The organism is Variovorax beijingensis (assembly GCF_003951285.1).
Lineage (GTDB): Bacteria > Pseudomonadota > Gammaproteobacteria > Burkholderiales > Burkholderiaceae_C > Variovorax > Variovorax beijingensis.
Window position 1 is genome coordinate 53,742 of the sequence record NZ_RXFQ01000013.1, and the last position, 52,859, is coordinate 106,600.

57 protein-coding genes and 1 pseudogene (2 of these 58 cut by a window edge) are annotated in these 52,859 nt (G+C 68.6%); 34 read left to right on the top strand and 24 right to left on the bottom strand.

All coding sequences use genetic code 11. The features are described 5' to 3' along the window. Together EJO66_RS21545 and EJO66_RS21550 are read left to right on the top strand one after the other, a co-directional pair. On the top strand, positions 1–277 hold the 3' portion of the coding sequence (locus EJO66_RS21545) for a 2OG-Fe dioxygenase family protein (RefSeq protein WP_124955855.1). The gene continues 476 nt to the left of window position 1, outside the view; only the last 277 of its 753 coding nucleotides appear in the window; its start codon lies off the left edge, out of view; its stop codon occupies positions 275–277. Positions 278–384: 107 nt separating this feature from the next. Next, positions 385–828, top strand: a complete 444-nt coding sequence (locus tag EJO66_RS21550) for a universal stress protein (RefSeq protein ID WP_015866434.1) — start codon at positions 385–387, stop codon at positions 826–828. Here EJO66_RS21550 and EJO66_RS21555 read toward each other — a convergent pair. Continuing rightward, the gene (locus EJO66_RS21555) at positions 812–1,486 is read right to left on the bottom strand and encodes an RluA family pseudouridine synthase (protein ID WP_124955853.1); all 675 of its coding nucleotides are present in this window, start codon (positions 1,484–1,486) and stop codon (positions 812–814) included. The genes EJO66_RS21550 and EJO66_RS21555 overlap by 17 nt on opposite strands. Before the next feature lie 173 nt (positions 1,487–1,659). On the opposite strand from EJO66_RS21555, the gene EJO66_RS21560 reads away from it, so the two are divergent. Further along, entirely contained in the window at positions 1,660–2,853 is a 1,194-nt protein-coding gene (locus tag EJO66_RS21560; protein WP_124956776.1) for an MFS transporter, read from the top strand. A gap of 18 nt (positions 2,854–2,871) precedes the next feature. On the opposite strand, the gene EJO66_RS21565 is transcribed toward EJO66_RS21560, so the two are convergent. The 3 genes from EJO66_RS21565 to EJO66_RS32620 are packed head-to-tail and all read right to left on the bottom strand — an operon-like array spanning position 2,872 to position 3,592. Beyond that, positions 2,872–3,153, bottom strand: a complete 282-nt coding sequence (locus tag EJO66_RS21565; RefSeq protein WP_124955851.1) for a 2Fe-2S iron-sulfur cluster-binding protein — start codon at positions 3,151–3,153, stop codon at positions 2,872–2,874. Continuing rightward, positions 3,150–3,446 (bottom strand): VF530 family protein, encoded by a 297-nt coding sequence (locus EJO66_RS21570; protein ID WP_124955849.1) that lies wholly within the window; start codon positions 3,444–3,446, stop codon positions 3,150–3,152. Before EJO66_RS21570 ends, EJO66_RS21565 begins: the two co-directional genes overlap by 4 nt. Beyond that, positions 3,443–3,592 (bottom strand): hypothetical protein, encoded by a 150-nt coding sequence (locus EJO66_RS32620; RefSeq protein WP_164547877.1) that lies wholly within the window; start codon positions 3,590–3,592, stop codon positions 3,443–3,445. Before EJO66_RS32620 ends, EJO66_RS21570 begins: the two co-directional genes overlap by 4 nt. A 93-nt stretch (positions 3,593–3,685) precedes the next feature. Here EJO66_RS32620 and EJO66_RS21575 point away from each other — a divergent pair, with 93 nt between their 5' ends. Together EJO66_RS21575 and EJO66_RS21580 are read left to right on the top strand one after the other, a co-directional pair. Beyond that, on the top strand, positions 3,686–4,204 hold the full coding sequence (locus EJO66_RS21575; RefSeq protein WP_125966046.1) for a GNAT family N-acetyltransferase: 519 nt from the start codon (positions 3,686–3,688) through the stop codon (positions 4,202–4,204). Between the two features lie 85 nt (positions 4,205–4,289). Then, a complete protein-coding gene (locus EJO66_RS21580; RefSeq protein ID WP_124955845.1) occupies positions 4,290–5,189 on the top strand; it encodes a DUF808 domain-containing protein in 900 nt (299 codons plus the stop codon). Positions 5,190–5,207: 18 nt separating this feature from the next. Here EJO66_RS21580 and EJO66_RS21585 read toward each other — a convergent pair whose 3' ends face one another. After that, a complete protein-coding gene (locus tag EJO66_RS21585) occupies positions 5,208–5,414 on the bottom strand; it encodes a hypothetical protein (RefSeq protein ID WP_124955843.1) in 207 nt (68 codons plus the stop codon). A gap of 97 nt (positions 5,415–5,511) precedes the next feature. On the opposite strand from EJO66_RS21585, the gene EJO66_RS21590 reads away from it, so the two are divergent. The 3 genes from EJO66_RS21590 to EJO66_RS21600 all read left to right on the top strand — a co-directional run bounded on the left by EJO66_RS21590 (position 5,512) and on the right by EJO66_RS21600 (position 7,141). Beyond that, positions 5,512–5,784 carry a DUF2164 domain-containing protein gene (locus EJO66_RS21590; RefSeq protein WP_125966047.1) on the top strand — a complete coding sequence of 91 codons (273 nt, stop codon included), beginning with the start codon at positions 5,512–5,514 and terminating at the stop codon, positions 5,782–5,784. Positions 5,785–5,857: 73 nt separating this feature from the next. Further along, positions 5,858–6,283, top strand: a complete 426-nt coding sequence (locus EJO66_RS21595; RefSeq protein WP_124955839.1) for a hypothetical protein — start codon at positions 5,858–5,860, stop codon at positions 6,281–6,283. A gap of 60 nt (positions 6,284–6,343) precedes the next feature. Continuing rightward, complete coding sequence (locus EJO66_RS21600) at positions 6,344–7,141, top strand: enoyl-CoA hydratase/isomerase family protein (protein WP_125966048.1); 798 nt, start codon at positions 6,344–6,346, stop codon at positions 7,139–7,141. A gap of 16 nt (positions 7,142–7,157) precedes the next feature. Here the strand turns inward: EJO66_RS21600 and EJO66_RS21605 are convergent, their stop codons facing one another. Both EJO66_RS21605 and EJO66_RS21610 read right to left on the bottom strand, forming a co-directional pair. Further along, a complete protein-coding gene (locus tag EJO66_RS21605) occupies positions 7,158–8,261 on the bottom strand; it encodes a M14 family metallopeptidase (RefSeq protein ID WP_124955835.1) in 1,104 nt (367 codons plus the stop codon). 37 nt (positions 8,262–8,298) lie between these two features. After that, positions 8,299–8,961 carry a glutathione S-transferase gene (locus tag EJO66_RS21610; RefSeq protein WP_124955833.1) on the bottom strand — a complete coding sequence of 221 codons (663 nt, stop codon included), beginning with the start codon at positions 8,959–8,961 and terminating at the stop codon, positions 8,299–8,301. A 114-nt stretch (positions 8,962–9,075) separates the two neighbouring features. On the opposite strand from EJO66_RS21610, the gene zigA reads away from it, so the two are divergent. After that, complete coding sequence (gene zigA / locus EJO66_RS21615; protein WP_125966049.1) at positions 9,076–10,269, top strand: zinc metallochaperone GTPase ZigA; 1,194 nt, start codon at positions 9,076–9,078, stop codon at positions 10,267–10,269. 13 nt (positions 10,270–10,282) lie between these two features. On the opposite strand, the gene EJO66_RS21620 is transcribed toward zigA, so the two are convergent. Further along, positions 10,283–10,750 (bottom strand): Fur family transcriptional regulator, encoded by a 468-nt coding sequence (locus tag EJO66_RS21620; RefSeq protein WP_018906270.1) that lies wholly within the window; start codon positions 10,748–10,750, stop codon positions 10,283–10,285. A gap of 109 nt (positions 10,751–10,859) precedes the next feature. On the opposite strand from EJO66_RS21620, the gene EJO66_RS21625 reads away from it, so the two are divergent. From EJO66_RS21625 to EJO66_RS21655, 7 genes are all read left to right on the top strand, one after another. After that, positions 10,860–11,525 (top strand): alpha/beta hydrolase, encoded by a 666-nt coding sequence (locus EJO66_RS21625; protein ID WP_124955829.1) that lies wholly within the window; start codon positions 10,860–10,862, stop codon positions 11,523–11,525. A gap of 49 nt (positions 11,526–11,574) precedes the next feature. Then, on the top strand, positions 11,575–11,874 hold the full coding sequence (locus tag EJO66_RS21630) for a putative quinol monooxygenase (RefSeq protein ID WP_124955827.1): 300 nt from the start codon (positions 11,575–11,577) through the stop codon (positions 11,872–11,874). A gap of 120 nt (positions 11,875–11,994) precedes the next feature. Beyond that, positions 11,995–13,551, top strand: a complete 1,557-nt coding sequence (gshA, locus tag EJO66_RS21635) for a glutamate--cysteine ligase (RefSeq protein ID WP_124955825.1) — start codon at positions 11,995–11,997, stop codon at positions 13,549–13,551. A gap of 180 nt (positions 13,552–13,731) precedes the next feature. Then, the gene (locus EJO66_RS21640) at positions 13,732–14,112 is read left to right on the top strand and encodes a response regulator transcription factor (protein WP_124955823.1); all 381 of its coding nucleotides are present in this window, start codon (positions 13,732–13,734) and stop codon (positions 14,110–14,112) included. A gap of 105 nt (positions 14,113–14,217) precedes the next feature. Beyond that, positions 14,218–15,141: an SDR family NAD(P)-dependent oxidoreductase gene (locus EJO66_RS21645; protein WP_125966050.1), complete on the top strand. Its 924-nt coding sequence runs from the start codon at positions 14,218–14,220 to the stop codon at positions 15,139–15,141. 102 nt (positions 15,142–15,243) lie between these two features. Further along, entirely contained in the window at positions 15,244–15,681 is a 438-nt protein-coding gene (locus EJO66_RS21650) for a nuclear transport factor 2 family protein (protein ID WP_125966051.1), read from the top strand. Continuing rightward, on the top strand, positions 15,665–16,117 hold the full coding sequence (locus EJO66_RS21655) for a MerR family transcriptional regulator (protein WP_124955817.1): 453 nt from the start codon (positions 15,665–15,667) through the stop codon (positions 16,115–16,117). The genes EJO66_RS21650 and EJO66_RS21655 overlap by 17 nt, the downstream gene beginning before the upstream one ends. A gap of 16 nt (positions 16,118–16,133) precedes the next feature. Here EJO66_RS21655 and EJO66_RS21660 read toward each other — a convergent pair whose 3' ends face one another. The 3 genes from EJO66_RS21660 to EJO66_RS21670 form a co-directional block, all read right to left on the bottom strand. Beyond that, positions 16,134–16,493: an HPF/RaiA family ribosome-associated protein gene (locus tag EJO66_RS21660; protein WP_124955815.1), complete on the bottom strand. Its 360-nt coding sequence runs from the start codon at positions 16,491–16,493 to the stop codon at positions 16,134–16,136. A gap of 99 nt (positions 16,494–16,592) precedes the next feature. Further along, complete coding sequence (locus tag EJO66_RS21665) at positions 16,593–17,021, bottom strand: CBS domain-containing protein (RefSeq protein WP_125966052.1); 429 nt, start codon at positions 17,019–17,021, stop codon at positions 16,593–16,595. Positions 17,022–17,165: 144 nt separating this feature from the next. Next, positions 17,166–17,765: an outer membrane protein assembly factor BamE gene (locus EJO66_RS21670; RefSeq protein WP_124955811.1), complete on the bottom strand. Its 600-nt coding sequence runs from the start codon at positions 17,763–17,765 to the stop codon at positions 17,166–17,168. Between the two features lie 202 nt (positions 17,766–17,967). On the opposite strand from EJO66_RS21670, the gene ylqF reads away from it, so the two are divergent. Both ylqF and EJO66_RS21680 read left to right on the top strand, forming a co-directional pair. Further along, positions 17,968–18,939, top strand: coding sequence for a ribosome biogenesis GTPase YlqF (ylqF, locus tag EJO66_RS21675; protein WP_124955809.1), 972 nt, complete (start codon positions 17,968–17,970; stop codon positions 18,937–18,939). A gap of 35 nt (positions 18,940–18,974) precedes the next feature. Further along, entirely contained in the window at positions 18,975–19,424 is a 450-nt protein-coding gene (locus EJO66_RS21680) for a Fur family transcriptional regulator (protein ID WP_125966053.1), read from the top strand. Between the two features lie 14 nt (positions 19,425–19,438). Here EJO66_RS21680 and EJO66_RS21685 read toward each other — a convergent pair whose 3' ends face one another. Beyond that, on the bottom strand, positions 19,439–21,058 hold the full coding sequence (locus tag EJO66_RS21685) for a DUF4139 domain-containing protein (protein ID WP_124955805.1): 1,620 nt from the start codon (positions 21,056–21,058) through the stop codon (positions 19,439–19,441). A gap of 221 nt (positions 21,059–21,279) precedes the next feature. On the opposite strand from EJO66_RS21685, the gene EJO66_RS21690 reads away from it, so the two are divergent. Continuing rightward, entirely contained in the window at positions 21,280–21,699 is a 420-nt protein-coding gene (locus EJO66_RS21690) for a PaaI family thioesterase (RefSeq protein ID WP_124955803.1), read from the top strand. Here EJO66_RS21690 and EJO66_RS21695 read toward each other — a convergent pair. Continuing rightward, positions 21,635–22,876: an acyltransferase family protein gene (locus EJO66_RS21695; RefSeq protein WP_124955801.1), complete on the bottom strand. Its 1,242-nt coding sequence runs from the start codon at positions 22,874–22,876 to the stop codon at positions 21,635–21,637. The two genes, EJO66_RS21690 and EJO66_RS21695, sit on opposite strands and share 65 nt — an antisense overlap. Positions 22,877–23,006: 130 nt before the next feature. Here EJO66_RS21695 and EJO66_RS21700 point away from each other — a divergent pair, with 130 nt between their 5' ends. The 3 genes from EJO66_RS21700 (at position 23,007) to EJO66_RS21710 (ending at position 26,350) form a co-directional block, all read left to right on the top strand. Beyond that, positions 23,007–23,912, top strand: a complete 906-nt coding sequence (locus tag EJO66_RS21700) for a LytTR family DNA-binding domain-containing protein (protein ID WP_125966054.1) — start codon at positions 23,007–23,009, stop codon at positions 23,910–23,912. A gap of 177 nt (positions 23,913–24,089) precedes the next feature. Continuing rightward, on the top strand, positions 24,090–25,292 hold the full coding sequence (locus EJO66_RS21705) for an ammonium transporter (RefSeq protein ID WP_125966055.1): 1,203 nt from the start codon (positions 24,090–24,092) through the stop codon (positions 25,290–25,292). 122 nt (positions 25,293–25,414) lie between these two features. Then, positions 25,415–26,350, top strand: a complete 936-nt coding sequence (locus EJO66_RS21710; RefSeq protein ID WP_125966056.1) for a M14 family metallopeptidase — start codon at positions 25,415–25,417, stop codon at positions 26,348–26,350. A gap of 39 nt (positions 26,351–26,389) precedes the next feature. Here the strand turns inward: EJO66_RS21710 and EJO66_RS21715 are convergent, their stop codons facing one another. Further along, positions 26,390–27,283, bottom strand: coding sequence for a M23 family metallopeptidase (locus tag EJO66_RS21715; RefSeq protein WP_240648659.1), 894 nt, complete (start codon positions 27,281–27,283; stop codon positions 26,390–26,392). A gap of 64 nt (positions 27,284–27,347) precedes the next feature. On the opposite strand from EJO66_RS21715, the gene EJO66_RS21720 reads away from it, so the two are divergent. Continuing rightward, positions 27,348–27,650, top strand: a complete 303-nt coding sequence (locus EJO66_RS21720) for a hypothetical protein (protein ID WP_223262147.1) — start codon at positions 27,348–27,350, stop codon at positions 27,648–27,650. 56 nt (positions 27,651–27,706) lie between these two features. Here EJO66_RS21720 and EJO66_RS21725 read toward each other — a convergent pair whose 3' ends face one another. Next, entirely contained in the window at positions 27,707–29,521 is a 1,815-nt protein-coding gene (locus EJO66_RS21725; RefSeq protein ID WP_125966058.1) for a glutamine--tRNA ligase/YqeY domain fusion protein, read from the bottom strand. A gap of 134 nt (positions 29,522–29,655) precedes the next feature. On the opposite strand from EJO66_RS21725, the gene EJO66_RS21730 reads away from it, so the two are divergent. Next, the gene (locus EJO66_RS21730) at positions 29,656–30,015 is read left to right on the top strand and encodes a hypothetical protein (protein WP_125966059.1); all 360 of its coding nucleotides are present in this window, start codon (positions 29,656–29,658) and stop codon (positions 30,013–30,015) included. An 83-nt stretch (positions 30,016–30,098) separates the two neighbouring features. Here the strand turns inward: EJO66_RS21730 and EJO66_RS21735 are convergent, their stop codons facing one another. From EJO66_RS21735 to EJO66_RS21750, 4 genes are all read right to left on the bottom strand, one after another. Beyond that, positions 30,099–30,944, bottom strand: coding sequence for a LytR/AlgR family response regulator transcription factor (locus tag EJO66_RS21735; protein ID WP_125966060.1), 846 nt, complete (start codon positions 30,942–30,944; stop codon positions 30,099–30,101). Next, on the bottom strand, positions 30,941–32,008 hold the full coding sequence (locus tag EJO66_RS21740) for a sensor histidine kinase (protein WP_125966061.1): 1,068 nt from the start codon (positions 32,006–32,008) through the stop codon (positions 30,941–30,943). The genes EJO66_RS21735 and EJO66_RS21740 overlap by 4 nt, the downstream gene beginning before the upstream one ends. Before the next feature lie 73 nt (positions 32,009–32,081). Continuing rightward, a complete protein-coding gene (locus tag EJO66_RS21745) occupies positions 32,082–32,378 on the bottom strand; it encodes a 2TM domain-containing protein (protein ID WP_125966062.1) in 297 nt (98 codons plus the stop codon). 55 nt (positions 32,379–32,433) lie between these two features. Then, the gene (locus EJO66_RS21750; RefSeq protein WP_125966063.1) at positions 32,434–32,955 is read right to left on the bottom strand and encodes a DUF6622 family protein; all 522 of its coding nucleotides are present in this window, start codon (positions 32,953–32,955) and stop codon (positions 32,434–32,436) included. Positions 32,956–33,181: 226 nt separating this feature from the next. Here EJO66_RS21750 and EJO66_RS21755 point away from each other — a divergent pair, with 226 nt between their 5' ends. Genes EJO66_RS21755 through EJO66_RS21770 form a run of 4 tightly spaced genes read left to right on the top strand, consistent with a single transcriptional unit; the run spans position 33,182 to position 42,405 of the window. Beyond that, complete coding sequence (locus EJO66_RS21755) at positions 33,182–34,498, top strand: efflux RND transporter periplasmic adaptor subunit (RefSeq protein ID WP_125966064.1); 1,317 nt, start codon at positions 33,182–33,184, stop codon at positions 34,496–34,498. A 43-nt stretch (positions 34,499–34,541) separates the two neighbouring features. Continuing rightward, positions 34,542–37,649 (top strand): efflux RND transporter permease subunit, encoded by a 3,108-nt coding sequence (locus tag EJO66_RS21760; RefSeq protein WP_125966065.1) that lies wholly within the window; start codon positions 34,542–34,544, stop codon positions 37,647–37,649. Further along, positions 37,646–40,888, top strand: a complete 3,243-nt coding sequence (locus EJO66_RS21765; protein ID WP_125966066.1) for an efflux RND transporter permease subunit — start codon at positions 37,646–37,648, stop codon at positions 40,886–40,888. Before EJO66_RS21760 ends, EJO66_RS21765 begins: the two co-directional genes overlap by 4 nt. An 8-nt stretch (positions 40,889–40,896) precedes the next feature. Further along, positions 40,897–42,405, top strand: coding sequence for an efflux transporter outer membrane subunit (locus EJO66_RS21770; protein WP_125966067.1), 1,509 nt, complete (start codon positions 40,897–40,899; stop codon positions 42,403–42,405). Positions 42,406–42,494: 89 nt separating this feature from the next. Here the strand turns inward: EJO66_RS21770 and EJO66_RS21775 are convergent, their stop codons facing one another. Continuing rightward, the gene (locus EJO66_RS21775) at positions 42,495–42,860 is read right to left on the bottom strand and encodes an SPW repeat protein (RefSeq protein WP_124955777.1); all 366 of its coding nucleotides are present in this window, start codon (positions 42,858–42,860) and stop codon (positions 42,495–42,497) included. Between the two features lie 114 nt (positions 42,861–42,974). Next, a complete protein-coding gene (locus EJO66_RS21780; RefSeq protein WP_125966068.1) occupies positions 42,975–43,841 on the bottom strand; it encodes a MurR/RpiR family transcriptional regulator in 867 nt (288 codons plus the stop codon). A 147-nt stretch (positions 43,842–43,988) separates the two neighbouring features. Here EJO66_RS21780 and EJO66_RS21785 point away from each other — a divergent pair, with 147 nt between their 5' ends. From EJO66_RS21785 to EJO66_RS21800, 4 genes are all read left to right on the top strand, one after another. After that, positions 43,989–45,323 carry an aspartate aminotransferase family protein gene (locus EJO66_RS21785; RefSeq protein ID WP_125966069.1) on the top strand — a complete coding sequence of 445 codons (1,335 nt, stop codon included), beginning with the start codon at positions 43,989–43,991 and terminating at the stop codon, positions 45,321–45,323. Between the two features lie 65 nt (positions 45,324–45,388). Then, complete coding sequence (locus tag EJO66_RS21790; RefSeq protein WP_125966070.1) at positions 45,389–46,303, top strand: transporter substrate-binding domain-containing protein; 915 nt, start codon at positions 45,389–45,391, stop codon at positions 46,301–46,303. Between the two features lie 16 nt (positions 46,304–46,319). Beyond that, a complete protein-coding gene (locus EJO66_RS21795) occupies positions 46,320–46,976 on the top strand; it encodes an aspartate/glutamate racemase family protein (protein ID WP_125966071.1) in 657 nt (218 codons plus the stop codon). A gap of 80 nt (positions 46,977–47,056) precedes the next feature. Next, complete coding sequence (locus EJO66_RS21800; RefSeq protein WP_124955767.1) at positions 47,057–47,881, top strand: undecaprenyl-diphosphate phosphatase; 825 nt, start codon at positions 47,057–47,059, stop codon at positions 47,879–47,881. Positions 47,882–47,946: 65 nt separating this feature from the next. Here the strand turns inward: EJO66_RS21800 and EJO66_RS21805 are convergent. Both EJO66_RS21805 and EJO66_RS21810 read right to left on the bottom strand, forming a co-directional pair. Further along, positions 47,947–48,066: pseudogene (locus EJO66_RS21805) on the bottom strand (LuxR C-terminal-related transcriptional regulator); the annotation flags it as partial. 44 nt (positions 48,067–48,110) lie between these two features. Further along, on the bottom strand, positions 48,111–48,941 hold the full coding sequence (locus tag EJO66_RS21810; RefSeq protein WP_124955766.1) for an IclR family transcriptional regulator: 831 nt from the start codon (positions 48,939–48,941) through the stop codon (positions 48,111–48,113). Positions 48,942–49,055: 114 nt separating this feature from the next. On the opposite strand from EJO66_RS21810, the gene EJO66_RS21815 reads away from it, so the two are divergent. Then, positions 49,056–50,027 carry a Bug family tripartite tricarboxylate transporter substrate binding protein gene (locus EJO66_RS21815; RefSeq protein ID WP_124955764.1) on the top strand — a complete coding sequence of 324 codons (972 nt, stop codon included), beginning with the start codon at positions 49,056–49,058 and terminating at the stop codon, positions 50,025–50,027. Positions 50,028–50,050: 23 nt separating this feature from the next. After that, entirely contained in the window at positions 50,051–52,399 is a 2,349-nt protein-coding gene (locus EJO66_RS21820) for a cytochrome P450/oxidoreductase (protein ID WP_125966072.1), read from the top strand. Positions 52,400–52,405: 6 nt separating this feature from the next. Here the strand turns inward: EJO66_RS21820 and EJO66_RS21825 are convergent, their stop codons facing one another. Beyond that, positions 52,406–52,859, bottom strand: partial view of a response regulator transcription factor gene (locus EJO66_RS21825; protein WP_124955760.1) — the 3' portion only. It continues 224 nt past the right edge of the window; 454 of the gene's 678 nt are visible here — the last part of the coding sequence; its start codon lies beyond the right edge, outside the window; the stop codon is at positions 52,406–52,408.

Here is a 52,859-nt window from a genome sequence, read left to right on the forward strand (position 1 = left end):
GCCCACGCCCGAAGGCGCGCACCGCGACGGCGTCGACCTGGTGGCGGTGGCGCTGGTCGGGCGCAGCGGCATCAAGGGCGGCGAAACGCGCGTGTTCGAAGCCAGCGGCCGGCGCGGCGAGCGCTTCACCATGACCGAGCCCTGGTCGCTGCTCCTGCTCGACGACGCGCGCGTGATCCACGAGTCCACGCCGATCCAGCCGCTCGAGGAGGGCGGCGCGGGCTGGCGCGACACGCTGGTCGTCACCTGCCGCGCCGGGGGTTTCCAGGGGGATTGATCCCGCTGGCTTGAGTCCTACAGCCACTGCCCGGCGCAGAGGTTAAATTCGGGGCCCGGCTCGGTTGCGAGCCGCGCCTGTCCGCGAACGAAAAAGTGAGGTCCGCCATGTTCAATCACATCCTGGTTCCGATCGACGGCTCCGAAACTTCCATGCTCGCGGTCAGCAAGGCCAGCGGCCTGGCGCTGGCGTTCGGAAGCCGCATCACGTTGATCCACGTGATCGACAACTATCCCTTCATCGGCGTGGGTGCGGACTACGCGCTGGGCCAGAACGAATACCTGGCCGCGGCCACCGCGAGCGCGAATGCGGCGCTCGCGCGCGGCGTGGCGGCACTCGCCGCCGAAGGCCTGCACAGCGACCAGCGCGTGATCGACGGCCACGTGGTGCACGAAGGCATCGTCGACACCGCCATTGCCATTGCGGCCGACCTGATCGTGATGGGCTCCCACGGGCGCAGCGGCATCGAGAAGCTGCTGCTGGGCAGCGTCACGCAGCGCGTGCTGCAGGATGCGCCCATGCCGGTGCTCGTGGTCAAGGGCGGGCTGTAAGGGAAGAGAAATCGAAACCGGGCGGGCTCTGCAAGCAAAGGGCCTGCTGCGTGACCGGGTGCACGAAACCCAGTTCGCTGGCATGCAGCAGCAGGCGCGGCGCACGCGCCTGCACATCGGCGCTGCCGTAGAGCGCGTCTCCCAGAATCGGATGGCCGATCGACAGCAGGTGCACGCGCAATTGATGCGAGCGCCCGGTGAGCGGCTCCAGCAGCAGGTGCGTGGCCTCGGTCTTTCCATCCGGTGCTGAAGCCGAAGACAGCGCACGCCAGCGCGTGAGGCTGGGCTTGCCGGCGGGGTCCACTTTCTGCAGCGGGCGGTTCGGCCAGTCGGCCATGAGCGGCGCATCGATGACCGACCATTCGTCCTGCGCCGGCATCGCGCCGTCGACGATGGCCTGGTAGCGCTTGTGCACCCGGCGCTCGGCAAAGGCGTCGCCGAGTGCACGCTGCATGGCCGCGCCGCGCGCCATCAGCACCAGCCCGCTGGTCGCCATGTCGAGCCGGTGCACCACCAGCGCATCGGGCCAGCGCCGCATGGCGCGCGCGCTCAGGCAGTCCTGCTTGTCTTCGCCCCGCCCGGGCACGCAGAGCAGGCCGGCGGGCTTGTTCAGCACCAGCAGGTGGGCGTCTTCGTGGATGAGGTCGATGTCCGGCATGGGTAGCCCGGAGTGTAGAGAGCAGAGCCCGCGTTCACTGCTGCACCTTGGCGCTGCGCTCATGCGAAGCTCATGAAGCCTCGGCTATCCTCGAACAGATGTCCGGCCCTGCCTCTCCCGCCCCCGCTCCCGTTTCCCCGGGCTTTACCGAACTCCGGCGCGAGCGCCCGTTCATGCAGATGTGGGTGGCACGGCTCTTCGGCACCGCGGCCTCGCAGATGCTGCTGGTGGCCATCGGCTGGCACATGTACGAGCTCACCGGCAGCGCGTGGGATCTCGGGCTGGTGGGCCTGTACCAGTTCGTGCCGGCCTTGCTGCTCGCGCTGCTGGCCGGCCACGTGGTCGACCGCCACCACCGCGGCCGTATCGTGGCGGCCTGCTTTGCGGTGCAGGGGCTGGTGGCGCTGGTGCTGCTGCTCGCGGTGGTACAGCGCTTCGACACGCGCGGCCTGCTGTTGGGGCTGTCGCTGGTGCTGGGCGCGGTGCGGGCCTTCCAGATGCCGGCGCAGCAGGCGCTCACGCCGCTGCTGGTACCGCCCGCGATGCTGCCGCGCGCCATGGCGTTCAGTTCGGCCGGCATGCAGGGCGCGATCATCGGCGGGCCGGCGCTCGGCGGCCTGCTGTTCGTGGCCGGCATGGCGGTGGTGTACGGCGCCAGCGTGCTGTGCTTCGCGGCGGCCTGCGTGCTGGTGCTGCGGCTGCGCTATGCCTACACGCCGGCCGCGCGCGAGCCGGTCACGCTCGCCACGGTGTTCGCGGGCGTCGATTTCATCTGGAAGCGCAAGCCGGTGCTCGGCGCCGTCTCGCTCGATCTCTTCGCGGTGCTGCTGGGCGGCGCGGTGGCGCTGCTGCCGATCTACGCCAAGGACATCCTGCACACGGGCCCCTGGGGGCTCGGCCTGCTGCGCGGAGCGCCCGCGGTGGGCGCGCTGGTGATGTCGATCGCCCTCACGCGCCGGCCCATCGAGCGCAACATCGGCCGCACGCTGCTGTTGGCCGTCGGGCTCTTCGGGCTGTGCATGGTGGTGTTCGGCATTTCGCGCAGCTTCATCGTCTCGCTGATCGCGCTGGCGGTGTCCGGCGGGGCCGACATGGTCAACGTGGTGATCCGCCAGACCCTGGTCCAGCTCGAGACGCCTGATGCGATGCGCGGGCGGGTCAGCGCGGTCAACTCGATCTTCATCGGCGCCAGCAACCAGCTGGGCGAGTTCGAATCGGGGGCCACGGCGGCGCTGCTCGGGCCGGTGGGCTCCGTGGTGGTGGGCGGCGTGGGAACCATGATGGTGGCGCTGGGCTGGTTCAAGCTGTTCCCGTCGCTGGCGCAGCGCGACCGGTTGGTGGTCGCGATGCCCGCGGCGGCCAAGTAGGGCGCAGCGCCGCGGCCTTCAGAAGACCGAAAACGCCTGGGGCGCATCGATCGTGAGGTCGCTCTGCGCCTCGGCCACGCAGGGCAGGATCCAGCCCTCGGCCTTTTCCTCGGCGCTCAGGCCGGGCCATTCGATGGTGTGGCGGATGGAGCCTGCCACCAACTGGCAGATGCAGGTGCGGCAGGTGCCGTTGCGGCAGGAACTCGGCATTTCGATGCCGGCCGCCTCGGCCGATTTCAGCAGCGTGGTGCCGGCCTCGGCGTCGAAGCCGAGGCCCGACGGTTCGAGCCGGACCCTCATCGCTGCGGAGGTTGTTGCTGCTGCTCGCGGCGCTGTTCGCGCAGCATGAAGAGATAGAGACTTTCGACCTTCTCGCGCGCCCATGGCGTCTTGCGCAGGAACTTGAGGCTGGAGCCCACGCTCGGGTCGATGGCGAAGCAGCGGATCGGAACGAGTTCGCCAAGCTGCTCCCAGCCATAGTGATCGGCCAGCGCCTTCACGATGGCCTCCAGCGTGAGCCCGTGCAGCGGGTTGCGGGGCTGGGCCGGCTTGGCGGGAGCCGGGGCCGGCCCAGCGGGGGGCTCGCCGATCACTTGTTCTTGAGCTTGCCGCGCGGGATCACCGCCGTGGTGATCGTGCGGACGGGTTCGATGCCACCGGTGCCCGCCGGCTTGGGCGGCGAAGTGTCCTTCTTCGGTTTCTTGGCTTCCTTGTTTGCGCGCTGTTGACCCTTGGCCATATCGATTCCTTTTGATGCTGCGTATGCGGCGTAGTAGCGGGCAGTTTAGCGGTGCGGCGACAATACGCAGTTCCTTTTGATTTCCCCGCATTCATGTCAGATTACGAAGTTCGCCCCGCCACCATGCGCGACGCCAAGGCCGTCGCCGAAGTCCATGCCCTGGCCGCCAAGGCTGCCTACGAAGGCATCCTGCCCGAAGAAGAGCTGCGCGTGCTGGCACCCGCCTCCCGCGAAGCCAAGTGGCGCGAAGCCATCGAGTTCAGCGAGCCGCAGGTGCAGGTGGCGGTGCAGGACGGCGAGATCGTCGGCTTCGTCGGCTTCGACCGCTCGCGCGACCCCAAGACGCCGTCCACCACGGGCGAGATCTGGGCCCTGTACGTCAAGCCCGAGCATTGGGGCAAGGGCCTCGGCGTCGCCCTCTGGGACGCCGCGCGCGAGGGCCTCGAGGAAGAGGGCTGCACCACGGTCACGGCCTGGGTGCCCATCCGCAACGACCGCGCCATGCGCTTCTTCGAGCTCGCCGGCTTCAAGCGCGAAATGAAGACCGCCAAGACCACCGCGCTGGGCACCGTGCGGGTCGAAGAGATCCGGCTCAAGCGCAGCGTCGCCTGACGCGCCGGCCGCGTACGGGTATTGCCGGCGGGCGCCGCGGTTGCGGCTAAGCTCGCCGCTTCTTTTTTCCACACCGACCCTTGCCATGGCCACCAGCCTGCTTCTGCTGCTCGACGACATCGCGACTGTCCTGGACGATGTCTCGGTCCTCACCAAGGTCGCCGCCAAGAAGACGGCCGGCGTGCTCGGCGACGACCTTGCGCTCAACGCGCAGCAGGTCGCGGGCGTCAAGGCCGACCGCGAACTGCCGGTGGTCTGGGCGGTGTGCAAGGGCTCGTTCGTCAACAAGCTCATCCTGGTGCCCGCGGCACTGGCCATCGGCACCTGGCTGCCCTGGCTGGTCACGCCGCTCTTGATGGTGGGCGGCGCCTTCCTTTGCTTCGAAGGCTGCGAGAAGCTCGCCCACAAGTTCCTGCACAAGCAGGAGCATGAGGCCGACACCGCGCGCCACGAGCGCGCCGTGGCCGACGAGGCCGTCGACGTGGTCGCGGTCGAAAAGGACAAGATCAAGGGCGCGGTGCGCACCGACTTCATTCTTTCGGCCGAGATCATCGCCATCACGCTGGGTACCGTGCAGGGCCAGTCCTTTCTCACGCAGTTCACCGTGCTGGCGGGCATTGCACTGATCATGACCATCGGCGTCTACGGCCTGGTGGCCGGCATCGTGAAGCTCGATGACGCGGGGCTCTACCTGAGCCAGCAGGCGAGCAAGGCTGCGCAGGCCCTGGGCCGCGGCATTCTCGCGGCGGCGCCGTGGCTCATGAAGGGGCTGTCGATTGCGGGCACCGCGGCCATGTTCCTGGTGGGTGGCGGCATCCTGGTGCACGGCGTGCCGGCCCTCGGCCATGCCGTCGAAGACTGGGCTGCGGCCACCGGCGGCGTGTTTGGTGCGCTGGGGTCGATGGGGGTGAATGCGGGCATCGGCCTTGTGGCCGGTGCCGTGGTGCTGGCGGTGGTCGAACTCGTCAAGAAGCTCCGGCGCTGAGCGGGAACCCTGCCGCCTTCAGCGCCGCGCCTTGGCGCGCTGCACCAGGTCGACCACGATCAGCGCCACCCCCAGGACCAGGGCGAACCAGCCGACGATCGATGCGCCGGCCACCATCTCGAACCAGCGCGTGCCTTGCAGGAAGCGCGGCCCCAGCAGCACGGCGGCGCCGATCAATACGCAGAGGATGCCGCGTTCGAGCGTGCGGAGTTGTCTTGAGGCCATGGGTCTTGGTTGAATCTGGTGCGGGTCTGCAGGACCGACATTGTCGCAAGACGGATGCACCGCAGAATCGAGGCGCAAAAAATCCGGAAGGAACCGCATGACCATCGAAATCTCCAAGGAAGTCCGCCAGCAGGCCATTGCGTCGATCGAGCGCTACTTCAACGAGAACATGGACGAGAAGATCGGCAACATCGCGGCCGGCGCGCTGCTCGGCTTCTTTCTTGAAGAGATCGGCCCCATCGTCTACAACAAGGCCGTGGCAGACGTGCAGGAGCGGCTGCAGTCGCGCATCTCGGAGGTCGATCTCGAAGTGCACGAGGACGAGTTCCAGTACTGGCGCAAGTTCGAGCGGCAGAAAAAGAGCCGATAGCCGGCGCCTGGCGTAGCGCGCACGCATCGCCCGCCGTTCAAAGATGCTTCCAAACGTTGCAAAATCCCAAGCCATGCAACCACGCCGTCCCATTTCGCGCTTTGCGCCTTCTTCGCTGCTGCGCACCCTTGCCGCCTTGCCGCTCGTCCTGGCCGCTTCCCTCGCGGCGGCCCAGCAGGACCCGGCGTCGTTCCCGCTGGATTCGGTCGGCTACCTGAACGAGGAACTGCCGCGCATGGAAGCCGCCATCGCGGCCAGGGACCGCAGCTTCTTCCACGGCGCGATGGCCCGCACGGTGGAGTTCTCCGAGCGCTGGGGCTTCAAGGCGCAGGCCAATCCGGACCTGGCCAGGTACCCGATGTGCACCGAGGCGGTGATGGACTACGTGGTCGTCGGCATGTGCAGGCTCAATCCCGCGAGCGATGGATGCGAGCCCGGGCTGGCGCCGCGCTTCGAGGCGAATGTGCAGCGCTGCCGCGAGGTGGCGGCGCGAAAATAGGCGCTCCCGTCCTTCGACGCAAAAAGAAAGTCCCCGCAGGCAATGCGGGGCGGAGACACCATGGACTACTCCCCCTACCAGACCCTCGCCATCACGCGCCGCGGTGCCAACGGCGCGGTGCTCGACATCCAGATGCGCGCGGCCAACGGCAAGCTGCCCACTGCCGGCCATGACGGCCATCGCGAACTGGCCGAGATCTGGCGCGACGTGGCGGCCGACGACACGGTGCGCTGCGCGGTGCTGCGGGGAGAAGGGCTGGGCTTCTCGGGCGGCGGCGACCTGGCCATGGTGCAGGACATGACCACCGACGACGCGGTGCGCCAGCGCGTCTGGAAAGAGGCGCGCGACCTCGTCTACAACATCATCAACTGCGACAAGCCCATCGTGAGTGCGATGCACGGCCCGGCCGTGGGTGCGGGCCTGGTGGCGGGGCTGCTGGCCGACATTTCGATTGCCGCCAGTGACGCGAAGATCGTCGACGGCCACACACGCCTGGGCGTGGCGGCGGGCGACCACGCGGCCATCGTCTGGCCGCTCCTGTGCGGCATGGCCAAGGCCAAGTACCACCTGCTGCTGTGCGAGCCTGTGAGCGGCGCGGAGGCCGAGCGCATCGGCCTGGTGTCGCTCGCGGTGGACGAGGCCGACCTGCTGCCGCGCGCCTACGAAGTGGCCGACCGGCTCGCGGCCGGCAGCCAGAGCGCGATCCGCCTCACCAAGTACGCGCTCAACAACTGGCTGCGCCAGGCCGGCCCAACCTTCGACGCCTCGCTGGCGCTCGAATTCATGGGCTTCGCGGGTGCCGACGTGCGCGAGGGCGTGGCCTCGCTGCGCGAAAGGCGCGCGCCGAACTTCGGCTGAAGTCCCGCCCGCCGAATCAGGCCTTCTTCAGGCCCAGCAGCGTCTGCAGCAGCACCACGCGCGTCTGCCCCAGCACCATGCCTTTCCATTCATCGTTGTCGCAGTAGAACGCGTCACGCAGTTGCTGGCGGATCTCGCGTTTCTGCGCGTCGGGCGCCTCGGGGTGCCGGCGCAGCCAGGTGTCGGCGCGCAAGCGGGTCAGCACTTCGCTGTCGGGCAGCGTGCCGAACTCCAGGCCCATGGGCGCGATGCTTGCATCCGGGCACTCGTCGTAGGCGATGGAAACCACCGGCCCCGAGACGTCGGCCGAGGCCGAGTCGCCGGCAAAGGGCGCGAACACGTCGGCGCCCCACCAGGCATGAGCCTGCGCAAGATCGGCCGGCGCATTGCGGCCCGGGTAGATCTTCTCGCCATGGCCGTAGGGGCCGAGGCCGGTGTGGATGTCGATCCAGCCGATGTGCGTGGCCGACGCGGCGTAGCTGCGCAGGATCGCGCGCATCGTGCGGTTGCTCCACGAGGGCGCGATGCCGCCGTAGAACAGGCCATCGGGCGAGCTGTACTGGCCCCGGGTGACGGCTGCGCGGAAAGCGCGCATGCCGTGCTTCTCGACATAGGCGGCCATGGCGGCTTCGTCGGCGGGTGTCGGCGGCCAGGTGGCGGGCAGCACAAGCGGCTCGACCTCGGCGTACTGCGCATTCACCGGCAGCGGCGCGCCGAAGTCGATGTGGTTGCGGTTCAGGTCGATGTTGTCCTCGTTGGTGCGGTGCAGGTGCGAAAAGCCGTGCGGATTGACCGCATGCACCAGCAGCAGCGCCACGCCCGCCTGTTCGAGCCGGCCCAGCAGGTCGGCGTCGCGGAGCGTGGCAAGCTGCGCGCCCGAGCCGCAGAAGCCCTCGGGGCCGTGCGTGCCCGAGGTGACGAGCAGCAGCTTCTTCGCGTCCCTGGTCCCGATCAGCGCCGCGTCGGTCGCCAGTTCCTCGCCGAGTGCGCCGCGGTGCGTCGGCAGCACGAAGGATTCGATTGCGGCGCCGCGCATTGCCGCGGCATCGAGGAACTTGGCACGCGCTTCGGCGTACGTGCCTGAGAAATGGCGGGTGGCGGCAGTAGAGGGGGTGTGCATGAGCGGGGGCTCCTGTGCGTGAGTGTAGGAAGTGGTGTCAGGCCGGCGGGTAGGCGGCGCCCGCTTCGCCTGAGGTCCAGGGCGCGTACTTGTGCATCGCACGCTCGAACAGCGGCGAGGCGGTCCAGCCCGCGAGCCAGGCGCGCAGCAGCGGCCAGGGCTGGCTTTCGAACCACGCGGGCTCGACCATCGCGAACTGCCGCACGAAGGGCATGACGGCGGCATCGGCCAGCGCCGCCCGCGCGCCGAAGAGTTGCCCGGAGCCACTGGCGAGCCGTGCTTCCAGCTCCAGCAGGAATTGCGCGCCCAGTTCGCGCGCGCCGCCGGCGGACGTGTCCGCGAAGCGGCCCGGGTACTTGTAGCGGTCGAGTTGCGGCTTGAAGCGGTTGTCGCATGCGGCGATAAGCGCGAGCATGTCGTCGAGCGTGCCCGCCTCGGGCGCGAGCCAGCGCAGCGGATCGTTGCGGCCCAGCGTCCACAGCATGATGTCCAGGCTTTGCTCCAGCACCGTGGCGCCGGGCAGCACGAGCACCGGCACCGTGCCCTTGGGCGAGGCAGCGAGCATTTCTTGCGGCTTGTTCTTCAGCACCACTTCGCGCAGCTCGCAGCGCTCCCCGCTGGCGGCCAATGCCAGCCGGGCGCGTATCGCGTAGGGGCAGCGGCGAAAGCTGTAGAGGACGGGAAGGCGAGGGTCTTGCATCGAGCGCAGGAGTCTATGCGCGCGGCTGCGCCGGTGGAAGGCCGGCTGCATTCAAATGCAACTGGGTTGCACTGGTTCATATAATGCAATTCTGTTGCATATAGGGCCATCCCCATGACCGACCGCCTCCCCGTCACCGTGCTGTCCGGCTTTCTCGGCGCCGGCAAGACCACGCTGCTCAACCACATCCTGCACAACCGGGAGGGCCGCCGCGTAGCGGTCATCGTCAACGACATGAGCGAGGTCAACATCGACGCGGCGCTGGTGCGAAACGGTGGTGCCGAGCTTTCGCGCACCGACGAGAAGCTGGTCGAGATGAGCAACGGCTGCATCTGCTGCACGCTGCGCGAAGACCTGCTGCTCGAAGTGGGCCGGCTCGCGAGGGAAGGGCGCTTCGACCAGCTGGTGATCGAATCCACCGGCATCTCGGAGCCGCTGCCGGTGGCCGAGACCTTCACCTTTGCCGGCGAGGACGGCAAGAGCCTGGCCGACGTGGCGCGCCTGGACACCATGGTGACGGTGGTCGATGCCTTCAACTTCCTGCGCGACTACGGCTCGCCCGATAGCCTGGGCCAGCGCGGCCAGTCGCTGGGTGACGAGGACACGCGCACCGTGGTCGACCTGCTGATCGAGCAGATCGAGTTCTGCGACGTGCTGGTGGTCAACAAGACCGACCTCGTGAGCGCCGAGGAGCGCGAGCGGCTCGTGGCCATTCTGCGCAGCCTCAACCCGCGTGCGCGCATCGAAATTGCGGCGTTCGGCCGCATCGCGCTCGACCGCGTGCTGGACACCGGCCTGTTCGACTTCGAACAGGCCGAAAGCGCACCGGGCTGGCTGGCCGAACTGCGCGGGGAGCATCAACCCGAGAGCGAGGCCTACGGCATCCGCAGCTTCGTCTACCGCGCGCGCCTGCCGTTCCATCCGCAGCGCTTCTGGGAGCTGGTGCAAAGCGAGTGGGAGGGCGTGGTGCGCTCCAAGGGATTCTTCTGGCTTGCGAGCCGCGCCACACGGGCCGGCTCTTGGTCGCAGGCGGGCGGTGCCTGCCGCTACGGCGTCGCGGGCCTGTGGTGGGCCGCCGTGCCGCGCGAGCACTGGCCGGCCGACGAGGAAGCGCTGGCGACCATCCGCAAGAACTGGGACCCGGCCCCCGGCGATGCCCGCCAGGAACTGGTGCTGATCGGCATCGGCATGGACGAAGCCGCCCTGCGTGCGCGGCTCGATGCCTGCCTGCTGACCGAAAGCGAAATGCGGCGCGGCGCTTCGTCGTGGGCGGATCTGCCCGATCCCTTTCCGTCCTGGAACGTGTAGTCGGCCCTGGGCCTCAGCCCCTGCATTCCCCGCAGGTGCCATGCAGCGTGAGCGCGGTGTGGCGGGTGTCGATGCCCTGCTTGCGCAGTTCGCGGCCGAGCCGGCTCATCACCTTGGGCAGCTCGGGATCGGAGGGGAGCGCGAGCACCTTGTGGCACTGGTCGCATTCGAAGGTGTTGCCCGATGCGGCTTCCACATGGCGCGAAAAGCGATTGACGCGGTCCGCGCCCACGCGGCGGTCGCACAGGCCCGCGTCGACCAGGCGGTCGAGCACGCGGTACACCGTGACGCGGTCGGGCGCCTCGCCGGTGGCAGTGGTGTAGGCGGCCACGACGTCGTCGTGCGTGAGCGGCTGGGAGGCGTGCTCCAGCAATTCGAGCACGGTCTGCGCGGCGCGCGTCACGCGCAGCCCGCTGCTGCGCAGCAGGGTTTCGCTGTCGGGCGCCGTCGCGGCAATGGGGGGCTTCGGATGCGGACTCATTGGTTTTCCGTGGAACCGACATTGTGTTGCATTCCGTGAGCCCGCGCCCCGGGCGGCCCGAATGCGCTAAGGTCTGGTTTTTCGCGTTTCTGAATACCTTCTACCGACCATGTCCAGTTCCCCGATCGAAATCGAGACCGCCCCCCATCCCACCGCCACGGTCATCGTGATGCACGGCCTGGGTGCCGACGGAAACGATTTCGTGCCGATTGCCAACGAGCTCGACCTGTCGAGCGTGGGCCCGGTGCGCTTCGTGTTTCCCAACGCGCCGGTGATCCCCGTCACCATCAATGGCGGCTACCGGATGCCGGCCTGGTACGACATTGCCGTGGCCGACCTGGCGGCGCGCGAGGACGAGGCCGGCCTGCGCCGCTCGCAGGCCACCATCGAGGCGCTGATCGCCAACGAGAAGGCCCGCGGCATCGCGGCCAACCGCATCGTGGTGGCGGGCTTCTCGCAAGGCTGCGCCATGGCGCTCCTGACCGGGCTGCGCCACACCGAGCGGCTGGCCGGCATCGTCGGCCTCTCGGGCTACCTGCCGATTGCCGCCACCACCGCGGCCGAGCGGCATGCGGCCAACCACGACACCCCGGTTTTCCTGGCGCATGGCCGGCAGGACCCCGTGGTGCCGCTCGAGCGGGCGCTGCAGTCGCGCGACGCGCTCACCGCGCTGGGCCATCCCGTCGAGTGGCACGAGTACACGATGGCGCACTCGGTGTGCATGGACGAGATTGCCGACCTGAACCAGTTTCTTCTGCGCGTGCTGGCCCGCTGACGACCTTCAGCGCCTTCACGCCGACGCGAAATGGAAGGAGACGAAAAGAATGATCCTCGTCATCGGACACGCCATGGCGAAACCCGAAACCCTGCAGGCGATGCTGGCCATCAGCGTGGAGCACGTGCTGCGCTCGCGCACCGAGCCCGGCTGCATCTCGCACGAGGTCAGCGCCGACGTGCAGCAGCCGCTGCGGCTGAGCTTCGTGGAGCGCTGGAGCGACATGGCGGCGCTGAAGGCGCATTTCCGCGTCGAGGCGTCACGCGCCTTCGGCAAGGCGCTGGCCGCCATGGCCGACGGCACGCCGCAGATCTCCATCTACCAGTCGGAAGAGATCGGTCCCGCATGAGCCCAGCTATCAAAACAATAGCAGCGCGCAGCATAGCGGATGCCGGGTTTCCCTGCACGAGCAGCGCCCGCGCGGCCGTGCTACCTTCCAGCCCCTCAGAGATTGACGGGTCATAACAATATGAGCAGCAGATTGCAGGAGAGGCTGGGTGCGCTCTCAGCCGCGCGGTTGAAGGGCATGCGGCGCGGCATCGAGAAGGAAAGCCTGCGCGCGCTGCCGGACGGCAAGCTCGCGCTCACGCCGCATCCGCTGGCCCTGGGATCGGCGCTGACCCATCCGCACATCACCACCGACTTCAGCGAATCGCAGCTCGAGCTCATCACGGGCGTGCATGCCAGCGCCGAGTCGGCGCTGGAGGAGCTCACGCGCGTCCACCAGTTCACCTACCGCGTGCTGGCCTCGCTCGGCGACGAGCGGCTCTGGGTGTCGAGCATGCCCTGCGGCTTGCCGACCGACGAGACCATTCCCATCGGGCGCTACGGCTCCTCGAACGTCGGGCGCGCCAAGAGCGTCTACCGCATGGGCCTGAGCCACCGCTACGGGCGGCGCATGCAGACCATCTCGGGCATCCACTACAACTGGTCGCTGCCCGACGTGTCCAGCGAACAGTATTTCGCGCTCATCCGCAACTTCCGGCGCCATGCCTTCCTGCTGCTGTACCTGTTCGGCGCCTCGCCCGCGCTGTGCTCCAGCTTTGTCGCAGGGCGCCCGCACGAACTGCAGCCATTGGGCGACGGCAGCATGTTCATGCCGCACGGCACCTCGTTGCGCATGGGGCGCCTGGGCTACCAGAGCGACGCCCAGGCCTCGCTGGCCGTGAGCTACAACAGCCTCGAGGGCTACGGCGCCTCGCTGCAGGACGCGCTCACGCGGCCCTGGCCGGCCTACGAGGCCATCGGCATCCGCAACCTCGGCGGCGACTACAACCAGCTGGGCACCAGCCTTCTGCAGATCGAGAACGAGTTCTACGGCACCATCCGGCCGAAGCGCGTGATCCATCCCGGCGAGCGCCCGCTGCATGCGCTGCGCGAGCGCGGCGTCGAATACGTCGAGGTGCGGCTGATGGACCTCGATCCCTTCGAGCCGGTGGGCATCAACGCACAGACCATGCGCTTTCTCGATGTGTTCCTGCTGCAGTGCCTCTTGAGCGACAGCCCGGCCGACACGCCCCAGGAAATCGCCGAACTGGCCCACAACCAGCACCTCACGGCGGCGCGCGGACGCGAGCCGGGCCTGCAGCTCTTGCGCGGCGGCCGCGAAGTGGGCCTGGCCGATTGGGGCATCGAGCTCGTCGAGCAGTGCCGGCCCATCGCCGCCGCGCTCGACGCCGCGAGCGGGGGCACGCAGCATGCCGACGCGGTGCGCGCCGCAATGGCCGCCCTGCAGGGCCCTGGCAGCCTGCCTTCGGCGCGGGTGCTGGCCGCGGTGGAGGAACGCCACGGCAATTCCTTCATCGGATTCGTGCGCGCGCAGGCGGAGCAGACCCGCGCCACGCTGCTGGCCCTGCCGTTCTCGGCCGAGCAGCAGGCCGAGTTCGAGCGCATGACCGAGGAATCGATCCAGGAGCAAAAGCGCATCGAGGCCGCCGACACCCTGCCTTTCGAGATCTACCGGGAGCAGTACGTGTCCCCCGCGCGCCTGGGAATCGGGCGCGGGCGGGTGGCCGTTGCGGCCTGACCGTCCGACGCATCCCACTGCCACATCGCCCGCCTGACGACAGGCGCGAAGGGCGTTGGCCTACAGGCATTGGCCGGCATCGCCCACCGCGGCAGCCGCTGCCGCGGCGACCATGGGCGGCATGCAACCCGCCAGCTTCAGATCTCGACTCCGGCCCATGGTTCGGCCGGAGATTGCGGCATGACTTTCAAGGCCTATCTTGTTGAGGACAGCCCTCTCATTCGCGAAAGCCTCGTCGGCTTCCTGCACGACGTGGCTGACGCGGACGTGGTGGCCTGCGCCAGCAGCGAGGAAGAAGCCGTGCGCTGGCTGGATCATCACCGCGACGACTGGGACCTGGCCATCGTCGATCTTTTCCTGGAGCGCGGCAACGGCCTGGGGGTGGTCAGGGCCTGCCGCCACCGCGCGGCCAAGCAGAAGGTCGTGGTGCTGAGCAACTACGCCACCTCCGATATGCGCCGGCGCTCCGCGCAGCTGGGTGCCGATGCCTTCTTCGACAAGTCGGCCGAGCTCGACCAGCTGGTGGCCTACTGCGAAACGCTGCGTCACGCGCGCGACTGAGCCCGCCTCCGGGCACCCTTGCCAGGACCCCTTTCTGGGGTAAAACGCCACGCGGCCGACGTGGCGGCCATCGGCACACCATTCCCAAGGAAAGAAAGCAGCGAGATGAGCAACAGCACCATCGACTTCAAGGGCCGCGTGGCCATCGTGACCGGCGCGGGCGGCGGCCTGGGCCGCCAGCATGCGCTGGCCCTGGCGGCGCGCGGCGCCAGGGTGGTGGTCAACGACCTGGGCGGCGCCCGCGACGGCTCCGGCGCCTCGGTGAGCGCGGCGCAGGCCGTGGTGGACGAAATCGAGACCGCGGGCGGCGAGGCCATGGCCAACGGCGCCTCCGTCACCGATTTCGAGGCGGTGCAGGCCATGGTGAAGCAGGCGGTCGACGCCTGGGGCCGCGTCGACATCCTGGTCAACAACGCCGGCATCCTGCGCGACAAGAGCTTTGCCAAGATGGAGCTCGCCGATTTCCAGCTGGTGGTCGACGTGCACCTGATGGGCGCGGTGAACTGCACCAAGGCCGTCTGGGCGCTCATGAACGAGCAGAAGTACGGTCGCATCGTCATGACCACCTCGTCTTCCGGCCTTTACGGCAATTTCGGCCAGAGCAACTACGGCGCTGCCAAGCTTGCGCTGGTGGGGCTCATGCAGACGCTGAGCATCGAAGGCGCAAAGAACGACATCCGCGTCAATTGCCTGGCGCCGACCGCGGCCACCCGCATGACCGAGGGGCTGATGCCGCAGGAAGTGCTGGACGCGCTCAAGCCCGAGGCCGTGGTGCCCGCCATGCTGGTGCTGGCGGCCGAGAACGCGCCGAACCGCACCATCCTCTGCGCCGGCGCCGGCACCTTCGAGGCCGCGCACATCACGCTGACGCAGGGCGCCTGGCTCGGCATCGGCGCGGACACGCCCGAGCAGCTGGCCGCGCGGCTCGCCGAAGTGACTTCGCGCGAGGGCGAGATCGTGCCGCAGAGCGGCTCGGCCCAGGGCAGCAACGAGGTCGGCAAGGCGATGGCGAGCGCCGGCAAGGGCTGATTCGCCATCCGGTCCATGGCCGCTTGACCTCGAGTGCACTCGAGCATTTCCAATGGATTCACCGGGCCTTCCGGTTCATTCATCCATCCGGGGAAAGCAGCCATGAACACGACAGACGACAGCAGGGCGCTGGTGCAGCGCATCCATTCCGAGCTGGACAAGGGCAACGGCCAGCTCTTCATCGACAGCCTGGCCGACGACGCCCGCTGGACGCTCGAAGGCAGTACGCCGTGGTCGCGCACCTACGCAGGCAAGGCCGCGATCCGCGAAGAGCTGCTCAAGCCGCTGTTCGCGCAGTTTGCCGGGCAGTACGTGAGCAAGACCGAGCGCATCATTGCCGAGGGCGACCGAGTGGTGGTGCTGTTCAGCGGCGACGTGCCCACCCGGGCCGGCAAGCGCTACAACAACCGCTACTGCTACATCTACCGCATCGAAGGAGGCAAGGTGAAAGAACTGACCGAGTACTTCGACACCGCACTGGTCCAGCAGGCGCTCGAGGCGCCGCCGGCTCCAGGCCATCTCCATGCCCAGGCCGCCTGACAACGGCACGCCCTTCCACATCGGCGAGCTGGCCCGGCGCACCGGCCGCACCGTGCATGCCATCCGCTGGTACGAGACGCAGGGCCTGGTGCCGGGCGTCGTGCGCGACGAAGGCGGACGGCGCCTGTACGGTGAACTGCACGTCGGCTGGCTCGACCTGATGGACCGGCTGCGCCGCACCGGCATGTCGATTGCCGGGATGCGCGAATACACCGCGCTCGCGCTGCAGGGCAAGGCCACGCTGCGTCAGCGCCGCGACCTGCTTGCCGCGCACCGCGCGCGCGTGGCCGAGACCATTGCGGATTGGAACCAGGCGCTGTCGCTGGTCGAGCGCAAGATCGATTTCTACGACGACTGGATGCAAAGCGGCCACAGGCCGCCCCTGCTGCCCGCCGAAGCGATGCGCGCGCCGCCGCCCAGGCGAAAGGCGCGATAGCCGGTGTGGTGCCCGCCTACTCCGCGATGAAGCCCGTGTCCTTGCGGATCGAATCGCGGTCGCGGTGGTTGTTCAGCCGGCCCAGCGTGTTGTCGAGCAGGCGCTTGAGCTTGTCGGCCGCGCCGCGGAAGGCCTCGTCGAGGGTGGTGGCGTGCTGGGTGACGGCCAGCGGCTGATGGTGGGCCAGGCGTGCCTCCATCACGCAGCACTTGTCTCCGCCGCCGGCCTTGTCGTGGTTCTCGTCGCTCAGATGCACTTCGACGCGGGTGACGTCGTCGACGAAGCGGCCGAGCTGCTGCTTGATTTCCGCATCGGCCCAGCGCTCCAGCGCGTCCCTGTTGTTGACGCCGTTGCTCGTGTTGACCTGAATCTGCATGCCTTGTCCCTGATGATGGATGAACGAGCCCCTACTGTGCGCCCTAAACGCCCCAGGTACGCGTAGGCATGTTCCCCGACCCCCGGGACGAGGCGGGATTCAGCTCTGGATATAGGTCGTGAGCTGCGCGATGGTTTCCTCGTGGTCGGCAATGATGTCGTCCATCAGGTCCTGGATGGAGATCATGCCCACCACCTTGCTGCCGTCGACCACCGGCAGGTGGCGGAACTTGCGCTGGCTCATCAGCGCCATGCAGGCGTGCGTGCGGGTCTGAGGGGTCACGGTCATCACGTCGGGCGTCATGATCTCGGAGACCTTCATTTCCTTGGAGTTCTTGCCCTGGAGCGCCACCTTGCGGGTGTAGTCGCGCTCGGACAGAAAGCCCACCAGCCGGTCGCCGTCCATCACCATCAGCGCGCCGACCTCGAAGCGCGCCAGGGTGGCCAGCGCATCGAACACGCTGGTGTCGGGCGAGGTGCGCCAGGCCGCGGAATCGTGGCGCTTGAGCAGTTCGGAGACGGGTTTCATCGCGGTAGCTCCATCAAAAAGTTTGGCTCGGGCCGGCGCGTCCATGCGCCGCACTCGGTCAAATGATAGGGGCGGAACCACCCCCGCGATGCAAAAACCTCCAGGGGATTGCGCGCGCCGCGCCGGGATGCGCGCTGACGCGAACTAAGGTGTTGGTGCGAGCACGCGGCCGAGTGCCACCGGGTCGCCTACCACGGTCTTGACCAGGCCCTTGTCGTCGAAGCTCACCTGGTACTCCGACCAGCTGTCGCGCCAGTAGCGCCAGATGGGCGCATCGAGGCTGGGGTTCTCGCTGGCCACCGGGTAGCCGATGGCCATCAGCACCTGCTCGCGCGTCATGCCGGGCGCCACTTTTCCGGCCACGATGGCGTCGCGCACGGCGGGCGCGAAGGCCGCCATCTTCTGCTTCGGGTCTTCGGTCACCACGTAGCGCTGCGCGAAGTCGATCAAGGTGATGTTGCGGCTGTAGTCGTTCTTGATGCGCTGGGGCTTGCCCGCGAGATCGAGGTTGAACCAGCGGAAGTCGTAGCCCGTGATGCGCGCCGGCGTGCCCACGGCCACGATGCTGGTGCCTTGCTCGTCGTAGTTGATGTCGCTGATCGAGTTGCCGTAGGTGCGCATGTTGCAGCACAGGTAGCCGCTGATCAGCGGGCCCGGCGGCGGCGAGGGACGCTGGGCATGGACGACGGCCGCGGGAACGGCGGTGGCTGCCAGCAGGGCGGCAGCGGCAAGGCGCTTGAACATGGATTTCCCTCGGTACTTATTGAAAATGGCTGCGCATGCAGCGCGCGGATTCTAGAGGGCGCGGTGCGCCCGGGCGCAGGCAAAATGGGCCTGTGCAGCTACAGAAAGCGTAGCGGCGTGATTTGCCGCACATCGCGGTCCACAATGCGCACCCGGCCTTCGGGCCGACCTTCCCCACAGAGCGAAAGAAAGAACACCCTCGATGGCGATCCAGTGGTTCCCCGGGCACATGTACACGACCCAGAAGGCCATCACCGAGCGGGTGAAGGACATCGACGTGGTCATCGAGCTGCTCGACGCGCGCCTGCCCGGCTCCAGCGCCAACCCGATGCTGGCCGAGCTCACGTCCGGGCGGCCCACGCTCAAGGTGCTCAACAAGCAGGACCTGGCCGACCCCGCGCGCACGGCGCTCTGGCTTGCGCACTACAACGCGCTGCCGGCCACGCGCGCCATTGCGCTCGACGCGAGCCTGGCCACGCCCGCGCAGGCCATCGTGCGCGCCTGCCACGAGCTCTCGCCCAACCGCGGCGGCATGGCCAAGCCGATGCGCGTGCTGATCTGCGGCATTCCGAACGTCGGCAAGTCGACGCTCATCAACACGCTCACCGGCAGCCGCAAGGCCAAGACCGGCGACGAGGCCGGCATCACCAAGCTGGAGCAGCGCATCACGCTGGCCGACGACTTCTACCTGTGGGACACGCCCGGCATGCTGTGGCCGCGCATCGTGGTGCCCAAGAGCGGCTACAACCTGGCGGCCAGCGGCGCCGTGGGGCGCAATGCCTTCGACGAGGAAGAAGTGGCGCTGGAGCTGCTCAACTACCTGAAGACGCACTACGCGGCAGGCATCACCGAGCGTTTCAAGCTGGCCGAGCACGACGCCGCGGCCATCGCCGCCATGAAGGACGAGGAAGTGCTCGACGCCATCGGCCGCAAGCGCGGCGCGCTGCTCGGCAAGGGCCGCGTCAACCTCCAGAAGGCGGCCGAGATCGTGATGCACGAGTTCCGCGCGGGCAGCCTCGGGCGCGTCACGCTCGAGACGCCCGAGGAGTTTGCAGGGTGGCTCGCCGAGGGGTTGCGCGCAGACGCGGAGCGTGCGGCAAAGAAGGCGGCGCGCGGCAAGAAGCGCAAGCCGGCTGCCGAGTCCGCCGAGGGCGAAGGGCCACGGCCGGACTGACCAGCCGAAGGCCGCTCGCCCACTATCATCGAAACATGCAACGCCTCACGCGCCAACGCAACGCGGTCTTCTCCGCCTTCAGCGACACCGGCCTGGTGCTGACCGCACCTGAAATCCTCGAGCGCGCCCGCGCCATCGTGCCCGAGATCAGCCTCTCCACCGTGTACCGCCAGGTGTCCATGCTGCTGGCCGACGGCGAGATCGCCAAGGTCGAGCTGCCGGGCGAACCGGCGCGCTACGAAGTGGCCTGCAAGCCCGATGCGCACCGCCATTCGCACCATCACGGCGAAGAGGCCGACCACCACCATCATTACTTTCACTGCGGCAGCTGCGGGCAGGTCTTCATGCTGCATGCATGCCCCGGACCCATGACCGACCTGGTGCCCAAGGGCTTCCGGGTGACGAGCCATGAAGTGACGCTGCATGGCGTGTGCGCGGCCTGCGCCGGCGCCGCCCGCAAGGCGCGGTCGCCGAAGGCGCACTGACGCTCGGCGGCGGGTCAGCGCACCTGCAGGCGCGCGTCCTTCGGATAGCTGATGGTGTAGTCGGCCGCGACGCGCGCGGTCTTGCCGGGCTCCAGGTCGAAGCGCCACATGGCGAGCCCGGGCTGCTTGTTCCAGGCCAGTTCGCCGGGCTGCGGCGAGAACTGCGCGGCCACGCGCACCTGCTCGTCAACGGAGACGGGAGCCGCCTCGAGCACCTGCACCGCGATCGGCGTGCGGTGGCGGTTCTCCACCACGTAGGCGCGCTGCACCTTGCGCTCGGCGCGCGAGCCGGCAAAGCCGCCCGTGCCCTGGCTGTCGTTCTCGGGCTCGGCCTGCACGCGCACCAGTTCGTCGCGGCCGAAGGAGAGCGTGAGCCTGGCGTCGCTCGGCGCGCTCCACCGGCCGCTGCCGACGAAGTTGCCGTCGCGGTAGAGCTGCAGCGCACCGGCCGGCCATACGCCCGCCGGCTGCGCGAGTTCGGCGACCAGGAAGGCGCTGGCGTCCACGCGCGGGCTGGTGCGTGCGGCAAGCTTCGCCGTGTCTTCGTGCTGGCCCAGCGCCAGCGTCACGCGCTGGCCGCTGGAGGGCACGTCGATGCTCTGGGGCACCGCGAATTCGGTGGCAAAGCTGTTGTCGAACACGTTCACGTCGAACTGGGGCTCCGTGGCCTCGGCCATGGCGCGCCGGTCGGCGGATGCGGCGGGCGCCGGCGCCGCCATCATCGCGGGCATGCCCGCCTGGACACGCGGCGGCGGCTCGATGCCGATGCGCCACGCCGTGGGTGTGCGGCCCGCGGTCTCGCGGCGCGGCTGGCCGGTGGAGAGCACCAGCTTCACGCCGCGCCAGTCTTCGCCGGTGGCCTGCGCCACCAATGCCTGGCGCTCGATGCGCACCTTGCTCGTGGCGGTGTCGAGCAGCGCGCGGTAAGTGGGCGTCCAGCCGGGGCCGGCGACCTGGTAGCTCAGCTTCACGTCGGCATCGGCGCTGGCGGCCAGCGTCACGGTCACGGCCATCACCTGCGCGCCGTGGCCTTGCGAGCGCTTGCGCTCGGCCAGCAGCGGGTTCAGCTGCCGGTCGATGTCGGCCTGCCTGCGCTGGATCTGGTGCTGTTTGAGCAGCGAGTCCTGCCCGGTACGGCGCATCGCCTCGGCCATGGCGGCGAGGTTGCGTGCATCCATCGGCGCGCGGGCGCCCTGGGCCGATTCGCCGCTGCCGCCCGAGAGGCCTTTCAGGTAGCCCGTCACCATGCCCAGCGCGTCATTCTCGGCCTGCAGCGCGGCCTTCTGGTCTTCGAGTTCGCGGATGCGGCCGTCGAGCGCGCTGGCGGCGCAGCGGGGCGACAGTTCGCGCGCCTCGCTGAGCACCGAGGTCTCGCCCACGCGCACCGATGCGCCGGCCGACACCTGCAGGCTCTGCACGTCGAGAGTCGCGGGCAGGCAGGCGAAAGTGACCGACCGGCTGCCGGCCGCAACGCGCGCGACGCGCTCCACCGTGGCGCTGCCGGGATAGACCTTGACCTGGGTGATGCGCGAGTTGTCGGCTGCGGCTTGCGCAAGGGCGCCGGTACTCGCCGCCAGCCATGCGGCGGCGGCGAAGGTGGCACGGAGAAGAAAGGCGGCGGAGGGTGCTTTCATGGAGAACCTTCGGAAGTGGATGGATGGCTTGTCTCCACTCATACGGCCGGGCGCGTCCAACGGGGTCGAGTCACTGCGAATTTTTTCGGACGCGGGTGCTGCTGTCGCCAATGCAACCGCAGGGGCGCTGCCGGTCACGCGCGCGACGAGGCGTGGCGGCTGCGCTTCGTAGAGTGGGGTCGCCCGCTAGCCAACGCATTTCCGATCCAAGGAGATCCTCCATGCTCGACACCATCCAGGCCATCAACAAGACCGCTGCCTTCAACCGCTGGGCCGGCTTCGAAGTCACCCGCGCCGCCGCCGGCGAAGCCGAACTGCGCATGGAATGGCGCGAGGAAGACATGGGCCAGTACGCCGGTTTCCTGCATGCGGGGCTGATCGGCGCCATGCTCGACACGGCCTGCGGCTTCGCGGCCGCCACGGTGGCGGGCCGCGTGCTGGCCTCGCATTTCTCGGTGAACTGTTTGTCGCCCGCGCTGGGCCGTGCCTTCATCGCGCGCGGCAAGGTGGTGAAGGCGGGGCGCAAGCAGGTGTTCACCACCGCCGAACTCTATGGCCAGGGCGATGGCGACAGCCTCAAGCTCGTGGCGACGGGGAGTGCCATCCTGGTTCCGGTGGAAGAGCCTCCGCCGGCAAAGTGACAGCCGCCTTGGCGCCGGCGCGCCGGAGCTTGAGTCCGAACAGCGGCCGCAGCCAGTTGAAGCGGCGAATCAAGCCGTCGGTGAGCAGCCAGCAGCCCGCGACGGTCAGCACGACCAGCAGCGTGGGCTCCAGCACCGGCCCCAGCGCGAGCGGAGCCAGCAGCGCGACGCCGGCGATGATCAGCGTCTGGTGCAGCACGTACCACGGGTACACCGACTCGTTGGCCCAGCGCAGCCAGGGCCACGGGCGGTTCAGGTGGCGGTGGCCATGGCCCAGGATGGTGGCGACCGCCAGCCACAGATAGAGCATGCGCAAGCTGTCCATCAGCACGCCGGAGGGCGGGCCCTTGGCGCCGAGCCGCAGCACGATGAAGGTGGTGATCGCCGCCGCGGCCAGCGCCAGAGATATCCGCCGCAGGCGTTCCAGTTCGCGCCACACGCCCGTGTCCACGCCCATCCAGTAGCCGTAGAGGAACACGGTGAAGTAGACGCTGTGCAGGTGAAAGTCGCGGACCAGGTTGTGCGTGGGCGGAAAGTGCCGCGCCAGCAGCATCGTCCAGACCAGCAGCGGGAGCGCCGGCAGCAGCAGCAGCCTCCAGCCGCGCAGCCCGTTGAAGCGGCGGCGCATCCACTGGCCGGCCGGTGACCGCCACAGCGGCAGCGTCAGGGCAATGAGCGCCGTGTAGGTGAACAGGTAGGGCAGGTACCAGAGGTGGTTCCATGTGATGCCGAACTCCGCGCCGGCGAAGGCCGCCTTCGGCCACGGATCGCTCATGGAAAGATAGCGCAGCAGGAAGGCGCCGAAGCCCGGCGCCACCAGGCCGCTGGCCACGCCTTGCGCATAGGCCTGGTAGGGCACGACCACCGCCATGCCGAAGGCCAGCGGCAGCATCAGCCGCACGCCGCGGCTACGCAGCAGGCCCCAGGTGCCCTGGCTGCGGCTCAGGAAGCCCAGCGACACGCCCGAGACCAGGAACACCAGATCCATGCGCCAGAGGTTGAGCACGCGCATCGGCCACTGCAGCCATTCGGCCGCATGCGGACTCTTGAGGTGCCAGGGCCAGTCGGCCACGTAGTACATCGCCACGTGGTACAGGATGACCAGCAGGAAGGCCAGCGCGCGCAGCGCGTCGATGTCGTGCCGCCGGTCGGACAAGGTGGATGGGGTTGTGCTCATCGGTCGATGGTTGCGTCCATCCGCCGCGCGCGGCCTGCCCGCGGGACGGATCGCGGGCCTTTTGTGACGAGCGGTGCCCTGCAGGGACGAAATTCGCCCGCCCGGCGCGAGGATCGCGAGAATCCCGGGCATGGGAGATTCCCGCAAGAACCTGTACGAGCGCTACGAACCCATCCGCCGCCGCGTGGAAGTGGGCTTCTGGATCGTCTTCATGGCACTGCAGGCGGTGTTCAATACCACCGTGGCGCTGGTCGACGCGCGCGACCGCGCCGTGCCCCGCGCCGCGTGGGAAATCGTCACCTGGGAGGTGTCGAGCCACCTCGTGCTGCTGGCGCTGGTGCCGGCGGTGGTGGCCATCCAGCACCGGCTGTCGCCGCTCGCGCGCACCCACCTGCTGCGCTACCTGGGCTGGCACCTGGCCGCCAGCGTGGTCTTCAGCGTGGTGCACGTGGCGGCGATGTTCGCGCTGCGCGCCATGGTCTACGCGGCGGCCGGCGAGCGCTACGACTTCGCGGGCTGGACCGGGCGCTGGGGCTACGAATACCTGAAGGACGTGCGCGCCTACCTGTCGATGGTGTTCGGCATCTGGGTCTACGGCGTGTTCATGCTGCGGCTGCAGGGCGAGGCGCGCGTGCTCGACCAGCCCGAGGCGGCGGCGGCAGCGCTGGCCGAGCCCGCCGAAGCCCATCAGGCTGCCGCGCCGCCCGCGCGGCCCGAGCGCTTCCTGGTGCGCAAGCTGCGGCGCGAATTCCTGATTGCCGCCGGCGACATCGATTGGCTCCAGGCCGAAGGCAACTACATCGGCCTGCACGTCAACGGCCACGACTACCTGCTGCGCGCCACGCTCACCGATTTTCTGGCGCAGCTCGATCCCGCCCATTTCGTGCGCGTGCACCGCAGCCACGCGGTCAATCTCGGCCGCATCAAGGAAATCGAGCCGCTCGACGGCGGCGATGCCCGGCTGCACATGCACGATGGCAGCACGGTGCCCTGCAGCCGGCGCTATCGCGATGCCTTGCGTGCCGGGGCGAGTTGACTTCGGGCAACGCCTCCGTCGTCCCGTTCCGGTGCAACCTTTGCACTGAGAGTGCCCATTCGCGGTCATTTCGCACCACTAAAGAGCTTTCAGGCACCATTTTTGCTTTCCTGCGGCGCTGCCCCGAGCAATTCGGGTGCATGCACCAATTCAAACCAAAAACTGCAAGAAGCTCCAATGGACGCACTCAAACAGGGCGCAGACGCGCTGTTCATTCTTCTCGGCGCGATCATGGTGCTGGCCATGCATGCCGGTTTCGCCTTCCTGGAACTGGGCACCGTGCGCAAGAAGAACCAGGTCAATGCGCTGGTCAAGATCCTGGTCGACTTCTCGGTCTCGACCATCGTGTACTTTCTCGTAGGCTATGGCGTGGCCTACGGCATGCACTTCTTCGTGGGCGCTACGGAGCTCGCGGCCAAGAGCGGCTACGAGCTCGTGAAGTTCTTCTTCCTGCTCACCTTCGCGGCGGCCATCCCGGCGATCATTTCGGGCGGCATTGCCGAACGCGCCAAATTCTGGCCTCAACTGATCGCTACGGCGGTCATCGTCGGCGTCGTCTATCCGCTGTACGAGGGCATTGCCTGGAACAAGGCCTTCGGCATCCAGGCGTGGATCGCCTCCGTCACGGGCAGCGAGTTCCACGACTTTGCCGGCTCGGTGGTAGTGCACGCGGTGGGCGGCTGGCTCGCACTGCCGGCGGTCATCCTGTTGGGCGCGCGCCGCAACCGCTACCGCGGCGACGGCTCGCTGAGCGCGCATCCGCCCTCGAACATTCCTTTCCTGGCGCTGGGTGCCTGGGTGCTGTGCGTGGGCTGGTTCGGCTTCAACGTGATGAGTGCGCAGAGCATCGACAAGATCTCCGGCCTGGTGGCCGTCAACTCGCTCATGGCGATGGTGGGCGGCACGCTGGTGGCACTGGCCATGGGAAAGAACGACCCCGGCTTCGTCTACAACGGCCCGCTCGCCGGATTGGTGGCCGTGTGCGCGGGTTCCGACCTGATGCATCCGCTGGGCGCGCTGGTAGTGGGCGGCGTGGCCGGCGCCATCTTCGTGGCCATGTTCACGCTCACGCAGAACAAGTGGAAGATCGACGACGTGCTCGGCGTCTGGCCGCTGCACGGCCTGTGCGGCACCTGGGGCGGCATTGCGGCGGGCATCTTCGGCACGCAGGCGCTGGGCGGCATCGGCGGCGTGAGCGTCTGGGCGCAGCTCATCGGCACCTTGATGGGCGTGGCATGGGCTGCGCTCGCAGGGGCGCTGGTGTATGGGGCGCTCAAGGCGACGATGGGGCTGCGGCTGACGCAGGAAGAGGAATACGACGGCGCCGACCTGTCGATCCACCATATCTCGGCGACGCCGGAGCGTGAGGTGAACTGGTAACGCGATCTGCTGAAGCGTATGCATCCGGCTCACATAGCCGCGAGAGCGCGGCCCAAGAGCACAAAAGCGCGGTCTGTAGCAAACTCGCCCGACCGCTTCGCTTCCACTTTCAACCGACGCCAATGACCCAAGCTCCCCCCGCCCTCGAAGTCCTCCCCCGCGATCTCTCCGCCTACCGCAAGGGCAACGTCGGCATCGACTACGTGCACCGCTTCGAGTCCGGCAAGCCGGGCCCCCACGTGCTGATCAACGCGCTCACGCACGGCAATGAAATCTGCGGCATGACCGCCGCCACGCACCTGCTCGACACCAACGTGCGCCCGAAGATCGGCACGCTCACCGTGAGCTTTGCCAACGTGGAAGCGTACGAGTCCTTCGACCAGGCGCTGCCCTTCGACAGCCGCCAGCTGGTGCACAACCTCAACCGCATCTGGTCGCCCGAATGGCTCGACGGCACCGAAGACAGCCCCGAACTGCGCCGCGCTCGCGCGCTGCGGCCGGTGGTGAGGGCGGCCGACCACATCCTGGACATCCACTCCACCAGCCAGCCGGTGATTCCGTTCTGGGTGTATCCCGCCTATGACCGCAATGCCGAGGCGGCGCTGGCCATCGGCCGTCCGTCGGTGCACCTGGTGATGCCCGACGGCCTGGGCTCCGGCACGCCGCTGATCCAGCATGGCCGCCACGGCCTGCCCGATGGCAAGGGCGTGGCGCTGGTGGCCGAATGCGGCCAGCACTTCCTGCGCTCGGCCTCCGAGCTGGCCACCGCCATCTCGCTCGACTTCCTGGCGCACTTCGGCCTCATCGACAAGGACCCCGCCGCGCCGACGCCCGGCCCGCAGCGCCGCTTCGAGCTGCTGCAGACGCACGTCATCAAGTCGGAAGAGTTTGCGTTCGTGCGCCCGCTGATCGGCTTCGAGACCTTTGCCAAGGGCGAACTGATCGCCACCAACGGCCCGGACGAGATCCGCGCGCCGTGCGACGAATGCACGATCTTCATGCCCGCGCAGCGGGTGATCGTGGGGCGCGAGGCGGTGTACCTCACAAAGCCGATCTGAAGGGGGCCGGTTGGCAGACCCAGGCGGGCCAGGCTGTGTCTAGGCGGCAACAAACAGCGCCGGATCCACCATCGCCCGGTTCAGCATCACCGACCAATGCAGATGCGGCCCGGTCACGCGCCCGGTGGCGCCCACGGCGGCGAGCTGCTCTCCGGTCTTCAGTACGTCGCCCACCTTCGTGTCGATGCGGCTCAGGTGGCAATACATCGTGAGCAGGCCACCGCCATGGTCGAGCCACACCGTGCCGCCGTTGAAGAAGTAGTCGCCGGTGTCGATCACGCGCCCCGGCAGCGGCGCCAGCACGGGCGTGCCGGTGCCGGCGGCGATGTCCATGCCGCTGTGCGGATTGCGCGACTGGCCGTTGAACACGCGGCGCAGGCCGAACGAACTGGAGCGGCGGCCCGGCACGGGGACGCGCATCCGCAGCGCGGCATCGGGCCGCAGGTCGGTGAAGGTGGCCATCACGGTCGCCAGGTGCGCGCGTTCGCGCTCGTAGCGCGCCTCGTCTTCGGGCGACAGATCGACGGTGCGCGGCGGCACCGTCAGGCGCTGCTCGCGGTATTGCTTGGGACTCACGGTGTAGGCGATCTGCTTTTCGTTGCCGCCCTCGGTGCGCACGGCGATGCTCGCCTCGCCCGGCACGGCCGCGAGCGGAATGCCCACGAGCGCAGTCCATTCGATGGCATCGCCCACCACCAGCAGCGGCAGGTCGCCGGAGAAGGCCTGCGGGCGCCTGGCCGCCGGACCGAGCGACAGGCGGGCCACGCCGCCCGGCACCTGGGATGCATGCGGCCAGACATCGGGCTGCTTCTTCTTGGCCGTGGAAGCCGCAGCGGCGCGCGCCGAGGCCAATGCCATGAAGCCGAAGGTGCCGAGCAGGGCACAGCGGCGGTCGAGGCCGGACGGGGCGGATTCGGGAAGCGGGGGATGCATGACGTTGAACTCAAGGCTTGCGAAGCGAACAAACAAGGGCACAGCGAACACAGGGGAACCGGAAATGAACACCCGAGCACTGGCCCGATGGGTCTTGATGGTAAGCGCAGGCGCCGTGGCTGCCGGGTGCAACAGCACCGCGATCCGCGTAGGCGGCGCGCCCGAGGCGAGCGTCAGGAACTGCGTGGCCGCGGCCTCGCGCGAATTTCGCGTGCCGGCGTCGAGCGTGGTTGCGGACAAGGGGTCGACGCCACGCGACGGCGTCTACGCGGTCAACCTGAAGATCGGCCCGCAGGGACGACCGGCGCTGTGCACGACGGATGAAAACAGCGCGGTGCTGGGCGTGGTCTACAAGCGGCCGGAATAGGCAATGAAAAGCCGGCGCCATCGCGGCCGCCGGCTTTGTACGGGCAGAGGGCGGTTTTACTTGCCCCAGCTGTCCCGCATGCCTGCAGCGCGATTGAACACGCGCTTGCCATCGGCCCCAGCCTTCGCATCGAGCACAAAGTACCCGTGCCGCTCGAACTGGAACGCCGCACCGTCCTGCGCCTTGGCCAGCGACGGCTCGACGAATGCAGAGCAAACCTCCAGGCTCGCCTTGTTGAGTTCGTCGAGCAGCTCGCCGCTGCCCGGATTCGCCGCCGCAAACAGCCGCTCGTACAGCCGCACCTCGGCCTGCACCGCATCGGCCGCGGCCACCCAGGTGATGTTGCCCTTCACCTTGATGGCGTCCGCGCCCGGCGTGCCGCTCTTGGTGTCGGGCACCAGCGTGGCTTGCACTTCGACGAGCTTGCCGCTCGCGTCCTTGGTGCCGCCGGTGCATTCGATGACGTGGCCGTACTTGAGGCGCACCTTGTTGCCCGGGAACAGGCGGAAGAAGCCCTTGGGCTGCACTTCCTCGTAGTCGGTGCGCTCGATCCAGACCTCGCGGCCGAGCTTGAATTCGCGCTTGCCCATCTCGGGGTGGTGCGGGTGCACGGGGGCGGAGCAGTCGTCGAGCACCTCGTCGCCGCCCATCAGCTCGCCCCAATTCGTGATCACCAGCTTGACCGGGTCGAGCACGGCCATGGCGCGCGGCGCGATGGGGTCGAGGGTGTCGCGCAGCGCGGCTTCCAGGCTCGCGTAGTCGATCCAGCCACCGGACTTGGTGGTGCCGCTGCGTTCGCAGAACAGGCGTAGCGCCTCGGGCGTATAGCCGCGGCGGCGCAGGCCGGCCAGGGTGGGCATGCGCGGGTCGTCCCAGCCGTCGACGTACTTTTCCTCGACCAGCTGGCGCAGCTTGCGCTTGCTGGTGAGCACGTGGGTGACGTTGAGGCGGGCGAATTCGTACTGGCGCGGATGCGGGCTGGCGATGAGGCCGCCTTCGGCCAGGCGGTCGAGCAGCCAGTCGTAGAAGGGGCGCTGGTCTTCGAATTCGAGCGTGCAGATGGAATGGGTGATCTGCTCGAGCGCGTCCTCGATGGGATGCGCAAAGGTGTACATCGGATAGATGCACCACTTGTCGCCGGTGTTGTGGTGGGTGGCCCGGCGGATGCGGTAGAGCGCGGGGTCGCGCATGTTGATGTTGGGGCTCGCCATGTCGATCTTCGCGCGCAGGATGGCGGCGCCGTCGGGCAACTGGCCGTCGCGCATGGCGCGGAAGCGGGCGAGGTTTTCTTCCACGCTGCGGCTGCGGAACGGGCTGTCGGTGCCGGGCGTGTTGAAGTCGCCGCGGTTGGCGCGGATTTCCTCGGCGCTTTGTTCGTCCACATAGGCCAGGCCGGCGCCGATCAGGTATTCGGCCGCCCGGTACATGAAGTCGAAGTAGTCGCTCGCGAAGTATTCGTGCGGCTGCAGGGTGCCCGGGGCGCTCGGGCGGTCGGCCAGGCAGGTTTCGTAGCCGAGCCATTGGACGGCGTCGCGGATGGAGTCGACGTATTCCTGCTCTTCCTTCTCGGGGTTGGTGTCGTCGAAGCGCAGGTGGCAGACGCCGCCGTATTCCCTGGCCAGCTCGAAATTGAGCCAGATGCTCTTGGCGTGGCCGATGTGCAGGTAGCCGTTGGGCTCGGGCGGAAAGCGCATGCGCACCTTGGCCGGGTCGGCCATGCCCTGGGCGTGATGGGCAGCGTCGCCGGGCGAGCCACCCCATTTGCGGCCAGAATAGGCCCCCTGCGCAAGGTCGTTTTCGATCACGTGGCGCAGGAAATTGCTCGGTGCAGCGGCTGTTTTTGCGCTGTCTTTGTCGGTCGGGGAGGTCATTGCGGCATTCTAGAACGCACCCCCTGCCGGTTACCTTTGGCTACGTTCTTCACATTGCGGCGGGCAACCGCTTTGCATTTGGCGCGTTCAATACGTACATGGGCGGGAAACGCCCCAACAAGGAGTCCAAGATCATGAGCCTCACACGTTCAACCTTCTTCAAATGGGCCGCCGCGGGTGTCGTGGCAGCCGGTGCATTGTTTGCGGCCACCTCGGCCAGTGCCCGTGGCGACGTGAGCTGGTCGATCGGCGTGGGTCTGCCCGGAGTTGCCGTGGGCGTGGGCGCTCCGGCGTACTACCCGGCCCCGGTCTATGCGGCCCCTGCGCCGGTGTACTACGCACCGCCGCCTCCGGTGTACTACCGTCCACCGCCGCCGGTTTACTACCGTCCGGCTCCGGTGTACTACGCGCCGCCGGCGTATTACGCACCGCGCTACTACGGTCCGCGTGGCTACTACCGCGGCCATCACTACGGCCACCGCCACTGGCGTTGAGCGCCGCGGGTCGGGATCCCGCATCTGAAAAAGCCGGTTCGCGAGGGCCGGCTTTTTTTCATGGGCGGGCCATTTGCTCGATTTCACATCGCGCGAAAGAGATGGCCGTAAAGCCGGCTGACGGGAATCTTTTCAGTCCGGCCGCGCAAGTCGAGGTGCAGCTTGCCGGCCTCGTCGCGGTGCACGGCCTCGATGGCCGAACTGCGCACCACCACGGCGCGATGCACCTGCCAGAAAATCTCGGGGTCGAGCTGGGCCAGCAGCTGCTTGAGCGGCGTGCGGATCAGGTATTCGTGCGCGGCGGTCAGCACACGGATGTATTTGTCGGCCGCCTCGAAGTACAGCACCTCGCCGATCGGAACCATGCGCACGATGCTGCCGCCGGCTTCGCTGGCGGCAATCATCTTCAGCGGGGCGGTGGAGGTGGCGGGCGGCGCCGACGCGCCGTTGCCTGCTGCGGCGGCAAGCACCTGGCGCCACTGCGCAAGCGTGCGCTCCAGCGCCTCGTCGGCGGTGGCAGGAGCTGGCTTGGCCTGCTGCTGCGCTGCCAGCGCCTGCTGAAGCCGCAGCACGGTCTTGCGCAAACGCTCGGGCTGCACGGGCTTGAGCACGTAGTCGATGGCCTGCGTTTCGAACGCGCGGGCGGCGTATTCGTCGTAGGCGGTCACGAAGACGAGTTGCGGCATGGGCGCCTCGTCGACGGGCCAGCGGTCGGCCAGTTCGGCGGCAGCGCCCAAGCCGTCGAGGCCCGGCATGCGGATGTCGAAGAACAGCACCTGCGGCAGCAGGCGCAGTGCCTCCCGAACGGCACTGCGGCCGTCGCCCGCGGTGGCGAGCACCGTCAGTTCGGGCCATGCGGCGGCGAGTTCGGCCTTGAGGGCCTGTGCGAGCAGCGGTTCGTCTTCAGCGATGAGGGCGGTGGGATTCATGCTTGCGGCGGCAGGGGAAAACTGAGTGTGGCAAGGGTTCCGCCCGAAGGCCGGGCGGCCAGGCTCATCCGGCCCTGCTCGCCATGCACGGTGGCAAGCCGCTCGCGCACCTGCTCTAGCCCGAAGCCGCTGCCTTCGGAAGTCTGCGCCGCATCGAGGCCGACGCCGGTATCGCTCACTTCGATGATCAACCGGCCGTCGAACTGCCGTGCGCGCACCGTGATCACGCCGCCTTCGACCTTGGGCTCGAGCCCGTGGCGGATGCTGTTTTCGACCAGCGGCTGCAGCAGCAGCGGCGGCACCGGCGTGTCGCGCAATTCATCCGGCAGGTCGAGCGTGTAGCGCAGGCGTTCGCCCATGCGCACCGACATCAGTTCGAGATAGTCGGCCAGCCGTTCGAACTCGGCCGACAGCGGATGCGCCAGGGCGCGCGAGCCGCTGAGCGTCATGCGCAGGTAGTTGTTGAGGCGGTCGAGCATGGCCACGGCGCGCGGCGGGTCGGCCGTGATCAGCGCGCGCAGGTTGGCCAGCGTGTTGAACAGCATGTGCGGTTCGAGCTGGGTCTCGAGCAGCTTGAGCCGCGCCTCGGTGGCGTTGCGCTGAGCCAGGTCGATCTGGCGCCGCATGTGCCTGCTCCTGCCCAGGCTGTAGAAGAAGAAGCACATGCAGACGGTGGCCGTCACCGTGATGATGATCGTGGTCGCGAGCTTGCGTTCCGTGAAGCTGGCGAAGTCGAGCAGGGGCTGGTGGGTCCACGCGTCGCCGATGGCATTGCCCCCGAGGAAGCCCACCGTCACGCCGCCCGCCACCAGCAGATAGCCCCAGGGGCCGGACGGCCAGAGGATCTCCCGGTGGCCGCTGATCAGCAGCCGGCCCACGTCGATGAAGAGCCAGCTGATCAGCCCGATCGACAGCGAATACACCATCTGCGCGCCCCATTCCCCGTGCTGCGTGATGGCCAGCGCCGCGGCGATGAAGCAGCAGAACACGACGGTGATCAGGCCATGCCGGAGCATGCCCCGGACGTTCTCCGCGCGGAAACGGGGAAGCGCTTCAATGCTCATTGGTGCACCCTTGGCGCTGCGCGCCGTCCCGCCAAGCGGGAGCGAGCGGGCTTGGGGCGGCCCTGCGCTCCGCTCATCCGCGCTCCCCGGAGCGCAGCGCGCGCCGTTCGCGCTCCACCAGCCGGTCGTAGAAGCTGCCGCCGGGCGCGACGAACCAGATCACGGCGCCGTGGATCAAGAGGCCCAGCCCCCAGCCCATGAGTGGATAGACGGCCCAGTTGTGGCCGCGCGATGCGGAGAGCGCCACCAGCCCAAGGTTGACCAGCACATAGACGAAGGCATGGATGTACCAGCCCATCTTGGCGCCGGCGCGGCGGCGGGCGAGCTTTTCGACGTCTGAGACGGAGGTGTTGGCTTGTGTGGAGTTCATGACGGTGTCCGGATGGATGAATGATTGGAGGCGGTCGATGAAGCGGCCGGTGATCTTAGGCCGCGCGGGCGTCTGCGGCCATGGCGCCGGTGCTGATGGCCAGCCGCCACAGCCGCACGGCGCGCGCCGCGAAGATGCCGCTGAAGGCGCCGTAGAGCATGGGAACCGCGACTGCGAAGCCGGCCTGCTGGCGCAGCTCGGGGTGCATGGCCAGGGATGCGCCCACCACGTACTTGGTGAAGAAGATGCCCATCATCAGCAGCAGCGGCACCGCGCTGCCGGCCACGTGGAACTCGCGTGCCGCGCGGTCGTAGCGTGTGCTGGCGGGCAGCGGGTTCTGGAGCACCAGCAGCACCAGTGCGGCAGCCGTCGCGGCCCAGCCGAGCAGGGCGCCCGGCGAATCGCCGAAGGCCGAGATCACGCCGGCCAGCGAAAGGCCGGTCATGGCGATCGGCATCACCGTGACCTTGGCGAGGCTGACGCTGCCGGACAGCAGCTGCCTGCAGCCCAGCCACAGGAGCAGCACGAAAACGGCGAAGACCCATTTCGGGGTGTGAAGAATGATCTGCAGCAGCATGGTGTTTCTCCAATGAAAAGACGATTCGATGGGCCGGACTGTGCCGGCGCCCCCGCGCCGCCGCCATGGCCCTGCGACGAAATGCGAATCGGCGGCGCCAGGCGCGGCGAGCCGGCGCGAAATGCAGCCCTTGTCCGCAGCTTTACCGGCGCTTTACGGTTCATAAGACAGGCGCGCTACGATCCGGCGCTCCACTAGCGGCTGTACTTGCGCATTGCCACACCCCATGGAATCTCCGAACTCCGAGTCTTCTTCCGGCGATTCGCCTGCTGTCCAACCGGCAACCCCACCTTCTTCGTCTCCGCCTGCGCGGCCGCCTTCGCGCCGCAGGCTCTGGCTCGGCAGCCTGATCGCGCTGGTTCTGCTGCTGGTGCTGGGGGGCGGCGCCTGGTATCTCATCAACCGCAAGGGCAGCTCCGCCGGCGGGCCGGGCTTCGGCGGCGCCACTGTCACGGTGGGCCATGCGGCGGCGCGCGAGATCGAATTGCCGGTGACCATCGATGCGCTTGGCACGGTCACGCCGCTTGCGACCATCACGCTCAAGGCGCAGGTCGGCGGCGTGCTGACCGAAGTGCTGTTCACCGAAGGGCAGACCGTGGCAAAGAACCAGCTGCTCGCGCGGATCGACCCGCGGCCTTACGAGCAGGCGCTGATGCAGGCCCGCGGCACGCGCCAGCGCGACGAGGCGCAGCTCGAGGCCGCTCGCGTCACGCTGGCGCGCTACCGCACGCTGCTGGGGCAGGACTCCATCGCCCGGCAGGACGTCGACACCCAGGCCGCGCTGGTCCGCCAACTCGAAGGCACGGTCACCACCGACCTGGCCGCCGAGGCCGCCGCCAGGCTGAACCTCGACTACACCCGCATCACTTCGCCGGTGGCCGGCCGCATCGGCCTGCGCGCGGTGGATGCGGGCAACACCGTGACGGCCAACGCGACCACGGGCATCGCGGTCATCACGCAGATGAACCCGATCGACGTGCAGTTCTCGGTGCCGCAAGACCGCGTGCCCGACATCCAGGCGCAACTGGCCAAGGGCGAGCCGCTGCCTGTCACTGCCTTCGACCGCACCCGCGCCGCGACGCTCGACACGGGCACTTTCTCCACGCTCGACAACGTGGTCGACACCACCACCGGCACGGTCAAGGCCAAGGCGCGCTTCGGCAATGCGCAGACCACGCTGTTCCCGAGCCAGTTCGTCAACGTGCAGATGCTGCTGCGCAAGGTGCGCGCGGTGGTGGTGCCGGTGACGGCGGTGCGCACCGGCCCCAATGGCGACTACGTCTATGTGATCAACGAGGACCGCACGGTGTCGATGCGCGCGGTGAAGCGCGGCGAGGCCAATGTCGAGGTGGTGGCCATCACTTCGGGCCTGAAGGCCGGCGAGAACGTGGTGACCGAGGGCGGCGACCGCATCAAGGACGGCGCGGTCGTGCAGCTGCAGGGCGACCGGCCCGCGGCAGGCCCGCGCGCCGGGGCTTCGGGTCCGCGAGGACAGCGCGGCGAAGGCGGTGGAGAGCGGCGGCGCCAGCGTCCGCCGCAATGACGAGCAGCCGCCACAACCCACGGAACAAGCGAGCGCGTCCGCGATGAGCCCCTCCCGCCCCTTCATCGAACGGCCGGTGGCCACGGCGCTGCTGATGGTTGCCATCGTGCTGGCCGGCCTCGTGGGCCTGCGGCTCTTGCCGCTGGCCGCGCTGCCGCAGGTCGACTACCCGACCATCCAGGTGCAGACCCTCTACCCCGGCGCCAGCCCCGAGGTCATGAGCCGCACCGTCACGGCCCCGCTGGAGCGCCAGTTCGGCCAGATGGCGGGGCTCAACCGCATGAGCTCGGTGAGCTCGGCGGGCGTGTCGATCGTCACGCTGCAATTCGCGCTCGACCAGACCCTGGATGTGGCCGAGCAGCAGGTGCAGGCCGCCATCAACGCCGGCGGCTCGCTGCTGCCGGCCGACCTGCCGGCGCCGCCCGTGTACGCCAAGGTGAACCCGGCCGACGCGCCCATCCTCACGCTGGCCGTGAGCTCCGAGACCATGCCGCTCACCGAGGTGCAGAACCTCGTGAACACCCGGCTGGCGCAGAAGATCAGCCAGGTCGGCGGCGTGGGGCTGGTGTCGCTTTCGGGCGGGCAGCGGCCGGCCGTGCGCATCCAGGCCGACACCAACGCGCTCGCGTCGGTGGGCATCGGGCTGGACACGCTGCGCAGCGCCATCACCGCGGCCAACGCCAACAGCGCCAAGGGCAGCTTCGACGGGCCGCGGCGGGCCTACACCATCAACGCCAACGACCAGCTCGTGACGGCGGACGACTACAAGAACCTGATCGTCGCGTGGAAGAACGGCGCGCCGGTGCGCATGACCGACGTGGCGCGCGTGGTCGACGGCGCCGAGAACACGCAGCTGGGCGCCTGGGCCGCATTGCGTGTGGGCGAGCGGGAACCCGTGCTGTACCCGGCCATCATCCTGAACGTGCAGCGACAGCCCGGCGCCAACGTGATCGGCACGGTCGATGCCATCAAGAAGCAGCTGCCCGAGCTGCAGGCCTCGCTGCCGGGTTCGCTCAAGGTGGAAGTGCTGAGCGACCGCACCACCGGCATCCGCGCGTCGGTCTCGCACGTGCAGCTGGAGCTCGGTCTGGCCGTGGTGATGGTGGTGCTGGTGATCTTCTTCTTCCTGCACAGCGTGCGCGCCACGGTCATTGCCAGCCTGGCGGTGCCGATCTCGCTCGTGGGCGCCTGCGGGCTGATGTACCTGCTGGGCTACAGCCTGAACAACCTGAGCCTGATGGCGCTGACCATTGCCACCGGCTTCGTGGTGGACGACGCGATCGTGATGATCGAGAACATCGCGCGTTACCTGGAAGAGGGCGACCCACCGTTCAAGGCGGCGCTGAAGGGGGCCACGCAGATCGGCTTCACCATCATCTCGCTCACGGTGTCGCTGATCGCGGTGCTGATTCCGCTCCTGTTCATGGGCGACGTGGTGGGGCGGCTGTTCCGCGAGTTCGCGGTCACGCTGGCCATCACCATCCTGATCTCCGCCGTGGTGTCGCTCACGCTGGTGCCGATGATGTCGGCGCGCTGGCTCAAGCCGCAGGCCGAGGAGGGCGGGCGCTTCGGAGCCAGCGTGCAGCGCTTCTTCGAGCGCGTGATCGCGCGCTACGACGTGTGGCTGCAATGGGTGCTGCGCCACCAGCCGCTGACGCTCGTGGTGGCGGTGGCCACGCTGGCGCTCACGGTGCTGCTCTACGTGGTGATTCCCAAGGGCCTCTTCCCGACGCAGGACACCGGGCAGCTGCAGGCGCGCATCGAGGCCGCGCAGGACGTGTCGTACACGCGCATGGCCGAGCTGCAGCAGCAGGCCGCCAACGCGATCCTGGCCGATCCCGAGGTGGCCAGCGTGAGCTCGGTGGTGGGCGTGGACGCCGCCAACAACACGGCGCTGAACACCGGCAGCATGCTCATCAACATGCGCCCTGACCGCGGCAACCAGGAAGCCACGATGCAGCGCCTGCGCGAGCGCGTGCGCGCCGTGGCCGGCGTGACGCTGTACCTGCAGCCCACGCAGGACCTGACCATCGACGCCGAGACGGGCCCGACCGAATTCCGCGTCTCGCTCGAAGGGGTGGACACCAACACCGTCGATGCCTGGGCGCAGAAGCTGGTGGAGCGCCTTCGCACCGAGCCGCTGGTGCGCAATCCCACCACCAACGCCGGCGCGAAGGGCCTGGCCGCCTATGTGGACATCGACCGCAACACGGCCTCGCGCCTCTCGGTCACGGCCAGCTCGGTGGACGACACGCTCTACAGCGCATTCGGCCAGCGCATCGTCTCGACCATCTTCACCGAGACCAACCAGTACCGCGTGATCCTGGAAGCGCAGCGCGAGGCATTGGCTTCGCCGCAACTGCTGGGCAACCTGCAGCTGCGCACCGGCAGCGGCGGCGCCACCACGCTGTCGTCGATTGCCACGGTGCGCGAGCAGGCCGCGCCGCTGCAGGTGACGCACGTGGCGCAGTACCCGGCGGCCACGGTGGGCTTCGACACGGCCGACAACGTGGCGCTCGGAAAGTCGGTGGCGGCCATTCGCGCGGCGGCCAAGGAAATCGGCATGCCCGCGAGCATGACCATGAGCTTCCTGGGTGCGGCGGGCGCCTACGAGAAATCGCTTGCGAACCAGCTGTGGCTCATCCTGGCGGCGGTGGTGTGCGTGTACATCGTGCTGGGCGTGCTGTATGAGAGCTACATTCATCCGCTGACGATTCTCTCGACGCTGCCCTCGGCCGGCGTGGGTGCGCTGCTGGCCTTGATGGTCACGGGCAACGACCTGGGCGTGATCGGCATCATCGGGATCATCCTGCTGATCGGGATCGTCAAGAAGAACGCGATCATGATGATCGACTTTGCCATCGACGCCGAGCGGCGCGAGGGCAAGTCGCCGCAGGAAGCCATCCACCAGGCGGCACTGCTGCGCTTTCGGCCCATCCTGATGACCACGCTGGCGGCGCTTTTTGCGGCGCTGCCGCTGATGTTCGGCTGGGGCGAGGGCGCCGAGCTGCGCCGGCCGCTGGGCCTGGCCATCTTCGGCGGGCTGGTGGTGAGCCAGGTGCTCACGCTCTTCACCACGCCGGTGGTCTACCTGGCCTTCGACCGCATGGGCCGCCGGTTCGGGCGCAAGCGGGAGACCGCAGCCGCATGAACCTGTCCAGGCCCTTCGTCGAGCGCCCGATCGCGACGGTCCTGCTGACCATTGGCATTGCGCTGGCCGGGATCGCGGCGTTCTTCGTGCTGCCTGTGTCGCCGCTGCCGCAGGTCGACTTTCCCACCATCTCGGTGACCGCCAGCCTCTCGGGTGCGAGTCCGAGCACCATGGCGTCGAGCGTGGCCACGCCGCTGGAGCGCCGGCTCGGCGTGATCGCCGGCGTCAATGAACTCACCTCGACCAGCTCCAACGGCTCCACGCGCATCAGCCTGCAGTTCGACCTCAAGCGCAACATCGACAGCGCCGCGCGCGAGGTGCAGGCGGCCATCAACGCGGCGCGGGCCGACCTGCCGGCGACCCTGCGCAGCAACCCGACCTACCGCAAGCGCAACCCGACCGCCGCGCCCATCGCGATCCTGGCGCTCACTTCCAGGACGCGCACGCCGGGCCAGATCTACGAGGCGGTGTCCAACATCGTGAGCCAGAAGCTCTCGCAGGTGGAGGGCGTGGGCGAGGTCGAGATCGGCGGCGGCTCGCTGCCGGCCGTGCGGGTGGAGCTCGAGCCTTTTTCGCTCAACCGCTTCGGCATCAGCAGCGAGGACGTGCGCGCCGCCATCCAGGCCAACAACGCCAACCGGCCCAAGGGCGCCATCGAGAACGACGAGCGCCGGCTGCAGATCTACACGCCGTCGCCGGGCCGCCATGCCGTGGAATACCGCGACATGGTGATCGCCTGGCGCAACGGTGCGGCCGTGCGGCTGGGCGACGTGGCGCGGGTGATCGACAGCGTGGAGAACACGCGCACGCTGGGCCTGTTCAACGGCCAGCCCGCGGTGATCGTGCTGGTCACGCAGGAGCCGGGCGCCAACATCATCGACACCGTGGACGGCGTGCGCGAGCTGCTGCCCGAACTGCGCGCGCAATTGCCGCAGGACATCGAGGTGCAGGTGGCCTCCGACCGCACCAACTCCATCCGCGCGTCGCTGCGCGAGATCGAGGCCACGCTCATGATCTCCATCGCGCTGGTGGTGCTGGTGGTCGGCCTGTTCCTGCGCCGCGCGCGCGCCACCATCATTCCCGCGGTGGCCACGGTGGTGTCGCTGCTCGGCACCTTCGGCGCGATGTACCTGTTCGGCTACAGCCTGAACAACCTGAGCCTGATGGCGCTCACGGTGGCCACGGGCTTCGTGGTGGACGACGCCATCGTGGTGCTGGAGAACACCAGCCGCCACATCGAGGCCGGCATGGGCCGCATCGAGGCGGCCCTGCGCGGCGCGCGCGAGGTGGGCTTCACCGTGCTGTCGATCAGCCTGTCGCTGGTGGCGGTGTTCATTCCGCTGCTGTTCATGGACGGGCAGATCGGCCGGCTGTTCCGCGAATTCGCGGTCACGCTGTCGGTGGCGGTGCTGATCTCGCTGGTCATCTCGCTCACCACCACGCCCATGCTGTGCGCCATGCTGCTGCGGGCCGAGGAGCCCGGTGACAAGCCGCCGGGACGGCTGGCGCGCACGGCGGAGGGCGTGTACCAGTGGAGCCTGCGCACCTATGCCCACAGCCTGGACTGGGCGCTCGCGAGCAAGGCCGTGGTCATGGTGGTGCTGCTGGCGGTGGTGGGCCTCAACGTGTACCTGTTCTCCGCCATTCCCAAGGGCTACTTCCCGGAGCAGGACAACGGCCAGCTCAACGCCGGCCTGCGCGCGGACCAGAGCATTTCGTCGGTGGCGCTGAGCGAGAAGCTGCGCCAGGCGGTCGACATCATCCACAAGGACCCGGCGGTCGATACCGTGGTGGGCTTTGCGGGCGGCAGCCGCTCGGGCGGCGGCTTCATGTTCGTCAACCTGAAGCCGCTGTCGCAGCGCACCGAGAAGACCGCCGCCGTCATCAACCGGCTGCGCCCGCAGCTCAACCAGCTCACCGGCCTGCGCGTGTTCCTGAGCCCGGTGCAGGACCTGCGCATGGGCGGGCGCTCGAGCAATTCCACCTACCAGTACACGCTCAAGGGCGACAACCTGGCCGACCTGCGCACCTGGACCGCCAGGCTGGCCGACCGGCTGCGCCAGGAAACCGCGCTCACCGACGTCGACAGCGACCAGGCCGACAACGGCGTGGAGACCTACGTCGACGTCGACCGCGACAGCGCCGCGCGCCTTGGCGTGACCTCGAGCGCGGTCGACAACGCGCTCTACAACGCCTACGGCCAGCGCTCGGTCGCCACCATCTACGACGAGCTCAACCAGTATTCCGTAATCATGGAATGGGCCCCGCGCTACCAGCGCGCGCCTGTGGTGCTGAAGGACCTGTATGTGCCTTCGACGCTCACCACCAGCACCACCGCGAGCGGCGCCACCACGGTGAGCTCGCTGGCCAACACCACCGACGCGAGCACCGGCACCTCGACCACCACCTCGGCCAACCCGGGTCTGCGCTCCGCTTCCACCGGCCAGGCGCTGGCGGCCAACACCACGCTGATGGTGCCGCTCTCGGCCATTGCCAAGGTCAGCGAGCGCGCGGTGCCGAGCTCCATCGATCACCAGGACACGGAGCTCGCAAGCACCGTCTCGTTCAACCTGGGCGAAGGCGTGACGCTGCAGGACGCGCGCCGCATCGTCGCGCAGGCCGAGGCCGACATTGCGATGCCGGTCAACGTGCGCGGCAGCTTCCAGGGCACGGCGCTCGCGGCGCAGCAGTCGCAGGGGCAGCAGCTGGCGCTCATCCTGGCGGCGATCGTGGTGATCTACATCGTGCTTGGCGTGCTCTACGAAAGCCTGATCCACCCGATCACGGTGCTGACCACGCTGCCTTCGGCGGGCGTGGGCGCGGTGCTGGCGCTGCTGCTGTTCCGCATGGATTTTTCGATCATTGCGCTGATCGGGCTCTTCCTGTTGATCGGCATCGTGAAGAAGAACGCGATTTTGATCATCGACTTTGCGCTCGAGGCCGAGCGCGCGCGCGGCATCTCGGCCGTGGAAGCGGTGCGCGAGGCCTGCCTGCTGCGCTTCCGGCCGATCCTCATGACCACGCTGGCCGCTGCGCTGGGTGCGCTGCCGCTGGCCATCGGCTTCGGCCAGGGCGCCGAGCTGCGCCAGCCGCTCGGCGTGGCGATCATCGGCGGCCTGATCGCGAGCCAGCTGCTCACGCTGCTGACGACGCCGGTGGTCTACGTGCTGCTCGACAAGCTGCGCCGGCGTTCGGGCAACGAGCGGCAACTGAGCCGCGCCGCGAGTTTGCCGACGTGAACAGAAGAATGAACGAAGCTGCCATGACACACCGACAACGCATCCTTTCGCATCTGCCCGGCAGGCTGTCCGCCCTGGTGTTGGCGGCCCTGCTGGCCGGTTGCGCCGTGGGTCCCGCCTACCAGGTGCCCAGCGCCGCCCTGCCCGCCGGCTGGAAGGAGCAGAAGACCGCCGAAGGCTGGCTGCCCGCCGCGCCGGCCGATGCGCTCGACCGCGGCGAATGGTGGAAGCTTTTCGGCGACGCCACGCTCGACGAGCTGGCCGCCCGCGTGCAGGTGTCGAACCAGAACATCGCCGCGGCCGTGGCCAACTACGCGCAGGCCCAGGCGCTGGTGCGGGGCGAGCGCGCCGCGCTGTTTCCCACGGTATCGCTCGACGGCAGCGGCCGGCGCAGCGGCAACATCGGCGGCACCAGCAATGCGGCCAATGCGTTTTCAGCGACGCTTGGCGTCGACTGGGCGCCCGACGTGTGGGGGCGCCTGCGGCAGGCGGTGAGCAGCGCGCAGGCCAATGCGCAGGCCAGCGAGGCGGACCTGGCGTCGGCGCGCCTGTCGGCCGTCGGCGATCTGGCCACCAACTACTTTTCGCTGCGCGAGGCCGATGCCGAGATCGCGCTGCTCGACCAGACCATCGAGGGCTACCAGCGCGCCTTCGAGATCACGAGCAACCGCTACAGGGCCGGCATTGCGGCCCAGACCGACGTGCTTCAGGCGCAGACCCAGCTCGTGAACGCACAGGCCGAACGCGTGGGCCTGCAGCGCACTCGGGCCACGCTGGAGCATGCCATTGCGATGCTGGTGGGCGTGGCGCCGGCCGACTTCAGCCTGCCCGCGGCGCAGTGGACGCCCACGGTGCCGGGCATTCCAACGGGCGTGCCTTCCACGCTGCTGCAGCGCCGCCCGGACATCGCGGCGGCCGAGCGGGCGGTGGCCGCAGCCAACGCACAGATCGGCATTGCGCGTTCGGCGTACTTCCCCAACTTCGGGCTCAGTGCCTCGGTGGGCAGCAGCGCGAGCCGGGTGAAAGACCTGTTCAACGCATCCAATACGCTGTGGGCGCTCGGCCTGTCGGTGGCGCAGGTGGTGTTCGACGCGGGCGCCATCGGCGCGACCGTCGACTCTGCCAAGGCGGCCCACGAAGCCAGCGTGGCGCGCTATCGCCAGACCGTGCTCACCGCCTTCCAGGCCGTGGAAGACCAGCTCACAGCCGGCGCCGCGCTGGCGCAGCAGGAGGGCCTGCGGCGCGAGGCCTCGGCTGCGGCCGACAAGACCGAGCAGCAACTGCTCAACCGCTATCGCGCGGCCCAGGTGAGCTACACCGAGGTCGTCACGGCACAGGCCGCCGCCCTCGGCGCGCGGCGCACGCTGGTGCAGCTGCAGGTGAATCGCCAGACCGCCGCGGTGGCGCTGATCCAGGCCCTGGGCGGCGGCTGGCACGCCGGCTGGGCGGGCGAGACCTTGTCGTCCGCGCCTTCGGCGGCGCAGGCTGCCCCTTCTCCGCAGAGCGGAGTGAAGTAGCTGCCGGGGGGAGGGCGGCTGCCCGTCCCCCTCAACCCCGCTGCGCCAGGCGTGCGGGGCCGCTCCTCACGATGCGGTCGCCTGTGTGCTCAGTGGGCGTGGCGATCCATCCTTCCGCCCAGGTAGTCCTTGTCGGTGACCAGCACCCACAGCGCGAGCACCAGGATGGCCGCAGCCACGAGCACTGCGTTGACCATCGCGTTCTCGACCGTGGCAAAGCCGAGCACCCAGGGTGACACGGCCAGCCAGATGGCGAGCGCGCCTTCGGTCCACTCTTCCCATGCACGCGGCACCAGGGTCGCCCCCAGCGCCACGGCGCCCAGCAGGACACCCGTCGCCACTGCGCACCACATCGCGGCTGTGACGCCCTGGAAGCCCAGGACCCAAGGCGAGATGATCAGCCACGCGCCCAGGGCGACGTTGACCGGATCTTGCCAATGCTTCACTTGCTTCATGCTCATTACCTCCTGTCGCGACACAAAACCGCGACAGCGGTTGGACCGCGCCGATCCAGCGGGGTTCCGCGATGCGGCACTGCAGCATGAGATCAGGCCCGATCCCTTCTGCGCCTAGCCTCCGCGCGCCACCGGCGCCACCAGATAGGCGCCCGACTCGAACAGCTGCGCCTCGGCCTGGTCGATGCGCCGGATCACCGGCTTGCCCGCGCGGCTCGCGAGCAGCTCGACCAGTGCTTCGGTCACGGCCACGCCGGCCGCCACCGAGGGAAAGAACGAGGGGCTGTTGATCGTGAAGAGCAGCGTTTCGTCCGCCAGCAGCGACAGCGGCGAGGCCACGCTGTCGGTGATGGCCACGATGCGGCAGCCGGCCGCCCGGGCCGCCTCGGCCACCTGCAGCGCCTCGCGCGAGTAGGGAATGAAGCTGGCCACCACCAGCGCGTCGCCCTTGGCGAAGGCGCGCTGCTGCATTTCGAGCGAGCCGCCCTGGCCGTCGACCAGGTGCACGCTGGCGCGGAAGAGCCGGTAGACGTAGACGAACGAGAACGCGATCGGAAAGCAGGCCCTGAAACCCGCCGCATGCACCGCTGGCGCCTTCTCGATCAGTGCGCAGGCCTTTTGCAGCGCCTGCTCGCTCTGCTGGTGCGTGGCCTCCAGGTTGCGGCGCTGCACCTCGAACATCTCGGCCGTGAGGCTGCGGTCCTGCGCGCGGCCGATCAGCTGCTTGGCACGCCCGCCGTAGCTTTCGCTGGCCAGGCCCATGTCGCCGGCAAAGGCTTCCTTCAGCTGCGGCCAGCCCGCATAGCCCAGGTGCTGCGCAAAGCGCACCAGCGTGGCGGGCGTGCTCTGCGCGCGCGTGCCCACGTTGCGCATCGACGCGGTCACCACCTCGTTGGGATGGTCGAGCACATAGCGCGCCACCTGCTGCAGCGCGGGGCTCAGTTCGTTGAAACGCTGGCGGATCTGGTCTCTGGCGCCCATGGCGGGGTCTCTCTTCTGGCGGTCGTTGGAACGAATGTACCGGACATGGAACGCTGGAACAGTTGACGGAACAAATGTTCCAAACAATAATCCACTGGAAACGTTAGTTCCAAACCCGCATCCGCCATTCACCGCCGTCCGACCGCCATGACGCACGTCTTCCACCGCCACCTTCGCCACACCCCGCCGGTTGCCGCCGGCTCCAGGGGCATGTTCATCCGCGACGCCGAAGGGCGCGAATACCTCGATGCCTCGGGCGGCGCGGCCGTGTCTTCGCTCGGCCACGCGCACCCCGAGGTGCTGGCCGCCATGCATGCGCAGCTCGACCGGCTGGCGTATGCGCACACCAGCTTCTTCACCAGCGAAGTGGCCGAGCAGCTGGCCGACGAGCTGGTTGCTTCCGCGCCCAAGGGCATGAGCCATGTGTACCTGGTGAGCGGCGGTTCCGAGGCGGTGGAGGCGGCGCTCAAAATGGCGCGGCAGTATTTCGTCGAGACCGGCCAGCCGCAGCGCACGCACTTCATCGCGCGCCGCCAGAGCTACCACGGCAACACGCTGGGCGCGCTGGCCGTGGGCGGCAACGCATGGCGGCGCGAGCCCTTCGCGCCCATCCTGGTGCCGGCCACCCATGTGGCGCCGTGCTATCCGTACCGCGAGCAGCGCGGCGATGAAAGCGCCGAGCAGTACGGCCTGCGTCTGGCGGCAGAGCTCGAGGCGGCCATCGTCGCGCAGGGGGCCGACCGTGTGATCGCCTTCGTGGCCGAAACGGTGGGCGGCGCCACGGCCGGCGTGCTCACGCCCGTGCCGGGCTACTTCAAGGCGGTGCGCGCGGTGTGCGACAAGTACGGCGTGCTGCTGATCCTCGACGAGGTGATGTGCGGCATGGGCCGCACGGGTTCGCTGCACGCTTGCGAGCAGGAGGGCGTGGTGCCCGACCTGGTCACCGTTGCCAAGGGCCTGGGCGGCGGCTACCAGCCGATCGGCGCGGTGCTGGCGCAGCGCAGGATCGTCGAGGCCATGTCGAAGGGCAGCGGCTTCTTCCAGCATGGCCACACCTACCTCGGCCATCCGATGGCCTGCGCGGCGGCGCTCGCGGTGCAGCAGGTGATCCGGCGCGACGGCCTGGTCGCCAAGGTGCGCGAAGACGGCGCGGCCTTTGGCGCCATGCTGGCCGAGGCGCTCGGCGGCCACGCCCATGTCGGCGACATCCGCGGCCGCGGCTTCTTCTGGGGCATCGAACTGGTGGCCGATCGGGCGAGCAAGGCGCCGTTCGATCCGGCGCTGAAGCTCCACGCGCTCATCAAGAAAGACGCGATGTCGCGCGGCCTGCTGTGCTACCCCTTCGGCGGCACGGTCGACGGCCGGCAGGGCGACCACGTGCTGCTCGCGCCGCCCTTCATTGCCACGCGGCAGGAACTGCAGGAAATCGCTGCCCGCCTCGCTGCCTCGATCGATACGGTGACACGCGCCGCCGCGCGCTGACCGCTTCGTTGCCAGTTTTCTTTCGCCTGTTTTTTTCTTCAACCGCCGTTCCGAGGAGCGCTTCCATGCCCAAGCTTCGTCTGCCGATTCCCTTCGCTGCTGCCGCTCTCGCGGCGGCCTTCGCCGCCCTGTTGCCGCACGTGGCTGCGCAGGCCCAGGAGAACGACACGCTCGCCAAGATCAAGGCGAGCGGCGCCATCACCTTCGGCTACCGCGAGTCGTCGTTCGGCTTCTCCTACCTCGACGGCAACCTGAAGCCGGTGGGCTACAGCATCGAGATCTGCAACCGGATCGTCGAGGCGGTGAAGACCGAACTCAAGCTGCCGGCCGTCGAGGTCAAGTACCAGGCCGTGACCTCGGCCAACCGCATTCCGCTGGTGCAGAACGGCACCGTGGACATCGAGTGCGGCTCCACCACCAACCTGGTCGAGCGCCAGAAGCAGGTGGCGTTCTCGCCCGACATCTTCCGCTACAACGTGCGCATGCTGGTGAAGGCCGATTCGGGCATCCGGAGCATTGCCGACCTGCAGGGCAAGACGGTGGTCACTACCACGGGCACCACCTCGTTCCGCCTGCTGCGCGAGGCCGACAAGGGCCGCAACCTCGAGGTGAACAACCTGGGCGGCAAGGACCACAGCGATTCCTTCCTGCTGGTGGAAAGCGGCCGTGCGCAGGCTTTCGTGCTCGACGACATCCTGCTGGCCGGCCAGATCGCGAATGCGCGCAGTCCGAAGGACTTCATCATCACCGGCGAGAGCCTGCGCACCGAGAACCAGTCGCTCATGCTTCGCAAGGACGATCCGGCCTTCAAGGCGCTGGTGGACCGCGTGGTGTCGGGCATGATGAAGTCGGGCGAGATGGAAAAGCTCTACAACAAGTGGTTCATGTCGCCGATTCCGCCCAAGGGCATCAACATCAACTATCCGCTCAACGCCGAGACGAAGGAGGCCTTTGCCAACCCGTCGTCCAAGGGCATCTGACCATCATCGTTCCCGCATGACCCGCATCGCACTGATCCACGCGCTCTCGCACTCGGTCGCGCCCATCAACGCCGCCTTCGAGCGCGACTGGCCCGAGGCCGTGCGCATGAACCTGCTGGACGACAGCCTCTCGGCCGACCTGGCGCGCGGCGGCAAAGGGCTCGACGCCGCCATGCACGAGCGCTTTCGGCGGCTCGCGCAGTACGCGGTCGACACCGGTGCCCAGGGCATCCTCTTCACCTGCTCGGCCTTCGGGCCGTGCATCGAGGCCGTGGCGCGGCGGCATGCGGGCATTCCGGTGCTCAAGCCCAACGAGGCGATGGTGGCCGAGGCCGCGCAAGGGCAGCAGGGCCGCCTCGGGCTCATCGCCACCTTTGCGGCCACGCTGGCGTCGATGCCGCCCGAGTTTCCCCCCGGCATCGCACTCGAAGCCGCTCTGGCCGAAGGCGCACTCGACGCGCTGAACGCCGGCGATACGCAGCGGCACGACGCTTTGATTGCCGCCCAGGCGGTGGCGCTGCGCGAGCGCGGTTGCACGCGCATTGCGCTCGCGCAGTTCAGCATGGCGCGCGCACGAGCCGCCTGCGAAGCGGCCAGCGGCCTGCCGGTTCTCACCACCGTCGACAGCGCGGTGCGGGCCCTGCGGCTGCGCACGGACCGGGCTGCGCGATAAAGCCCGCGAATGCCAGGGGCCAGCTGAACCTGGCCTGACTCGATGCCTCGCCATAATTGGCGCTCTTTAAAGGAGTAAGCGTGGACATCGTTTTGCTGGTGAAGGCCGCCGTCATGGGCATCGTCGAGGGGCTGACAGAGTTTCTGCCGATCTCGTCGACCGGGCATCTGATTCTTGCGGGCTCGTTGCTCGGCTTCGACGACGCCAAGGCCAAGGTGTTCGACATTGCCATCCAGACCGGAGCGATCTTCGCGGTGATCCTGGTGTATTGGCAGAAGATCCACTCCACCGTGGTGGCGCTGCCGAGGCAGCCCAAGGCGAGGCGCCTGGCCATCAACGTGGTGCTCGGCTTCCTTCCCGCCGTGGTGCTGGGGCTGATATTCGGCAAGGTGATCAAGGAGCATCTCTTCACCCCCGTGGTGGTGGCCAGCACCTTCATCATCGGCGGCTTCATCATCCTGTGGGCCGAGAAGCGGCCGCCGGGTTCGATTCGCATCGAGCATGTCGACGACATGACGATGTGGGACGCCCTCAAGGTCGGCCTGGTGCAGTGCTTCGCGATGATTCCGGGCACCAGCCGCAGCGGCTCGACCATCATCGGCGGCATGCTGCTCGGCCTGTCGCGCCAGGCGGCCACGGACTTTTCGTTCTTCCTGGCCATTCCGACGCTGATCGGCGCCGGCGCCTACAGCCTCTACAAGGAACGCGCGCTGCTGTCGGTGGCCGACATTCCGCTGTTCTCGGTGGGGCTGGTGTTCTCCTTCATCAGCGCCTGGCTCTGCGTGCGCTGGCTGCTGAAGTACATCAGCACGCACGACTTCATTCCCTTTGCCTGGTACCGCATCGCCTTCGGCATCGTGGTGCTGGCGACCGCGTGGACGGGTGCGGTGGTCTGGGCCGAGTAAGCGGAAAGTCCGCGCCGCAGCGCCGGCGCTCGGCAGCAGGACGAACAGCAGCAGGCTCGCCGCGATCAGCGCAGCAAGCCGTGCCGCCGCCCCTGGAACACCGTCTCGGTGCGCGAGTTGACGGCCAGCTTGCGGTAGATGTTCTTGGTGTGGCATTCCACTGTCAGCTTGGAGGTCGACAGCGACAGCCGCGTGCGCGCCTCGGTGCAGGCGTCGCTGGGGCTGCGGGTCAGGTGGTGAGGCCGGTGTGGCCGAGCAGGGCGCTCGCCGCACCCGCTTCGCGCCGCACCGCGAGCGCCACCGGGCCGTCGATCGCGGGATCGAAGCCGCCCGTGGCCCCGAGTGCGGTCAGCACCGCGCACACGCGCCCCGCATAGTCGTACACCGGCGCCGCCACGGCGCTGATGCCGCGCAGGTAGGTGTCGCGCACGCTCGCGCAGCGCGCCTGCTGCACCTCGCGCCGCAGCCGGCCGATCGGGTCGGTGGAATCGAGCGTGGCGCGCATGTCCGGCGTGGCCTCGGCGAGTTCCTGCTCGGCCAGCGCGAGCACCCGCGACTCGTCGAGCAGGCCGAGGAAGGCGCGGCCGGTGGCCGACCACAGCATCGACATCACCGAGCCGGCGCGCACGTTCACCGTGACCGGCAGGCCGGGTTCTTCGAAGCGCACGATGGTCGGCCCCTTGTTGCCCATCACCGCGACGAAGCAGGTCACTTCCAGCGATTCGCGCAGCCGGATCAGACAGGGCTCGGCCGCGCGGATCGGGTCGGCCTGGCGCATGGCGGCCAGGCCGATCTGGATGGCTTCCGTGCCCAGGTAGTAGTGCTGCGAGACGGCGTCCTGCAGCACCAGCCCTTCCTCCATCAGGCTGGCAAGGTAGCGGTGCACCTTGGCCGGGCTTTCTCCCACGTGCGCCGCGAGCGCGGTGAGGCTGCTGCGGCCGCCCAGATGGGCAAGGCCCTTGAGCACCGCCATGCCGGTTTCGGCCGACTGGACGCGCTGGCGCCGTTCGCGCGCCGCGGCGGCGGCAGGGGCGGGGGAGGCTTCCGGTGCTTTGGTCATGTGGGCGGGATGTTAAGTGCAGGGCGCTCGGCTGCCAGGGTTAGACCTGAGGGAATGATTACGCAATGCGTATGATACTTACGCAATACGGAACAAAAAACCGGGACAGACCCCATGAAGAAGCATTTCCTTCGCTGCATCGCAGCGCTTTCCCTCGTCGTCGCCGCTGCAAGCGCCGGCGCGCAGACCTATCCCGCCAAGCCCATCCGCTGGATCGTTCCCTATGCGGCAGGCGGCGGCTCCGACTTTCTCGCGCGCACGGTCGCGCAGACGCTCTCGACGCAGGTGGGCCAGCCGGTGCTGGTCGACAACAAGCCCGGTGGCAACACCGCGCTGGCCGCGGCCGAGACGGCACGCGCGCCGGCCGACGGCTACACGGTGCTGTCGGCCGACAACGGCACGCTGGTGTTCAACCCGGCGCTCTACAAGTCGCTGAGCTACAACCCGACCAAGGACCTCACGCCCGTCACGCTGATGGGCAAGTTCCCGATGATCCTCGTGGTCGGTGCCAATTCCGGTATCGCCTCGGCCAGGGATTTCATCGCCAAGGCCAAGGCGAAGCCGGGCGACCTGAGCTACGCCTCGGCGGGCGCGGGCAGCCCGCATCACCTCGCGATGGAACTGCTCAAGGTGGAGGCGGGGCTCTTCATGGTGCACGTGCCGTACCGCGGCGCGGCACCCGCGCTCGCCGACGTGGTCGGCGGCCAGCTGCCCGCGATGATGGTCGATCTGGCCGCGGGCGCGGGCTTCATCAAGGGCGGCAAGGTGCGCGCGCTGGCCGTGGCCAACCCGACCCGTCTGCCGCAGCTGCCCGACGTGCCCACCTTTGCCGAGCTCGGCTACAAGAACGTCGAGGCCGCCGCGCTGGTCGGCGTGGTGGTGCCCTCGGCCACGCCGGCCGAGGCGGTGAACACGCTCAACCGCCAGCTGGTGGCGGCGATCAATGAGCCCTCGGTGCGCACGCGCATGATCGACTTCGGCGTGGAGCCCGTGGCCAACACGCCCGCGCAGTACGCCGCGCTGCTCAAGAGCGAGACCGTGCGCTGGCACAAGCTGATCCGCGATCTGAAGATCACGCTGGATTGACCCCGCCGTTCCTGGAGCACGCCATGTCCGATACCGCCACGCCCGCCCGCACCACCGGCTGCCCCGTCGCGCACGGGCCGCTGTCGTCCGAGCGCACGCCCACCGGCTGCCCGGTGAGCCAGCGCGCGGCCGAGTTCGATCCCTTCGAGGACGGCTACCAGCAGGACCCGCCCGAGTACGTGCGCTGGGCGCGCGAGAAGGAACCGATCTTCTACAGCCCGAAGCTCGGCTACTGGGTGGTCACGCGCTACGACGACATCAAGGCGGTGTTCCGCGACAACATCACCTTCAGCCCCTCCAACGCACTCGAGAAGATCACGCCCACCGGCGACGAGGCCAACGCGGTGCTCGCCTCGTACGGCTTCGCGCTGAACCGCACGCTGGTCAACGAGGACGAGCCCGCCCACATGCCGCGCCGCCGCGTGCTGATGGACCCGTTCACGCCCGAGGCGCTCAAGCACCACGAGCCGATGGTGCGCGAGCTGGCGCGCAGCTATGTCGACCGCTTCATCGACGACGGCCGGGCGGACCTGGTCGACCAGATGCTGTGGGAAATTCCGCTGACCGTGGCGCTGCACTTCCTCGGCGTGCCCGAGGAAGACATGGACACGCTTCGCAAGTACTCTATCGCGCACACCGTCAACACCTGGGGCCGGCCCAAGCCCGAGGAACAGGTGGCCGTGGCGCATGCGGTCGGCAATTTCTGGCAGTACGCCGGCAAGGTGCTCGAGAAGATGCGCCAGGACCCCGACGCACCCGGCTGGATGCAGTACGGCATCCGCAAGCAGAAGCTGCACCCCGAGGTGGTGACCGATTCGTACCTGCACTCGATGATGATGGCCGGCATCGTGGCCGCGCACGAGACCACCGCCAACGCCACCGCCAATGCGGTGAAGCTGCTGCTGCAGCATCCGCAGGTGTGGCAGGAACTGTGCGAAGACCCGGGCCTCATTCCCAACGCGGTGGAAGAGTGCCTGCGGCACAACGGCTCGGTGGCCGCCTGGCGGCGCCTCGTCACCAGGGACACGCAGGTGGGCGGCGTCGACCTGCCGGCCGGCTCGCGGCTCTTGATCGTCACCTCGTCGGCCAACCATGACGAAGCGCATTTTTCCGATGCCGACTTGTTCGACATCCGCCGCGACAACGCCAGCGACCACCTGACCTTCGGTTATGGCTCGCACCAGTGCATGGGCAAGAACCTCGCGCGCATGGAGATGCAGATATTCCTGGAGGAGTTCACGCGGCGGCTGCCCCACATGCGGCTCTCGCCGCAGCGCTTCAGCTATGTGCCGAACACCTCGTTCCGCGGGCCCGAGCACCTGTGGGTCGAGTGGGACCCTGCGGCCAATCCGGAACGCAAGAACCCTGCGCTGCGCGAGGTGCAGGTGCCGGTGCGCATCGGCGAGCCCTCGCGGCACGCGATCGCGCGGCCCGTGGTGGTGGAGCGCGTGACGCCGGTGGCCGAGGGCATCGTGAAGCTGCGCCTGGTGTCGCCCGATGGCAAGCCGCTGCCGCGCTGGACCGCGGGTTCGCACATCGACGTGGAATGCGGCTCGCCCGGGCTGTCCCGCCAGTATTCGCTGTGCGGCGACCCCGACGAAGCCGGCGTGCTCGAGATCGCGGTGCTGCACGAGCCCGAAGGCCGCGGCGGCTCGGCCTGGGTGCACAGGCAGGTGAAGGCCGGCGACCGGCTGCGCATCCGCGGGCCGCGCAACCACTTCCGGCTCGACGAGTCGCTTGCGAAGGCGATCTTCATCGCGGGCGGCATCGGCATCACGCCCGTGAGCGCGATGGCGCGCCGCGCGAAGGCGATCGGCATGGACTACGAGCTGCACTACAGCGGCCAAAACCGCGCGCGCATGGCCTTTCTGGACGAGCTCGCGGCGCTGCACGGCGAGCGGCTGCAGGTCCATGCGAGCGACGAAGGGCGGCGCTGCGACCTGCACGCGCTGCTTGCCGAGCCGGTGGCCGGTGCGCAGGTCTATGCCTGCGGCCCGCTGCGCATGCTCCAGGCGCTCGAAGACTGCTGCGCCGCCTGGCCCGAGGGTGCCTTGCGCGTCGAGCATTTCGAATCGACGCTCGCCACGCTCGATCCGGCGAAGGAGCAGGCCTTCGAGGTGGAGCTGAAGGATTCGGGCCTCGTCGTCACCGTGCCGCCCGACCAGACCTTGCTGTCGGCGCTGCGCGCAGCCAACGTCGACGTGCAGAGCGATTGCGAGGAGGGCCTGTGCGGCTCGTGCGAAGTGCGGGTGTTGTCCGGCAAGGTCGATCACCGCGACGTGGTGCTGACGCGCCCGGAACGCGAGGCCCACAACAAGATGATGGCCTGCTGTTCGCGCGCTTGCGAAGGCCGGCTGGTGCTCGAGCTCTAGGGTGGGTCAGCGCAGCAAGGCGTGCCCGCCGGCCATGTGCGCCGTCTCTGCGCGCGAGCCGAGTGCGAGCTTTCTGTAGATGCCCTTGATGCGGCATTCCACCGCCAGCCGGGGCATGGCCAGCGCTTGGGCGACGTCTCGGTGCTCGAGCCCCTGCACCACGAGTTCGAGCGTCTTGCGCTCCTGCGTCGTCAACGCCGCGTCGGGCATCGACCCCGCATCGGCCGCATGCCCCGCGTGCCATGCAAGCACGCGCCGCGCAATGGCCGGGTCGATGGTGGCGCCGCCCTGCTCGATGCTGCGCAGGCCGATGCTGAGTTCGAGGTCGTCGCGCTCCTTCAGGAGATAGGCCACCGCGCCGGCGCGAAGCGCGGAAAAAATGGCTTCCTCGCTGCGGGAGGCGGAAATGGCCACGGCCGGCACCTGCGGATGGTGGGCCTGCAGCCACTCGACGAGCTCG

What these genes read in the sequence shown, in the direction of transcription:
- EJO66_RS21550 (WP_015866434.1), top strand. Translation starts at nt 385, where the DNA reads ATGTTCAATCACATCCTGGTTCCGATCGACGGCTCCGAAACTTCCATG.
- EJO66_RS21555 (WP_124955853.1), bottom strand. Translation starts at nt 1,486, where the DNA reads ATGCCGGACATCGACCTCATCCACGAAGACGCCCACCTGCTGGTGCTG.
- EJO66_RS21560 (WP_124956776.1), top strand. Translation starts at nt 1,660, where the DNA reads ATGCAGATGTGGGTGGCACGGCTCTTCGGCACCGCGGCCTCGCAGATG.
- EJO66_RS21565 (WP_124955851.1), bottom strand. Translation starts at nt 3,153, where the DNA reads ATGAGGGTCCGGCTCGAACCGTCGGGCCTCGGCTTCGACGCCGAGGCC.
- EJO66_RS32620 (WP_164547877.1), bottom strand. Translation starts at nt 3,592, where the DNA reads ATGGCCAAGGGTCAACAGCGCGCAAACAAGGAAGCCAAGAAACCGAAG.
- EJO66_RS21575 (WP_125966046.1), top strand. Translation starts at nt 3,686, where the DNA reads ATGTCAGATTACGAAGTTCGCCCCGCCACCATGCGCGACGCCAAGGCC.
- EJO66_RS21580 (WP_124955845.1), top strand. Translation starts at nt 4,290, where the DNA reads ATGGCCACCAGCCTGCTTCTGCTGCTCGACGACATCGCGACTGTCCTG.
- EJO66_RS21585 (WP_124955843.1), bottom strand. Translation starts at nt 5,414, where the DNA reads ATGGCCTCAAGACAACTCCGCACGCTCGAACGCGGCATCCTCTGCGTA.
- EJO66_RS21590 (WP_125966047.1), top strand. Translation starts at nt 5,512, where the DNA reads ATGACCATCGAAATCTCCAAGGAAGTCCGCCAGCAGGCCATTGCGTCG.
- EJO66_RS21595 (WP_124955839.1), top strand. Translation starts at nt 5,858, where the DNA reads ATGCAACCACGCCGTCCCATTTCGCGCTTTGCGCCTTCTTCGCTGCTG.
- EJO66_RS21600 (WP_125966048.1), top strand. Translation starts at nt 6,344, where the DNA reads ATGGACTACTCCCCCTACCAGACCCTCGCCATCACGCGCCGCGGTGCC.
- EJO66_RS21605 (WP_124955835.1), bottom strand. Translation starts at nt 8,261, where the DNA reads ATGCACACCCCCTCTACTGCCGCCACCCGCCATTTCTCAGGCACGTAC.
- EJO66_RS21610 (WP_124955833.1), bottom strand. Translation starts at nt 8,961, where the DNA reads ATGCAAGACCCTCGCCTTCCCGTCCTCTACAGCTTTCGCCGCTGCCCC.
- zigA (WP_125966049.1), top strand. Translation starts at nt 9,076, where the DNA reads ATGACCGACCGCCTCCCCGTCACCGTGCTGTCCGGCTTTCTCGGCGCC.
- EJO66_RS21620 (WP_018906270.1), bottom strand. Translation starts at nt 10,750, where the DNA reads ATGAGTCCGCATCCGAAGCCCCCCATTGCCGCGACGGCGCCCGACAGC.
- EJO66_RS21625 (WP_124955829.1), top strand. Translation starts at nt 10,860, where the DNA reads ATGTCCAGTTCCCCGATCGAAATCGAGACCGCCCCCCATCCCACCGCC.
- EJO66_RS21630 (WP_124955827.1), top strand. Translation starts at nt 11,575, where the DNA reads ATGATCCTCGTCATCGGACACGCCATGGCGAAACCCGAAACCCTGCAG.
- gshA (WP_124955825.1), top strand. Translation starts at nt 11,995, where the DNA reads ATGAGCAGCAGATTGCAGGAGAGGCTGGGTGCGCTCTCAGCCGCGCGG.
- EJO66_RS21640 (WP_124955823.1), top strand. Translation starts at nt 13,732, where the DNA reads ATGACTTTCAAGGCCTATCTTGTTGAGGACAGCCCTCTCATTCGCGAA.
- EJO66_RS21645 (WP_125966050.1), top strand. Translation starts at nt 14,218, where the DNA reads ATGAGCAACAGCACCATCGACTTCAAGGGCCGCGTGGCCATCGTGACC.
- EJO66_RS21650 (WP_125966051.1), top strand. Translation starts at nt 15,244, where the DNA reads ATGAACACGACAGACGACAGCAGGGCGCTGGTGCAGCGCATCCATTCC.
- EJO66_RS21655 (WP_124955817.1), top strand. Translation starts at nt 15,665, where the DNA reads ATGCCCAGGCCGCCTGACAACGGCACGCCCTTCCACATCGGCGAGCTG.
- EJO66_RS21660 (WP_124955815.1), bottom strand. Translation starts at nt 16,493, where the DNA reads ATGCAGATTCAGGTCAACACGAGCAACGGCGTCAACAACAGGGACGCG.
- EJO66_RS21665 (WP_125966052.1), bottom strand. Translation starts at nt 17,021, where the DNA reads ATGAAACCCGTCTCCGAACTGCTCAAGCGCCACGATTCCGCGGCCTGG.
- EJO66_RS21670 (WP_124955811.1), bottom strand. Translation starts at nt 17,765, where the DNA reads ATGTTCAAGCGCCTTGCCGCTGCCGCCCTGCTGGCAGCCACCGCCGTT.
- ylqF (WP_124955809.1), top strand. Translation starts at nt 17,968, where the DNA reads ATGGCGATCCAGTGGTTCCCCGGGCACATGTACACGACCCAGAAGGCC.
- EJO66_RS21680 (WP_125966053.1), top strand. Translation starts at nt 18,975, where the DNA reads ATGCAACGCCTCACGCGCCAACGCAACGCGGTCTTCTCCGCCTTCAGC.
- EJO66_RS21685 (WP_124955805.1), bottom strand. Translation starts at nt 21,058, where the DNA reads ATGAAAGCACCCTCCGCCGCCTTTCTTCTCCGTGCCACCTTCGCCGCC.
- EJO66_RS21690 (WP_124955803.1), top strand. Translation starts at nt 21,280, where the DNA reads ATGCTCGACACCATCCAGGCCATCAACAAGACCGCTGCCTTCAACCGC.
- EJO66_RS21695 (WP_124955801.1), bottom strand. Translation starts at nt 22,876, where the DNA reads ATGAGCACAACCCCATCCACCTTGTCCGACCGGCGGCACGACATCGAC.
- EJO66_RS21700 (WP_125966054.1), top strand. Translation starts at nt 23,007, where the DNA reads ATGGGAGATTCCCGCAAGAACCTGTACGAGCGCTACGAACCCATCCGC.
- EJO66_RS21705 (WP_125966055.1), top strand. Translation starts at nt 24,090, where the DNA reads ATGGACGCACTCAAACAGGGCGCAGACGCGCTGTTCATTCTTCTCGGC.
- EJO66_RS21710 (WP_125966056.1), top strand. Translation starts at nt 25,415, where the DNA reads ATGACCCAAGCTCCCCCCGCCCTCGAAGTCCTCCCCCGCGATCTCTCC.
- EJO66_RS21715 (WP_240648659.1), bottom strand. Translation starts at nt 27,283, where the DNA reads ATGCATCCCCCGCTTCCCGAATCCGCCCCGTCCGGCCTCGACCGCCGC.
- EJO66_RS21720 (WP_223262147.1), top strand. Translation starts at nt 27,348, where the DNA reads ATGAACACCCGAGCACTGGCCCGATGGGTCTTGATGGTAAGCGCAGGC.
- EJO66_RS21725 (WP_125966058.1), bottom strand. Translation starts at nt 29,521, where the DNA reads ATGACCTCCCCGACCGACAAAGACAGCGCAAAAACAGCCGCTGCACCG.
- EJO66_RS21730 (WP_125966059.1), top strand. Translation starts at nt 29,656, where the DNA reads ATGAGCCTCACACGTTCAACCTTCTTCAAATGGGCCGCCGCGGGTGTC.
- EJO66_RS21735 (WP_125966060.1), bottom strand. Translation starts at nt 30,944, where the DNA reads ATGAATCCCACCGCCCTCATCGCTGAAGACGAACCGCTGCTCGCACAG.
- EJO66_RS21740 (WP_125966061.1), bottom strand. Translation starts at nt 32,008, where the DNA reads ATGAGCATTGAAGCGCTTCCCCGTTTCCGCGCGGAGAACGTCCGGGGC.
- EJO66_RS21745 (WP_125966062.1), bottom strand. Translation starts at nt 32,378, where the DNA reads ATGAACTCCACACAAGCCAACACCTCCGTCTCAGACGTCGAAAAGCTC.
- EJO66_RS21750 (WP_125966063.1), bottom strand. Translation starts at nt 32,955, where the DNA reads ATGCTGCTGCAGATCATTCTTCACACCCCGAAATGGGTCTTCGCCGTT.
- EJO66_RS21755 (WP_125966064.1), top strand. Translation starts at nt 33,182, where the DNA reads ATGGAATCTCCGAACTCCGAGTCTTCTTCCGGCGATTCGCCTGCTGTC.
- EJO66_RS21760 (WP_125966065.1), top strand. Translation starts at nt 34,542, where the DNA reads ATGAGCCCCTCCCGCCCCTTCATCGAACGGCCGGTGGCCACGGCGCTG.
- EJO66_RS21765 (WP_125966066.1), top strand. Translation starts at nt 37,646, where the DNA reads ATGAACCTGTCCAGGCCCTTCGTCGAGCGCCCGATCGCGACGGTCCTG.
- EJO66_RS21770 (WP_125966067.1), top strand. Translation starts at nt 40,897, where the DNA reads ATGAACGAAGCTGCCATGACACACCGACAACGCATCCTTTCGCATCTG.
- EJO66_RS21775 (WP_124955777.1), bottom strand. Translation starts at nt 42,860, where the DNA reads ATGAAGCAAGTGAAGCATTGGCAAGATCCGGTCAACGTCGCCCTGGGC.
- EJO66_RS21780 (WP_125966068.1), bottom strand. Translation starts at nt 43,841, where the DNA reads ATGGGCGCCAGAGACCAGATCCGCCAGCGTTTCAACGAACTGAGCCCC.
- EJO66_RS21785 (WP_125966069.1), top strand. Translation starts at nt 43,989, where the DNA reads ATGACGCACGTCTTCCACCGCCACCTTCGCCACACCCCGCCGGTTGCC.
- EJO66_RS21790 (WP_125966070.1), top strand. Translation starts at nt 45,389, where the DNA reads ATGCCCAAGCTTCGTCTGCCGATTCCCTTCGCTGCTGCCGCTCTCGCG.
- EJO66_RS21795 (WP_125966071.1), top strand. Translation starts at nt 46,320, where the DNA reads ATGACCCGCATCGCACTGATCCACGCGCTCTCGCACTCGGTCGCGCCC.
- EJO66_RS21810 (WP_124955766.1), bottom strand. Translation starts at nt 48,941, where the DNA reads ATGACCAAAGCACCGGAAGCCTCCCCCGCCCCTGCCGCCGCCGCGGCG.
- EJO66_RS21815 (WP_124955764.1), top strand. Translation starts at nt 49,056, where the DNA reads ATGAAGAAGCATTTCCTTCGCTGCATCGCAGCGCTTTCCCTCGTCGTC.
- EJO66_RS21820 (WP_125966072.1), top strand. Translation starts at nt 50,051, where the DNA reads ATGTCCGATACCGCCACGCCCGCCCGCACCACCGGCTGCCCCGTCGCG.